Below are 55630 nucleotides of genomic sequence, written 5' to 3'. Positions count from 1 at the left end.
CGCGGGCGCGGGTCGCGCGGCTCGGTGCCACGCCGACGGGGGGCGTCAGGCGCCCGGCCAGGGGCCGGGGGTCGGGGACTCCTCCTTGGGCTCCGTCTCCGTCTTGAAGAGCTTGAAGCCGCGCTTCAGGTAGTTGTCCATCGCCGTCGGGCCGTCCTGGCTGCACGTGTGCAGCCAGACCCGGCGGGTCGGCTCGCGGTCCGGCCAGCGCTCCGCGAGGTCCCACGCGCGGGCGATGCCCACCGACAGCAGGTGCCCGCCGATGCGGCGGCCGCGGAAGTCCGGCAGCAGCCCGAAGTAGACGATCTCCACCACACCGTCGGCCTGCGGGTCGAACTCGACATAGCCCGCCGGCGTGCCCCGGTCGTACGCCACCCACGTCTCCACGCCCGGCCGTCCCAGCTGCTCCACCCACTGCGCGCGGGTCAGGGACAGCCGGTCCGTCCAGTGGATGTCACCGCCCACCGAGGCGTACAGGAAGCGGCTGAACTCGGGGGAGGGGACCTCCGCCCGGGCGATGGTGATCTCCGGGCCCGGCCCGGTCGCGGGTATCAGGTCCTCCGGGGAGGTCATCTCCAGGGACCACGTGGTGAGGGTGATGGTGCTCATGCATGTCAGGGAATCACATCCCCCAGCCACCGCTCGGGGGTCCCCCGGGCCCCGTCCCCGCCCGGCGGCCCCGGATCACCGCCGGGGCGGTGGAGTGGGGGAGCAGTACGGCCGGGTCCTCGGGGCGGATCAGCTCCACCTCCACGTCGTCCGCGAAGCGGTACGGCCGGTGGGTCAGCACCCCGGCGAGGTTGCGGCGTACGCGGGACATCTCCGCGCGGACCGTCACCGTGCGCGTCGGGTCCCCGAACAGCTCCCCGGACAGCTCGGCCGCCGAGCGGCCCCGCGGGCTCTCCGCCAGCAGGAACAGCAGCTCCGCGTGGCGCGGGCTCAGCTCCTGCGACCAGCTCCCGGCGGCCCCGTACACCGTCGCCGACCAGGAGCCGGGCCGGCTGAGGTCGAGGACGACCCGGGTCACGCCCGTGTTCGTACGGTCCTGTGCGACCCGCAGCAGCCAGCCGCCGGGCAGCGGCTCCACCGCGCAGTCGCCGAGCTGCGGCACCCACACCCGCCCCGGGCCGAAGCCCTTCGGCAACGGGATGCGGTCCACGGGGGCCAGACCCGTCACGGCCGCCGTCCAGCCGTTGGGGTCCACGGCGAGCGCCCGCCCCGGCAGCCGGGCCAGCAGCGGGGCCGCCACCGCCCGCAGCCGCTCCAGTGATTCCAGGTGCCGCACGCGCAGCTCCCGCTCCGCGAGCCGGGCCACCGAGCTCACCCAGGCGAGGGTCGCCGGGTGCATGGTGGCCAGCGGCCCGCTCACGTCGACCACGCCGAGCAGCCGGCCGTCCCGCGGGTCCCGTACGGGCGCCCCCGCGCAGGTCCAGTCGTGGTGGCTGGAGACGAAGTGCTCCGCGGAGAACACCTGGACGGGCCGCCGGGTCACCAAGGCGGTGCCCACCCCGTTCGTGCCGACCACGGCCTCGTCCCAGTCGGCCCCCACCCCGAAGCCGAGCCGGTCCGCCTTGCGCAGGATGGAGGAGTGGCCCTCCCGCCACAGCAGCCGCCCCTCCGCGTCGGCCACGACCATGATGTGCAGGGCCCCGTCCAGCGCGGGCAGCAGTCCCTCCCGCAGCACCGGGAGGACCTCCCGCAGCGGCGACTCGTGCCGCCGCTCCTCGGTCTCGGCGGCCGACAGCATCCGCGAGCGCGCGTCTCGGTCGGGGTGCACCCCGCCCGCCAGCATCCGGCGCCACGACTCGGCGATCTCCGGCCGCGGCGCGGCCGGCGGGCGGTCCCCGGCCAGCGCGGCCGCCCGTACGCCCTTGAGCAGACGCGCGGCCTCCCGCGCGTCCATGGCCGAGATGCGGGCCGCATCGACCGTACTGCCGGTGGTGTCGGCCATCGGAACCTCCCCGTGCGAACAGGACGTACGACGGAAGCCGCCGGGGCGGCTGCCGACTCAAAGGTTGCAACGGTATGCAACTCTCGCCAAGTCCCGGCCGCCCGACCGAAACTGTCCGGACGTCGCTGTGCGGCGTGACAGCTCCTCCTCGGGGCTTCTCGGATCAGGGGTGGTGCCGAGTCGGCGCGGCGCCATCCCTGATACCGGTCACGGGCCCGGATCCCGGCTGGGATCGGTCTGGGGGCCGCAGGGGTGCCCGGCGGCCCCCGTCCCTAGCCTGAGATCCGCGCCCGTTCCACGATCGTCCGCAGGTCCAGGCTGTGCGGCAGCGTGCCGAAGGCCGCACCCCAGTCGCCGCCCAGCCGCGAGGCGCAGAACGCGTCCGCCACTTCGGGCGGGGCCCACCGGACCAGCAGCGACCCCTGCAGCACCAGGGCCATGCGCTCCACCACGCGGCGGGCCCGGGCCTCGATGCCGTCCAGGTCGGCGAGGTCCGTCAGCAGGTCCTTGATGGCCGAATCCAGCCGGTGGTCCGCACCCCGCGCCAGCCCGACCTCCTGGAGGAACGCGTTCAGCGCCTGCGGCTCCCGCTGGAGGGCGCGGAGCACGTCCAGGGCCTGGACGTTGCCCGAGCCCTCCCAGATGGAGTTCAGCGGCGATTCGCGCAGCAGTCTCGGCAGCCCGGACTCCTCGACGTAGCCGTTGCCGCCCAGACATTCCAGGGCCTCCGCCACCATCGGCGTACAGCGCTTGGTCACCCAGTACTTGGCGGCCGGCACGGCGAGGCGCAGGAAGGCCCTCTCCTGCTCGGTCCCGGCGTCGTAGGCGGCCGCGAGCCGCAGGGTCAGGGTGGTGGCCGCCTCCGACTCCAGGGCCAGGTCGGCGAGGACGTTGCGCATCAGAGGCTGGTCGATGAGCGGCGCTCCGAAAGCAGAGCGGTGCTCCGCGTGGTGCACGGCCTGCGTCAGCGCCTGCCGCATCAGCGAGGCCGAGCCGATGACACAGTCCAGCCGGGTCGCCGCGACCATCTCGATGATGGTCCGCACCCCCCGGCCCTCCTCGCCCACCCGCCGCGCCCACGTCCCGTCGAACTCCACCTCGCTCGACGCGTTCGACCGGTTCCCCAGCTTGTCCTTCAGCCGCTGGATGGCGAAGACGTTGCGCGTGCCGTCCGGCAGCACCCGGGGCACCAGGAAGCAGGTCAGCCCTCCGGGCGCCTGCGCCAGCACCAGGAAGCCGTCGCACATCGGCGCCGAACAGAACCACTTGTGCCCGGTCAGCAGGTACTCGCCCGACGCGTCCAGCGGCACCGCGGCCGTCGTGTTCGCCCGTACGTCGCTGCCTCCCTGCTTCTCCGTCATCCCCATGCCGAAGAGCACGCCGGCCTTCTCGGCCGCCGGCCGCAGCCCCTCCTCGTACACGTGCGAGGTCAGCCGGGGTTCCCACTCGGCGGCGAGCGAGGGATCGGTCCGCAGCGCCGGTACGGCCGCGTGCGTCATCGAGACCGGGCAGCCGTGCCCCGCCTCGGCCTGGGACCACACGAAGAACCCGGCGGCGCGGCGCAGATGCCCGGCCGGGCGCCCCCAGGCGTCGGTGAGCCCGGAGGTCACCGCCTTCCCGAGCAGCCGGTGCCAGGCCGGGTGGAACTCCACCTCGTCGATGCGGTTCCCGTAACGGTCGTGCGTCCGCAGCTTCGGCGGATTCTCGTTCGCCTGCGCGCCCCACTCCTGGGCCTGCGCGGAGCCCGCCGAGCGTCCGAGGAGGGTGAGCTCCCCCCGGACCTCATCGAGGAGTCCGGGGTCCGCGGAGGCGAGATGACGCTCCACGCCCTCGGTGAGGGCCCGGTCGCCCCCGTAGACATCGTGGCCCACGAGGGGCGGAGCCTGATTGCTGACTGTGTGGGTCGTGGCTGCCATGCGGATACCGTAAGGACGTGCAGCCAGCAAAAGAAACACCCGAGCGGATCCTCGGACGCCATGGACGGCTCCACCGGGCCCGCGCCCTCTACCGCAACGTCTCGAAGCGGAAGATGGGCTGGCTGCTGCTGAAGGACACCGTCAACTCGTGCATCGAGTACCGGATCCTCGGGCTCGCTGCCGAGGCGGCCTTCTTCACGCTGCTCTCGCTGCCCCCGCTCTTCCTCGGCCTGCTCGGCCTCCTCGGCTACGTGGACGGCTGGACGGACACCCGCACCGTCGAGAGCATCGAGGAGAACATCCTGCGGGCGGTCGGCACCGTCCTGTCCGACCGGGGCGTCAACGACATCGCCAGACCGCTGCTCGACGACGTCACCGGGCGCGGCCGCCCCGACCTGATCTCGCTCGGCTTCGCCTTCGCCCTGTGGTCGGGCTCGCGCGCCGTCAACGTCTTCATCGACACCATCACCGTGATGTACGGGCTGGACGGACAGCGCGGCATCGTCAAGACCAGGCTCCTGGCCTTCCTGTTGTACGTCATCGCGCTGCTGATCGGCGCGATCGTGCTGCCGCTGATGGTGGTCGGACCCGACGCGGTGGTCCGGCTGGTGCCCTGGGGCACCGAGGTGATCGCCATCCTGTACTGGCCGACGGTGACCCTGCTGTCGATCGCCTTCCTGACGACGCTCTACCACGTGTCGGTGCCGGTGCGTTCGCCCTGGATCGAGGACGTGCCGGGCGCGCTGGTGGCCCTGGCCATGTGGGTGCTCGGCTCGTTCCTGCTGCGTATCTACCTGACCAACACCGTGGAAGGGCCGACGATCTACGGATCACTGGCGGCGCCGGTGGCGGTGCTGCTGTGGATCGGCATCTCAGCCTTTGCGGTCCTCGTGGGCGCGGCCGTCAACGCGGCGATCGACCGCGTCTGGCCCTCGGTGGCCACGGCGGCGGCGCGCGAGGCGAACGAGCGGGCGCGCGAGGCGCAGGCCGCCGAGCTGATCGCGCGGGCCGCGGCCTGGCGGGCGATGGCGGAGGGCGAGTCGGAGGACGACGAGGACGAGGGGATGCCGTCCGAGTTCCCGGAGCGGTGGTCGAAGTTCCTGCCGCCGGAGGACTACTCGTCGCGGCTGCGCAAGCACTGACAGCCCTCCTGCACGGCGGGCTGTACTACGAGGAGCAGCGGCCCCGGGCGCGTCCGGGGGCCGCACCGCGTCCGGGGGCCGCACACGGAGGCGGTCTACGCCGCAGGCTCCGTCGGGGCGAAGAGCGAGACCTCGCAGCCGTCCGGGTCGAGGACCACGGCGTAGCGCTGCCCCCAGAAGGCGTCCCAGGGCTTCAGGTGCCCGGTGTACCCCGCACCGGTCAGCTCGGCGTACACCGCGTCCACCCCGGCGGGGGAGTCGCACAGGAAGGCGAGCCCCGCGCGACTGTCGCCGGAAGGACGGGTCCAGGACGGGTTGAAGGAGCGGATGGTCGCCTCCGTGTCCCACCCGATCCGCAGCCCCCCGGGGAGGGCGGCTTCGACGTGCGGCTGGTCATCGGCGCCGGCCGGGATGTCCAGCCCGAGGCGCCGGTAGAAGGCGAGCGAGGCGGCCATGTCGGAGACGATCAGGCCGATCATGTCGAGTCTTGGAGTCAGTCGCGTCATACGCGCAGGCTAAGGGCTGTCCCGTAATCCCCGGTGGGTCAGCGCACGGCGTCGGATGCGGTGCTCGCAAGGCGGAGGGGCGCCCCCATACTGGGCGTATTCGGGCGTTCCGACAACGCGGCGAGGTGCCGTAGCCGGCGCCGTGCGCCCGCCGGGGATTACGGGACAGCCCTTAGGCGCTCAGCCCCGCCGCCGTACGGCCACTGCCGCGCACGCCAGTGCGAGGGGCAGTTCGGCGCCCGCCGCAAGCAGCAGCGCCATGCCCTGCTGGCCGGTCCCGAGCGACGTGGTGACGTCGAACCAGGCGTCCATCGCCAGCAGCGCGGCGGTCGCCGCCGCCACCGCCGACGCCCGGGGATCCCCCCGGCGCAGCAGCAGGCCGGTCCCGGTCAGCCCGGTGGCCAGCATCAGGTCCAGGCCGATCCACGCGGTGGCCCAGTTCGGGACCTCGGCCGTCTGGGGCAGGGTCTTCGCCAGTACCAGCATCCACGGCACCAGCGCCACCCCCGCTCCGGTGAACAGGGCGGCCGTACGAGGGGTGCGCCAGGCGCGGGCCTGCGGGGCGACAACGCGGGCCTGCGGGGCGACAAGTGCCATGGCGGCGGGTCTCCTTCCGGCCCGGCGGTCCGTCCCCCGGGCACACCACCACCCTCGTCGGCCGGGCCGCCGAGATCACTCACACCACTGTCCGAAGCCGGGGTGGTGCCAGGTACACCCCCCGGCGGGCACCAGCGTGATGGCATGCCCCTGACCAGGACGATTACGGTACGGACATGGCAACTCCCGGCGCGCCGACGCGTACGTACACCTGGATCGCGGCGCACACACCGTGGTCCGCGTGGGCCCGGCGCAACACGACCTTCACCGTGGCCGCGATCCCACCGGCCCTGCCCGCCCTCCTCGGCCTCACGTACGCGGCCCTCGCGCCCGGCCGCAGCCCCCTCCCGCTGCTCCTGGTACTGCTCCTCTGCCCGCTGCTCACCACGCTCCAGCGCAGCCGCTTCTGGGCGCTGCTCGGCCTCGACGTGCCGGAGATCGTGCGGGAGCGCAGCTGGTGGACCCCGCGCGGGATGGCCGAACGACTGCGCTCGGAGGCCACCTGGCGGCAGTACGGCTACCACCTGCTGGTCAGCCCGCTCGCCGCCGCCGCCGGCGCGCTGGTGGTCCTCGCCTGGGTCTGCGGCGCGGCCGGCGCGTGCGTCTACGCCTGGTGCTGGATCCTGCCCGCGGACACCCGTACCCCCGGCTGGACCGGCGACTACGACGTCGTCACCGCGGCCGGCGTCCTGCTGCTGCTCGCCGCGCCCTGGGCGGCCGCCCTCGTGGCCCGCCTGGACGCATCCGCGGCGGCCGCCCTCCTCGGCCCGAACCGGTCGCGGGAACTGGAGCGGCGGGTCGAGGACCTCGCGGAGAGCCGGGCCGGAGTCCTGGACGCGGCCGACCTCGAACGCCGCCGCATCGAGCGGGACTTGCACGACGGCGCCCAGCAGCGGCTGGTCGCCCTCGCCATGAACCTGGGCATCGCCCGCGCCACCCTCCCCGACCTGCCGCCCGAGGCCAAGGCCGTCATCGACGAGGCCCACCGCGAGGCGAAGGAGGCCATCGAGGAGCTCAACAGCCTGGTACGGGGCCTGCATCCGGCCGTACTGGAGGACCGCGGGCTCGACGCGGCGCTCTCCGGGATCGCCGCCCGCGCCCCCTTCCCCGTCGAACTGACCGTGGACATCGGGACCCGGCCGGGCGCCACCATCGAGGCCGTCGCCTACTTCGTGGTCTCCGAGACCCTGGCCAACGTGGCCAAACACGCCCGGGCCGACCGGTGTTCGGTCCGGGTCGTACGCGACCCCGGGCCGGGCGGGGCCGGACGGCCGGAGGACCTGCTGCGCGTCACAGTCACCGACGACGGGGTGGGCGGAGCCGACCCGGCGGGCGGCACCGGCCTGGTCGGCCTGCGCAAACGCGTAGGGTCGGTCGACGGAACCATCATGATCGACAGCCCCGTCGGGGGCCCGACCGTCATCACCGTGGAGCTGCCGTGCGCGCTGTGATCGCCGAGGACTCCGTCCTGCTGCGCATAGGACTCGTCAAAGTCCTCGAAATGGCCGGATTCGAGGTGGCCGCCGAGACCGGCGACGCCGAGGGTCTGCTCGCCGCCGTCGATGAGCACCGCCCCGACCTCGCGCTCGTCGACGTACGGATGCCACCCGGCTTCACCGACGAGGGAGTCCGGGCGGCCCTGATGATCCGCCGGCAGAGTCCCGGTACCGCCGTGCTGCTGCTCTCCCAGTACGTGGAGGAACGGTACGCCGCAGATCTGCTGGCCGCCCAGAGCGGCTCCGGCATCGGCTACCTGCTGAAGCAACGGGTCGCGGACGTCGAGGAGTTCATCGACGCCCTGCGGCGCGTGGCCTCCGGCGGCACGGCGCTCGACCCGCAGGTCGTCGCCCAGCTCCTGCTGCGCCGGGGCGGCGGACCGGACCCGCTGGAGCGCCTCACCCCGCGCGAGCGCGAGGTGCTGGCCCTGATGGCGGAGGGCCGCTCCAACGCCGGGATCGCGGCCGAACTCGTCGTGAGCGAGAGCGCGGTGGCCAAGCACATCAACAACATCTTCGCCAAGCTCGACCTGCCCCCGGCCGACGGCGACCACCGCCGGGTCCTCGCGGTCCTGCGCTTCCTGGACGGTACGCCGTGACCGCGGCTCGGACTCCGGGTCCGGGTCCGGGTTCGGCTCCGGGTTCGGCTCCGGCTCCGGGTTCGGCTCACGGTTCGGCTCAGGTTCCCGTCCAGGCTCCGTCACCGGCCCGGCCCGGGCAGCGGTTCGCGTGGACCGTCGCCGCGCTGCTCAGCGCCTTGCTCGTCGTCGCGCCGGTCACCTGGCAGGCATGGTCGTACGGGAGCGCGCAGAGCCGCGTCCTGCAGGGCGGCAGCGGCGGCCGCCCGGTGACCGCCCTGGAGATCGTGGGCGGCGACGCCGACGTCACCGTCACCCCCCGCGGGGACCAGGAGGTCGGCTACCGCGCCGAGGTCAGCTGGTCGCTCAAGGCGCCCACCATCGAGGAGAGCTGGCTCGGCGGCAACCTGCGGCTGACCCCGCAGTGCCCCGGCGAGGGCGCCTGGGGGAGCGCCGCCGGCTGCTCGGTCCGGCTGCGGGTGACCGTGCCCGTGGACATCCCGGTGAAGGTGACGGCCGGCGGCGGCCGGGTCTCCCTGAGCGGCCTGGGCGGCGACGTCGACGCGCAGGCCGACTCCGGCCAGGTCGACATCAGCGGGCTGCGGGGCGCGCTGCGCGCGGAGATCGGCTCGGGGCACCTGCGGGCCGCCGGGCTCACCTCGGCCCGGGCCGACATCCGGGTCGGCTCCGGCAGCGCCGACATCACCTTCATCGCCCCGCCCGACCAGGTGACCGCCCGCGTCGGCTCCGGCCACACGGCCCTCACCGTGCCCGCCGCCACCCGCTTCCGGGTCCGCTGCGAGGCCGGAGCGGGCCGTTGCGAGGTGCCGGACGCCCTGCGCGACCCCGGCTCGCCCCGCACGCTGGACATCGAGGCGGGTTCGGGCCACGCCGTGGCCCTGTACCCGGACGGCCCGTAATGGTCCGTGCGGGTGGCGGAAAAAGAACTGGCGTGGGCGTGAGGGGACTTGTTACGGTGGGGCCGTTCCCGCCGACCGGTGCGGAACCGCCAGCACGTGCATGACCCGGAGGTGAGTTCATTGATGACTGTCGTCGTTCAGGGCGCTGCCCGCACTCAGAAGACCATCAATGTCACTTCTGTGGTCTCCGGCTGACCTCACACACATCTCTTCGCGCGCCGCCACCGGGCGGGTGCGCGCTGCCGGGGCCACCCTGTGAAGGGTTTCCCTTGTCTTTTTCTTTCCCGCAGTCCTCTTCGCTCTCGCACGCGCTCAGCCCCTTCGGCTGGGACGACGCCTGGGCGGCCGAGTTCACCCCGTACGCCGAGCAGGGCCTCGTGCCCGGCCGGGTCGTACGCGTCGACCGCGGTCAGTGCGACGTCATGACCGAGGACGGCATCGTCCGCGCCGACACCGCCTTCGTCACCCCGCACGACCCGCTCCGCGTCATCTGCACCGGGGACTGGGCGGCGGTGGAGGCGGCCGGCAAGCCGCGCTACGTGAAGGCGTACCTGCCGCGCCGGACCGCCTTCGTACGCTCCACGTCCTCACAGCGGTCCGAGGGGCAGATCCTCGCGGCCAACGTCGACCACGCGATCATCGCCGTCTCCCTCGCCGTCGAACTGGACCTCGGGCGCATCGAGCGCTTCCTGGCCCTGGCGTGGGAGTCGGGAGCCCAGCCGCTGGTCGTGCTCACCAAGACGGACCTCGTCCCGGACCCGGCCACGCTCGCCCACCTCGTCCAGGACGTGGAGGCCACCGCGCCGGGGGTCCAGGTCCTCACCGTCTCCTCCCTCACCGGGGAGGGCACGGACGTCCTCGCCGCCGTCGTCGCGGACGGCACCAGTGTGCTGCTCGGCGTCTCGGGCGCCGGCAAGTCCACGCTGGCCAACGCGCTGCTCGGCGCCGATGTCATGGAGGTCCAGGAGGCCCGCGAGGTCGACGGCAAGGGCCGCCACACCACGACGACGCGCAACCTGCTCGCCCTGCCGGGCGGCGGCGTCCTGATCGACACGCCGGGGCTGCGCGGCGTCGGGCTCTGGGACGCCGAGGCCGGGGTCGGACAGGCCTTCTCGGAGATCGAGGAGTACGCGGCACGGTGCCGCTTCCACGACTGCGCCCACGAGGCGGAGCCTGGGTGCGCGGTGCAGGCCGCTGTGGCCTCGGGCGAGCTGGCCGAGCGCCGCCTGGGCAGCTACCGCAAGCTGCTGAGGGAGAACCAGCGGATCGTGGCGAAGACGGACGCCAGGGTCCGCTCGGAGATCCGCCGTGACTGGCGTCTGAAGTCGGCGGAGGGCCGCTCCAACTACGCGGCGAAGCGCGGCGGCCGGGTCTGACCCGTGACGGGGCTTCGTCGGGGTCGGTCCGGGGCGCGGGCCGGTCTGCCGCTGTGCGGCACCTGCCCGCGCCCTGGTGCCCGGGTCCAGCGCCCCGGGTACCCACCCACACCATCCACCCACCCTCCGACCCAGCCCTTGCCCCTACCTATCGAAACTCGATAGATTCCCATCGCAACTCGATGGAAGGGTGGGTCATGGGAAAGCTGACAGTGGGTGCGCTGCGCGCCGTGCTCGCGGTGGTGCTCGCCGGCACCGTGTTCGTACAGGCATTGATGGTGTGGGTGTTGGTCAGCGGGAGCGACCCGGAGGACGGTTCGCTCCCGCTGACCCCGCTGCGCGTGATCGTGATCCTGGGCATGATGTCGGCCCAGGTCGCCCTGGTCTGCGTATGGCGGCTGGTGACGATGGTGCGACGCGGAACCGTGTTCTCCCACGCCGCCTTCCGTTACGTGGACGGCGTGATCGGTGCGATCGTGGCCGCTGCCCTGTTGTGGTTCGCGATCACGGTCATCAATGCGCCGGGCCAGCGGGAGGACCCGGGCGTCACCGTCATCATGGGCGGGGTCGGCCTGGCCATCCTGGGGGTCGCGCTCATCGTGCTCGTGCTGCGGATGCTGCTCGCCCAGGCCGTCGCGCGCGACGGCGAAGCGGCGCGGATGCAGGCCGAGTTGGACGAGGTGATCTGATGCCGATCGCCGTCGACATCGATGTGATGCTGGCCAAACGGAAGATGTCCGTGGGCGAGCTCGCGGACCGCGTGGGGATCACGCCCGCCAACCTGGCGGTACTCAAGAACGGCCGCGCCAAGGCGGTGCGCTTCGCGACGCTCGCCGCGCTCTGCGAGGTGCTCAAGTGCCAGCCGGGCGACCTGCTGCGCTGGGAGGCCGAGGACACCGCGGGCGAATGAACCGGGCCCACCGACGCGTCATCGCCGGCCGCCTGCCTTTGGCCGACCCGGATGTCACCCGATTGCGTCGAAGCCCCGGGTCTAAGGGCTGTCCCGTAATCCCCGGCGGGCGCACGACGCCGGCTACGGCACCTCGCCGCGTTGTCGGAACGCCCGAATACGCCCAGTATGAGGGCGCCCCTCCGCCTTGCGATTCACCGCATCCGACGCTGTGCGCTGACCCGCCGGGGATTACGGGACAGCCCTTAGCGCTGCTCCTGAGCCTTCTCCTGGAGTTCCACGAAGGGCGTCTGTGCCATTGAGCCGCGCACCTTCGTCAGGCCGTACCGATCCATAGTCGATTTATTCTTGTTGCTGCTGGTGAGAAGGTCGGCTTTTCTTTGTCCCGGCGGCGTCACAACCACGTGGATAAATGTCACACCATCCTTGTCCTTCACCCACCACAGTGTTACGCACTGCTTTCCTCTGGTCACATTGAGAAGCTCATTGCTGTTCGAGATCCCGGATTGATATCTGAACTCTGCGCCAGGAGGCCCCTTGGGGACATCTTCACCTTTCGGGATGTACGTCTTGGCATTCTTCCAGGAATGCTCATAGTCGGCGCTCATTATCATTCTGTCTTTCCTGATCACGTAAAGCTCGGTTTGGGCGCTGACTGCTTCGTAGTTGGCCGTACCGGGATTGTGGATCTCGATGACCGCATCCTGCGCAAATTCTTCTCCTGGATTCAAGGCCCGTCCTGGCGGTTTGACGAACTCGTCAGAGTCGATCTGCGTGTACTTGTCATCGCTCTTGGGCAGGCCCCTGATCCAGAAGATGCTGCCGAGGACGTATACCGGAACCTGTCCAGAATTCTTCACGTACAGATGGACCGGCAGGTACATCGTCTTCCTGTCCTTGTCCAGGCTTGGCGCTCTGAATTCAGCTCCACTCTGCACCAGCGGAGATGTGACATAGGGGACATAGAATTGTGAGTACGTCAGGTTGGTGACAGCGAGGAGAGCTGGGACGAGCGCCCCGATCGCGATGCGCCTGGGATTGCGAATGCCCTCCCATGCCCGGCTGCGAGTGAGTATCCACAGAGCCCATGAAGACCAGAGCGTGAGGGGCACCCAAAGCAGCAGGTAGATGTTGTACACATGGCCGCTGATCTGCACTATGAGGAGCACTGAGCTTATGCCGAGGGCGACCAGAGCTCCGAACAGGACGAGTGCCCCTGAGTATTTCATCTGCCGCTTACGCCAGTAGTCGAGAGTGGCCAGCGCGGCAATAACTTCGATCAGGGCCAGGGCGAGGAAGGTGACTCCTGCGATTCGTCCACCGTAAGTGAGGGCATCCAGCGTGTCTGCTATGCCGATCTTAGCGAGCACGAATGAAGTCGTGAGGAGGCCGACGGCCATGACTGTGCCGACGGTTCGCCGGGGCCGCGGGCGATCCGGCCAGACAGTACTGTCTCCGCCGATCCATTGGATGTCGTGCCCGAACGCCACACCAGCACGTGTCAGGAGTCGTTGGAGCTCTCTGGGTGACCACACTCTGCCTGCGTATTTACCGTCGATGATGACTTTTCGCAAGCCGAGCTCATCCGGTGCCCCTACGGATATCACGGGCGTGTTAGCCATGACACCAGCGTGCCCCTTGCGCAGGGTACCCGCCCCTCGGAGGCGCACCTCGGATGCGCCATCCGTGTAATGGCAGGGGCGTGCCTGTCACCCGATTGGGCTAACAGGGTGCGCGCCTTGACGCGGCGTGGGGTGAACCTGGGCATGACGAATCACTCGTCCTGACGGGAGCTCCCCATGCGTAGACGTCTTCTCGGATTCGCCGCTGCCGTGATATTGGCCGCTCTTGGAACCATGGGCTCTGTCGCGCATGCTGCCGTGCCCAGTGTCGACAAGCCTACGTGCACGGCGAATGGCGGAAAGGTGCAGTACGACTCCGATACCGGCCTGTGGACCTGCGTCGGCGGCATGTACGACAAAGAGCCCATCTCCTGACACGGCCGGATCTTGCGAACGACCCACACCCGGCGGGGCTGGAACTTCCTGCCCCGCCGGGGTGTTTGAGGCAGGGGCTCTCCCGCCGGTCAGAGGCCCCACGTGTGGACGTGGTCCGGGTGGATGCGGACGACCTCCGGGCTGAAGTGGGGGCCCAGGGTGTGCGGGCCCACTTCGAGCGTGGCGTGGCCGCGGATCTCGATGCCGCGCACCCGCCACGGGTGGGCGCTCACCAGGTCGTCCACGACCAGCGCCAGCCGCGGGTTCCGCTGGAGGTTGCGCCACTTCTTCGTCGCGCCCATCGCCATCCCGCCCACCAGGATCGTCCCGTCCTCCTGAGGGAAGAAGCCCACCGGGTTCGCCTGCGGCTGCCCGGTCGCGTCCACCGTGGCCAGGCGGCCCAGGCGCTGGGAGCGGAGGTACGTCAGTTCCGCCTCGCTGAAACCCTCGAAGTCCTTCATACCGGAAGCCTCGCAGAGGCCGTGGCCACCCGCATCGGGCCGCGGTCCTAGGGCGTCAGACCCCCGCCACCACCGCGCCCAGCCACGCCCCCACCACCATCAGGCACGCGAACAGCTCCACCAGCACGCTCGTGCCCACCGCGCGCATCACCGTCCGTACCGACGCCCATGCCTCGCCGTGCGTCCCGAGGCGGAGCCGCTCGCAGAGGTAGATGCCGCCCACGAAACCCGGGACCGCCCCCAGCACCGGGATCAGCACGAAGCCCAGGACCGCGCCGGCCCCCGCGTACACCGCCATCCGGCGGCTCACCGCCACCCCCCGCAGCCGGCGAGGCGGGAGCAGCCACTTCACCACCTGCACCACCAGCAGCAGGGCCGTCGCCGCGACCAGCAGGGACCAGGCCGGCGCCGACCGTTCGTGCAGCGCCCACCACATGACACCCGCCCACACCAGCCAGGTCCCCGGCACGCCGGGGACCAGCACCCCGATCAGCCCGAGCAGCAGCACCAGCCCCACCAGGAGCAGCTGCGGCGGATCCATCTGCTCAGCGTGACCGATCAGGGGCTATCGGGCCACCCAGCCCCGCTCGTACGCGTGCCAGCCCAGCTGTAGCCGTGTCGTGACCCCGGACAGCTCCATCAGGCCCTTCACGCGCCGCTGCACCGTCCGCAGGCCCAGCTCCAGGTGTTTGGCCACGCTCGCGTCCGTCATTCCCGCCAGCAGCAGGGACAGGATCTCCAGGTCCGTGGCGTCCGGTCCGCCGTCGGACTCCTCCGGCGAGCCCGACGAGCCCAGCCGTAGCGGCAGCGACTCCCGCCACACCGCCTCGAACAAGCCCGTCAACGACTGCAGCAGCCCCGACGCGTGCACCACCAGCGCCGCGGGCTCCGCCCCGCGCGCCGTCAGCGGGACCATGGCGAGCGTCCGGTCCGCGATCACCAGCTTCGTCGGGACCTCCCCCGTCACCCGGACCCGCTCGCCCCGGGCCAGCGCCGTCGACGCCTCCCGGATGCCGCTCGGCGTGCTCAGCACCTCCCGCTCGATGACCACCCGGTAGTCGACACCGCGTACGGAGGCCCGGTCCGCCGCCTCGTTGTCCGTGCCCGTCACCACGTGCGGCCGGCCGGTGACCAGCGCGCAGACCTCCTCCACCGCGCCCAGCTGGACCTGGTGGAAGCGGTGCGCCACCGCGCTCGCGCCCTGCACCACCTCCACCAGGTCGTGCACCGCCGGTTCGGCGGCCTCGGCCCGGAACTCCTCGGCCAGCAGCGCCGCCGCCACCTCCGCCTGCTCCAGCTCGTGCCGCTGCTGGGTGAGCAGCGCGCCGAGGGCGACTCCCGGCGGGGCCGCCACCCAGCGGCCCGGCCGGGCGGAGGACTGCGCCGCGAGCCCCTGCCGTTCCAGGTGCCGCAGTGCCCGTTCGGTCTGCGGCACCGGCAGGGTCAGCCGGTGCGCGAGGTCGGGCACCTCCGCCGCCCCCAGCGCCACCAGCGCGCGGTACGCCGACTCCTGGCCCTCGTCCAGGCCTATCGCACCCAGCAACCCGTCCACCCACCTCTCAGCACACGCCGCCTGGCGGGAAGCGGCCACGGCGCGAACCCGCCGCGGACATCATCGCCGCACCCCCCGCCACTCTGCCAAGGTGACGCCGCCGCAGCACCAACATCCGCTGGCCATAAGCCACTTACGCGGCAGCTTTGCCGTGCATGGCAGCAGTTGGCCGGAATTCGCCTGGGGAGAGCGATGCGCCCGATATCGCGCACGGCGCTCGGGGCGGCCACCGCGGCCGTCCTGGCCGTCACCACCGTCGGCCCGTCGACGGCAGAGCCGAGCGACGGAGCGTCCGAAGCGGGAAAGAGACCACTCGTGGGAAGTGAGGCGGCCGGGCAGCAGCCCACCGCCCCCGTCACGGTCACCCTCGTCACCGGAGACCGGATCGTGGTCTCCACCGACGCGGCCGGCCCGCGTACGTCAAGGTGCCGCTCGCCCTCGACCCGGCGGCGAAGCTGGAGAGTTCGCAGTACCGTCGTCGCCACGGCGAACGGCGTGCGCGTCTCACCCCCTTCTCCGGCAGCCTCCAGCTGGGCCGCGACGGGGAGGTCATCGGCGACAGCTGGTACCCGTTCGGGGGCTTCGAGGTCCCGGCCGAGGAGGGCGGTACGAACTGACCCAGTCCATCGAGGAGGTCGGTTCGCCGTCGCGCGTCTGGCAGCGGTCCACCTCGGTGCGGACGACCTGGGGTTTCACCTCGAAGCTCGACGCGTCGGCCTGCTCGCAGAGACGCCCGGTCCTCTTCCCGTGCTACGAGGCCCCGTTGGACGGGATGAAGACGGCCCCGGCGGCGAACGGCCAGAGCATCGGGCTGGGCGTCACCGGGCACGCGGGCTACGCAGCCGGCGCGCTGAAGTCCGCGAAGCTGTCGTACTCCTACGACGGTGAGAACTGGACGGACGCGAAGGTGAGCGAGCGCGGCGGCTGGTGGTCCGCGGTCGTGGACCACGCCGGAGCCGCGGGCAAGCCGGTCTCGCGGAAGGTCGAACTGCCTGACGCGAACGGCGCATCCGTGACCCAGGCGGTCGCGAGGGCGTACGACGTCCGCTAGTCGTTACGGGTCATGAGGAAGGGGTCCACCGGGCGGCGGCCCGGTGGACCCCTTTTCGCGGATTCGGTGTTTTCCGCCCGTGCGGGAGGCCGAGAATGGGGACATGAGTCAGCAGGGCGCGGGTGCGGACGACTGGTGGCAGAAGCTCTACGAGGACCCGGACGCGGTCCCGGAAGCCGACCCGGGGGACACCCTGGACAACCGCTTCCGTTCGGCGGCGGTCCTGACCACGGATCCGGACGCGGACCCGGTGCCGGGACCGGCACCGGGAGCGGCGGTGCCGGGACCCGAGGCGGCGCCCGCGCGGCCGCCGGAGCCTCCCGCCCCTCCCGTCCCTCCCGCCGCTGAGCCGCTCCTCCCGGGACCCCGCCGCTCCCCGCCCCCACCCCCGCCGGGCTGGCCGCCCGCGGCGCCCCCGGCCCCGCCGCTGGACTCCGGGGTGCCGGGGCGGGATCCGGGTCTGCCGGCCCGACCGCCGTCCCCGGCTCCGCCATGGGATCCGGCCCCGCCGCCCCCGCCGGTCACGCCGCCGTCCCCGGCTCCGCCAGGGGCGGCCGGGGTACCGGGGCCGCGTCCGGCTCCGGATCAGCAGCCGCCCGTACCGCCCGTACCGCCCGCGCCCCTGCGGGATCCGCGGGCCGGGGGTGTCACCGGGTACGCCCTCGGGGACGTGGACGTACCACCGGTGCCGCAGTCCGGACTCCCGGCCCGGCACCGGGACGCCCCACAGCCCGCACCTGCAGCCACACCTGCACCCGCACCCGCACCCGGACCGGCGGAGCCGGAGCGGCGGCCCGAGGTGCGTCACCTCGGCGACCGGGCCCCCACGTACGCCGCCGAGCCCGGCGCGCTCCCGCCCGCCGACCCCGCCGCCCTCGACGGGCTGACCCCCGACACCGTCCTGGAGGGCGCCCGCTACGGTACGTACACCCTGCGCGCCGCCTCCCTGCGCGGGGACTCCGCCCGCTTCCGCGGCGAGGCCCGCCGGGACTTCCTGCTCACCGCCCGCTTCGGCGGCGGCGACGACGCCCTGGTCCTGGTGGCCCTCGCCGGCGGCGACCGGTCCGCCCCCGGAGCCGCCGAGGCCGCCGCCGAGCTCTGCCGCACCATCGCGGCCGCCGTCGGGCGCAGTCAGGAGCGGCTGGCCGACGACATCCGGGCCGGGCGCCGCGACGCCCTGCGCTCCGGCCTCCAGCGCCTCACCGACCGGGGGTACGGGCGGCTGCGGGCCCGCGCCGCCGAGCTGGGGCTCGCCGAGGAGGCGTACACCGCCGGAGTGCGCGGACTGCTGCTCCCGGTGGACCCCGAGTGCCGGACCCGCGTGTGCTTCGGCTCCGGCGCGGGCGGGCTGTTCCGGCTCCGGTCCGGTGCGTGGCAGGACCTGGAACCGGCGGCCGGCCCTCCCGGCGACCCGACCGGGACCACCGGGACCACCGGGACCCGAGAAGGGCCCGAGGCCACCGACCCCGTCGACGGCGGCTTCCGGTTCCGCGCGTCCGTGGCCCGCCCCGGCGACACCCTGCTGTTGTGCTCCGGCGGCCTGGCCGAGCCGATGCGGGAGGAGGGGCTCCTCACGGCCGAACTCGCGGCGCGCTGGGCCGACCGGGAGCCGCCCGGCCTCGCCGCCTTCCTCGCGGACACCCAGCTCCGCCTCAAGGGCTACGCCGACGACCGCACGGCCGCCGCCGTCTGGGAGGCGTAACGGGCGAACGCATGGCTGGAGGGGAGGCACACGCAACGGAGGAGCGGACGGGACCGGTCCGCAGACCGCGAAGGGTGCCTCCCCCACGGCCAAGCAGAACGTGGCGCAGCAACTCGTCGACATCCTCGTGCGTCCGCCGGTCGGGGTGACACCGACCGGATCCAGGTCCGCCACGAGGAGACGGCGTCCTTCGCGGCCGGCTCGCCGCCTGCGGCCCAACCTGCACCTGATCATCGGCCTGTGCGACGCCCACCCCTCGATGGCCCCGGTGCTCGCGCTCGCCTCCCACATCCCCTCCTCGGAGATCGGCCTCGGCTACTTCCAGGAGACCCATCCCGACCGGCTGTTCACCGAGTGCAGCCACTCCAGCGAGCGCACGCCCTCGTCACCGCCCGGCCCTCGGTGCGCCCCGGCGACGGCAAGATCGGCACCTCCCGGGCGCACGCCGCGGTGATGGAGTTCGCCGGCCTGGTCAAGGCGCCCATCGGGCACGCCCTGCGCGGCAAGGAGTGGATCCAGTACGACAAGCCTTAGCGGCGTACGTATCTCGGTGTAATTGTGATGTTGCAGCATGCTCGCGCAGCCACGCCCCGCGGGACGTGGCTGCGGGGCGCCCAGTGGGGTTTCCAGTCGACCATCTGCCCGTCGCCCGTACCGCCCTTGCAGGTGCTGTTCGCCCAACTGACCGGTCCGCCGCCCTGCTCGCACTCACCCGGGGTGAGGCTTTCGGCGGTAACGGTGGTGGCGGCGGTGGCGGTGGCGGCACCTTCCCTTCGGGTGACGCCTGTCGAGAGTGGGTCACCGGCGACGCAGGGACGGATACCGGTCCCGCAACCCGCCGGAGAGGCCCTGAGGGCCGTGCTCGCATTCACGTACGCAGGTATCACCAGTACGACAACCCGTACGACGTCGGCATGAGCGGGCTCCTCGGCTACGGCGCGGCCTACGAGGCGACCCACGAGTGCGACCTGCTGATCCTGCTCGGCACGGACTTCCCGTACAACGCCTTCCTGCCCGACGACGTGAAGATCGTCGAGGTGGACATCCGGCCGGACACCTCGACCGCCGCTCGCAGTTGGACCTGGCCGTCTGGGGAGACGTACGGCAGACCCCGCGCACCCTGAACACCCGCGTGAAGGCCAAGACGGACCGCCGCTTCCTGGACCGGATGCTGAAGAAGCACGCGGACGCGCTGGAGGGCGTGGCCAAGGCCTACACGCGGAAGGTCGAGAAGCACGCGCCCATCCACCCCGAGTACGTGGCGTCGGTGCTGCACGAACTGGCAGACGATCACGCCGTGTTCACCGTCGACACGGGCATGTGCAATGTGTGGGCCGCGCGCTATCTTTCCCCGAACGGCAAGCGGCGCATCATCGGCTCCTTCAGTCACGGCTCGATGGCCAACGCCCTCCCGCAGGCCATCGGCGCACAGTTCACCGACCGGAACCGTCAAGTGGTGTCGCTGTCGGGCGACGGCGGTTTCTCGATGCTGATGGGAGATTTCCTCACCCTGGTGCAGTACGACCTGCCCGTCAAAGTGCCCCCTTCAACAACTCATCTCTCGGTATGGTCGAGTTGGAGATGCTGGTTTCCGGCCTGCCCTCCTACGGGACGACGAACAAGAACCCCGACTTCGCCGCCATCGCCCGCGCGGCGGGTGCCCACGGGGTTCGCGTGGAGAAGCCCAAGCAGCTCACAGGGGCTTTGAAGGACGCCTTCAAGCACCGGGGGCCCGCTCTGGTGGATGTGGTGACCGACCCCAACGCCCTGTCGATTCCGCCGAGGATCAGCGCCGAGGTGGTGACCGGATTCGCACTTTCCGCCAGCAAGATCGTGCTGGACGGCGGAGTGGGCCGCATGATCGAGATGGCTCGATCCAACCTCCGCGACGTACCGCGCTCATAAGCCCGCAGGAGTGCGGATCCGCCCGGGGGGCATGCATCCCGTAGACCTGTTCGAGAGCAGTGGACGCGGGAGGGGCATCGCCGTGCGGGTGGGGGCGAAGACGGGGAAGCCGTGGAGGAGGGGCCGGCCTGTACCGCGCGAACCGTCGGTCGAGGACGGGGAAGCGGCGGACGGGGTGGAGATCACCCGCAGCGTGCGCCGGGCGGACCTGAAGGCCGTGGGTGAAATCCGGCGGGCGTTACGGGAGTTGATGCGGCACCGGTGCGAGGCCGACTGCGCGGAGGTGGCCGAACTCCTGATCACCGAGCTCGTCACAAACGCCCTCGTCCACACCGAGCAGGGCGCGGAGGTGTCCGCGAGCCTCGCCGCCGCCCGGTTACGGGTGGAGGTCCGGGACTACGCCTCCCGCCGGCCCCTGCCGTACGTACCGACCGCCGACGACGGTACGCACGGCCGGGGGCTGATGCTGGTGCAGGCCCTCGCCGACGCGTGGGGCGTGGAGGTGGCGGGACCGGGACGCGGCAAGGTGGTCTGGTTCGAACTGGACGGAGGGCTCGCCTGAGGAAAGGCGAGCCCTCCGGGGTTCCACCGGACGTCCCGGTGCAGAACCGGTCAGCCGAACTGCTGCTCAAGGTCCTTCAGTTTGCGCTCCAGCGAGTCGAGCCGGGGGAGCGCCTGGGTGTCGTCCTCGGCGGTGAGGTCCACCGTCCGGGAGCCGGTCACCTCAAAGGAGTCGGTCGTGCTGACGGCCTGCAGGGAGGGCCTTCGGCGCAGGGGTGGCAGCTGGTCCCGTTCGGGTATGGCCGGCTCCGCGCCGACCGGCGCGGAGCCCGTTCCGGGGGCCAGCCCCGGCATGTCGCCCTCGCGGGCGCGAGCCCGCCCGAATGCCCTGTTCTGCCGGCCGAGCGCCCTGATGTGCGCGCGGTCCAGGCGGTGCTGCTCCCTCCGGCGGTGCCGGTCGTTCTCCTTCTCCTTCTTGTCCTCGCGCACGTCGTCCACGGCTTCGTCGAGGGTGCGCACCCCTTCCAGCAGCATGAGCGACCAGGCGCCGAAGGTCTCCCGGGGCGCCCGCAGCCAGCGGACCATGCGGATCTGCGGCAGCGGGCGGGGGATCAGGCCCTGCTCGCGCAGCGCCGCGCGGCGGGTCTGCTTGAGGGCCCGGTCGAAGAGGACGGCCGCCGAGAGCGACATGCCGGCGAAGAACTGCGGAGCCCCGTCGTGGCCCATCCCGCGCGGTGCGTGCACCCAGTTGAACCATGCGGCCGCGCCCGCGAACAGCCAGACCAGCATGCGCGAGCCGAGGGCCGCGTCGCCGTGGCTGGCCTCGCGGACGGCGAGCACCGAGCAGAACATGGCGGCGCCGTCGAGGCCGAAGGGGACCAGGTACTCCCAGCCCCCGGAAAGGTTGAGGTTTTGCCGGCCGAAGCCGACGAGCCCGTGGAAGGAGAGCGCGGCGGCGACCGCCGCGCAGCAGAAGAGCAGGACGTACGAGGCGGTCCCGTAGACGGCTTCCTTGCGCCTGCGACGCTCCTCGCTGCGCTCCCAGCTGTCCTCGGTCGCGGCCTTCTCGCTCTCGCGCTTGCCGCGGGCCAGTACCGCAACTGCCGCAAGTACGCCCAGGATCAGCAGGCTGCCGGGCAGCAGCCAGTCCAGCGATATGTCGGTCAGTCTCATGCGGATTTCCTTGCCTCGCGTCTGCGGCTGTGCGGCTTCCGGGCGCCATAGTGGCGCAGGTGACCGACCGTGCACGCGGGATTCGGGGCAAGAGGACGCCATCGGGGGGCCGGGCCCGCCGGATAGGGTGTTGTTCCTCGAACTGACGCTCGTCCGCTCTTGGTTGAGTTCGATTACAGCCACCCTTACGGGTGGGTTCAGGCGGTGGCGGCCGCCGTGAGCCGGGCGACGCGGTCCGCGTCGCCGGTCCGGGGGCAGGTGACGCAGGTGTCGTCGGGCCGGATCGTGTAGAAGAGGCAGCAACTGGCCCGGTCCCGCGTGGGCAGCTCCGTGCCGTCCGGTCCGAGGAGGGTACGGAAGCCCGCGCCCCCGGTGTAGGGGGCGGTCGAACCGGGCAGGAGCGCCTCCAGCTCGGCCATGGCCCGCCGCTCCTCGCCGAGCAGGTGGCCGATGTACCAGAGGCTCTCCACGACCTCGTCGGTCACCATGCCCCACAGGGCGCGGCGGCCGCGTCTCATGCGCGGGCCGAAACCTTCCAGCACGGGGCCGAGGTGCTGGGCCACCGCTGCCCGCACCTCGCCGCGCAGCGCCTCCTCGTCGGGCACGACACGGGCCCCGGGGAGAGCGGCCGCCGGGTCGTCCGGCAGACAGGCGAAGCCGTCGACCCGCACGGTCATCCGGCCCAGCGTCCGGTGGAAGGCCACTTCGGAGACCGGGAGCCGGGGGACCCGCCGGTGCAGGAACCAGGGGACGGTGATCAGCAGGCAGGCCGGCCACGCGTACCGGTGCAGCCCGAAGCTCGCGACCACGTCCGGGCGGGCCTGGCGCCCGTAGTCCCGCAGCACCTGGGCGTCGTCCCAGGCGAGGAAGGCGTCCAGGGCCGGTCCGCCCGCCGCGAGGTCCTCCGCGCGGACCCAGCCCGCGCCGCTGGGCGGGTCTTCGTGCGCTGCCCGTTCCGCGACCCGCAGCCCGCCGAACGCCTCCGTCAGGCGGGCGTACGCGTCCGCCACCGCGGAGGACGGCGGGGCGGACGTGACGTCCGGGGTGGGGGGAACGGCCGTGACGGTCATGAGGGACCACCGAATCGCGCGATCGTTAACAGGTTAGCCTTACCTTACCCGATCGCGATCAGGTCGTATCCTCAGAACAGGTCGAGAGCTGGAGGAGGACCGCGTGCCGTTGATTCCGGCGCAGAAAACCGCCCGGAAGGTGCTACGCCATTCGGTGCGCGGGCAGATCCTCGACGCCCTGCGCGCGGCGCTGGTAGACGGCGAGCTGGTGCCGGGCGAGATCTACTCGGGGCCCGCGCTGGGGGAGCGTTTCGGGGTCTCCGCGACACCCGTACGCGAGGCGATGCAGCAGCTGGCCCTGGAGGGGGCGGTGGAATGCCTCCCGAACCGCGGCTTCCGCGTCCTGTCGCACACCGCGCGCGAGCTGGCCGAGCTGGCCGAGGTACGGGCCCTGCTCGAAGTCCCCGTGATGCTGAGGCTTGCCCGCGGCATGCCGACGGCGACGTGGGAGGCCCTGCGGCCGGCGGCCGCCGCGACGGCGGAGGCGGCGGCCGCCGGCGACGTGCCGGGCTACGCGGAGGCGGACCGGGCCTTCCACCGCGAGGTGCTCGCGCTGGCCGGCAACGACCAGCTGGTCCAGGTGGCCGAGGAGCTCCACCGCCGGGCGCAGTGGCCCCTGCCGGGCGCTGCGCGGGTGCGGCGGGCGGAACTCGTCGCCGACGCGGCCGAGCATTCGGCGCTGCTGGAGGCGCTGATCGCCGGTGACCTCGGCGTGGTGGAGTCCCTCGTACGCGAACACTTCGCGAGCCCGGCGCTCTGAACCGGGATGCGGGCTGGGCCACGCTCGCACCTGCCGCCGGGTGGGGCCGGGTCGCCCACAGGGCAATCCGGCCCGGCCCGGGGCTACACCGCAGGTGAAGGGGCCGGCTGGAGCTGGTCCGCCAGCCAGGTGGGGATGCCGCCCAGGAGGTGGAACAGGCGGCGGGCCTCCGCACGGAGGCGGGCCGCCTCGGGCTCCGGCTCGGCCTCGGCCAGCGCGGCCAGCGCCGGGGCCGTGCCGATCAGGAAGCCCAGCTCTTCGCGGATCCGCAGGGACTCCATGAACCCCTTGCGGGCCTCCGCCACCTCGCCGTCCCGCAGGGCCAGCGCCGCCAGATGCCGCCAGGTGAAGGACAGCAGCAGCGTGTCCCCGTGGGCCTCGGCCCCCGCGTGCGCCCGGTGGTACGCCGGACGAGCCGACTGCGGGTCGTCCGCCAGGTGCTCCGCGACCAGCCCGCGCCGGAAGTCCAGCAGCGGCCGGGTCCGGGATCCTGGCGCGAGGAGGGCCGCCGCGCGGCCCAGCGCGGAGCGGGCCTCGTCGGCCCGGTCGCGTACGCCGAGCACGGTGGCCGCGTACGCCAGCTGACCCCGTTCGCAGGCGGCCGCGCCGCGGTCGTCGTCGTCCCGCGCCACCGCCTCGGCGATCCGCAGCGCGTCCTCGGCCTCGGCCCAGCCCTGCCCCGTGAACAGGCAACGTTCGACCAGCAGCGCGGTCCGCTGCACCGCCGCCCCCGCGTGGGCGGGCTCGCCGACGTGTGGTGTCAGCAGCGCCGCCGCGTCGGTCCAACAGCCGCGCGAGCGCAGCCGCCATATCGCCCGCTGGAGGGGGTCGTCTCCCCCGGTGGATCCGGCACTCGACATGGCGGTATCCGCCACATTGCCCTCCCCAAAGCAATCAAGCAGCACATCGTTGAGCCCTGGGGCGAAATGAGAGCACGGATCGACGGCTCCGGCCAAGGGGTCGGGTGAACCTTTTCACAAAGTCCGGACGGATCATCAGCCACCCCCCGGCGGCCGGGGGGTGGATCTTCTCAGCTCATGCGCAGTGCCAGGAAGAAGTCGAGCTTGTCCTCCAGCCGGGACAGGTCCCGCGACGTCAACTGCTCGATTCGCCCGACCCGGTAGCGCAGCGTGTTGACGTGCAGGTGCAACCGCGTCGCGCAGCGGGTCCAGGATCCGTCGCAGTCGAGGAACGCCTCCAGCGTCGGGATGAGCTCCGCCCGGTGACGCCGGTCGTAGTCCCGCAGCGGGTCCAGCAGCCGGGCGGTGAAGGCGCGGCGCACGTCGTCCGGCACGAACGGCAGCAGCAGCACGTGCGAGGCCAGCTCGTGGTGGCCCGCCGCGCAGACCCGGCCCGGGCGGGCCGCGGCGACCCGGCGGGCGTGCCGGGCCTCCTCCAGCGCCCCGCGCAGCCCCTCGGCGGAGTGGACGGCCGCGCTGACGCCGAGCGTCAGGCGCCCGTCGTCGGCCAGACCGGCCTGCAGGGGGTCCCGTACGGCCGAGAGCAGCTCGTCGGCGTGCAGGGCCGAGTCGGGGCCCTTGTCCTCCCCGCTCTCCCCGATCAGCGTCGGCAGCGGTACGAGGGCGATGGCCTCGTCGCCGGAGTGGGCGACGGCGATCCGGTCCGAGGGCTCCGGCCCCGAGACGGACGGGTCGACGAGGATCTCCTCCAGCAGCGACTGGGCCACCGGGCCGCCGGGGATGTCCCCGCCGTCCCAGTCGACCCGGGCCACGACGACCTGCCAGTGCGGGGCCGAGCCCAGTCCGGGCAGCAGCACCGGGGCCGCCACCCGCAGGCGGGCGGCGATCTCGGCGGGCGGGGCACCCGTCTGGACCAGTTCGAGGACTTCCTGTGCGAGGCGGCGGCGCACGGTGCGGGCGGCGTCGCGCCGCTCCCGCTCGACGGCGATCAGCTGGGTGACGCCCTGGAGCAGGTCCAGGCGCTCGGCGGGCCAGTCGCCGGCGTCCGCCTCGACGGCCAGCAGCCAGTCCGACAGCACGCTCTCGCGCACGTCCCGGGCGGCCGGGCCCGCGGCTCCGCGGCCCTGTCCCCTGATCGGGAAGAGGGAGTAGGTAATACCCTGAATGGAGATCCGGTGCGGCCCCCTGCGGCCCGTCCGGACCGCCGCGAGGTGCTCACTCGCCAGCGCCGAGCAGATGCCCGGCGTCAGCGGCTCCCCGGCGCCGGCGATCTGCCGGCCCGTGGGCGAGAGCACCCAGGCCCGGAGATCGAGGTCGGTGGTGAGCAGATCCAGCACCACATCGGGTCCGCCGCCCGCCGGGCCCGAGGTCATCAGACGGCGATGGCGGTCGACGACGGCCGCCAGATCGCCCGCGCGCTCGCCGGAAACCTGTCGCACCACGTACTCGGTGATCGTGGCGAATGCAACGTCTTCGTTCACGGCGAACAGCGGCAGCCGGTTGCGCCGACAGGCTGAAACCAGATCTTCCGGGATGTCTCCCAGCTCCGCCTCGCCCGCGGCGAGCCCGGCGACGCCGGCGCTCGCGAGGATTCGTACGAACGGCTCTGAATCGGCTGAATTTCTTCGCCAGGCCAGGCCGGTGAGGACGAGTTCGCCCCCGGTGAGGTATCGGCTGGGATCGCGCAGGTCGGTCGTCATGACCCCGCGAACCGTCCGGTCGAGTTCTTCCTCGCCGCCCAGCAGCCGCAGCCCCAGCGCCTCGGTTTCCAGCAGTGCGCGCAGCCGCATGATGTCGCCGCCGATCTGTCTCGAATGTTGCCGTTGGAAATCGGGCAGGTCGTCGCATCCTGCCTTTCATACGAATCTACAAGACGAGGGAGGCCGCCAGCCAACTCCTTCATGGTTTCGGTGACTGCACCCGGGGGACAGGCGGCCGGTGTACTGAGTCCACACCGCGTTAACAGCACGTGAACGACCAGTCGAGGGCCTCAGGCCTCCTGGCTTGAAGTCAACGACACGATGAAGAAGAAGAGAGCCGCTCATGGACTTCCTTCGCCCCGCCAGCTGGGAGGAGGCGCTCGCCGCTAAGGCCGAGTTCCCCACAGCTGTGCCGATTGCGGGTGGCACCGACGTAATGGTCGAGATCAACTTCGACCACCGTCGGCCGGAGTACCTCCTGGACCTGAACCGCATCGGTCTGCTGCGGGAGTGGGAGGTCGGCGAGGACGTGGTTCGTCTGGGCGCCTCCGTCCCGTACACGCAGATCATGGAGAACCTCCGTACGGAACTTCCGGGACTCGCGCTCGCCTCGCACACGGTCGCGTCCCCGCAGATCCGCAACCGCGGCGGCGTCGGCGGCAACCTCGGTTGCGCCTCGCCGGCCGGTGACTCCCACCCCGCGCTCCTCGCGGCGGGCGCCGAGGTCGAGGTGGAGTCCGTACGCGGCTCGCGCCTGATCCCGATCGACGAGTTCTACACCGGCGTCAAGCGCAACGCGCTCGCCGCCGACGAGCTCATCAAGACCGTCCACGTCAAGAAGGCGGACGGCCCCCAGCAGTACTCCAAGGTCGGCTCCCGCAACGCGATGGTCATCGCCGTCTGCGCCTTCGGCCTGGCACTGCACCCCGAGACCCGCACGGTTCGCACCGGCATCGGTTCGGCCGCGCCGACCCCGATCCGCGCGAAGGCCGCCGAGGAGTTCCTGAACGCCGCGCTCGAAGAGGGCGGCTTCTGGGAGTCCGGCAAGGTCATCACCCCGTCGATCGCCAAGCAGTTCGGTGACCTCGCCTCCGGCGCGGCCAACCCGATCGACGACGTCCGCGGCACGGCGAAGTACCGCCGTCACGCGGTCGGCATCATGGCTCGCCGCCAGCTCGTCTGGACCTGGGAGCAGTACCGCGGTACCGGCAACGGCCGCTCGCTTGAAGGGGCTGCGTAATCATGCGCGTCAATTTCACTGTCAACGGCCGTCAGCAGGAAGCCGACGACGTGTGGGAGGGCGAGTCCCTCCTCTACGTCCTGCGCGAGCGCCTGGGCCTGCCGGGTTCGAAGAACGCCTGTGAGCAGGGCGAGTGCGGTTCCTGCACCGTCCGTCTCGACGGCGTGCCGGTCTGTTCGTGTCTGGTCGCGGCCGGTCAGGTCGAGGGTCGCGACGTGGTGACCGTCGAGGGCCTGGCGGACTTCGCCAAGCAGCGCGACGAGCACGGCCACGGCGGTGCCTGCGCCGCCGGCGGCGGCTGCGGCAGCAAGGGCGGCGTCTCCCTGGACGCGGCCAAGCAGTGGCAGGCCAAGCCGGGCGACTCGCAGACCGGCGAGGGCGTGCAGCTCTCCAACATCCAGCAGGCGTTCATCGACGCCGGCGCCGTCCAGTGCGGTTTCTGCACCCCGGGCCTCCTGGTCCAGGCCGACGCGCTGCTGGAGGAGAACTCCTCCCCGTCCGACCAGGACATCCGCGAGGCCCTGTCCGGCAACCTGTGCCGCTGCACGGGCTACGAGAAGATCCTCGACGCGGTCCGCCTCGCGGCCGCCCGTCAGTCTGAGGCGGTCTGACCATGGCCCAGAACACGCGCACGGTTCCGGCGGGTACGCCGACCAACGTCACGCAGAAGCACACCAAGGGCGGCATCGGCGAGTCCACGCTCCGCCCGGACGGCACCCTCAAGGTCACGGGTGAGTTCGCGTACTCCTCGGACATGTGGCACGAGGACATGCTGTGGGGCCAGACCCTGCGCAGCACCGTCGCCCACGCCGAGATCGCGTCCATCGACATCTCCGAGGCCCTGGCCATGCCGGGTGTCTACTCGGTGCTGACGTACGACGACCTGCCGGCCGAGATGAAGAACTACGGCCTGGAGATCCAGGACACCCCGGTTCTCGCCAACGGCCGGGTACGCCACCACGGTGAGCCGGTCGCCCTCGTGGCCGCCGACCACCCGGAGACCGCCCGCCGCGCGGCCGCCAAGATCAAGATCGACTACCGGGAGCTGCCGGTCGTCACGGACGAGGCCTCGGCACTCGCCGAAGGCGCGCCGCTGATCCACGAGGGTCGCGACGACCACCACTCCGGTCACGTCCCGCACCCGAACATCGTGCACCGCCAGCCGATCATCCGCGGCAACGTGGAAGAGGCCCGCAAGCGCGCCGACGTCATCGTCGAGGGCGAGTACACCTTCGGCATGCAGGACCAGGCCTTCCTCGGCCCGGAGTCCGGCCTGGCCGTGCCGTCCGAGGACGGCGGTGTCGACCTCTACGTCGCCACCCAGTGGCTGCACTCGGACCTCAAGCAGATCGCCCCCGTCCTCGGTCTCCCCGAGGAGAAGGTGCGCATGACGCTCTCCGGCGTCGGCGGTGCCTTCGGTGGTCGCGAGGACATCTCGATGCAGATCCACGCGTGCCTCCTCGCGCTGGCCACGAACAAGCCGGTCAAGATCGTCTACAACCGGTTCGAGTCCTTCTTCGGTCACGTGCACCGTCACCCGGCGAAGCTCTACTACGAGCACGGCGCCACCAAGGACGGCAAGCTCACGCACATGAAGTGCAAGATCGTCCTCGACGGTGGTGCCTACGCCTCGGCCTCCCCGGCCGTCGTCGGCAACGCGTCGTCCCTCTCGGTGGGCCCGTACGTCATCGAGGACGTCGACATCGAGGCGATCGCGCTCTACACGAACAACCCGCCCTGTGGCGCGATGCGCGGCTTCGGCGCCGTCCAGGCCTGCTTCGCTTACGAGGCCCAGATGGACAAGCTCGCGGCGAAGCTGGGCATGGACCCGGTCGAGTTCCGTCAGCTGAACGCCATGGAGATGGGCACGATCATGCCCACCGGCCAGGTCGTGGACTCCCCGGCCCCGGTCGCCGAGCTGCTGCGCCGGGTCAAGTCCCGCCCGCTGCCGCCGGAGCGCCAGTGGGAGACCGCGGGCGAGGGCGCGGACGTCCGCGCGCTGCCGGGCGGCCTGTCCAACACGACCCACGGCGAGGGCGTCGTCCGCGGCGTCGGCTACGCGGTCGGCATCAAGAACGTCGGCTTCTCCGAGGGCTTCGACGACTACTCGACGGCCCGCGTGCGCCTCGAGGTCATCAACGGCGAGCCCGTCGCGATGGTCCACACGGCCATGGCGGAGGTCGGCCAGGGCGGTGTCACCGTCCACGCCCAGATCGCCCGTACGGAGCTGGGTGTCACGCAGGTGACCATCCACCCGGCCGACACGCAGGTCGGCTCCGCCGGTTCCACGTCCGCCTCGCGGCAGACGTACATGACCGGTGGCGCGGTGAAGAACACCTGTGAGGCCGTCCGCGAGGCCGTCCTGGAGATCGGCCGCCGCAAGAACGGGTCCTACCACCCGGCGTGGGCCACCGCCGAGCTGCTCCTCGAGGGCGGCAAGGTGGTCACCGACGGTGGCGAGGTCCTCGCGGACATCGCGGAGATCCTGGAGGGCGAGGACGCGATCGACCTCGAACTCGAGTTCCGTCACCGCCCGACCGTCGCCTTCGACCTGAAGACCGGCCAGGGCGACGGCCACGTCCAGTACACCTTCGCCGCGCACCGCGCGGTCGTGGAGGTGGACACCGAGCTCGGCCTGGTCAAGGTCGTCGAGCTGGCGACCGCGCAGGACGTCGGCAAGGCCCTGAACATGCTCTCCGTGGTCGGCCAGATCCAGGGTGGTACCACCCAGGGCCTCGGCGTGGCGATCATGGAAGAGATCATCGTGGACCCGAAGACCGCGAAGGTGCGCAACCCCTCCTTCACGGACTACCTGATCCCGACCATCCTGGACACCCCGACCATCCCGGTCGACGTCCTGGAGCTCGCCGACCCGAACGCGCCGTACGGCCTTCGCGGTATGGGCGAGGCTCCGACCCTCTCGTCCACCCCGGCCGTCCTCGCGGCGATCCGGCAGGCGACCGGTCTGGAGCTCAACAAGACGCCGATCCGTCCGGAAGCCCTCACGGGAACCCTCTAGGACGGCGTGGTCCGGGGGCCGCGAGGCCCCCGGACCCCCTCAGACTCTCCGGGTGGTGCGACATGGGAACGTCACACTTCACACCGCACCGCCCGGAGTACATGAAGTACCGCACCGCTCGCGGCTCGCTTCATCCGGCAGTAATCCTGCGAGAACACCCCCAGCAGTACCGAAGTACCAGCGGTAATCCCGCAGTACCCGCAGTACACGCAATGAGAATTCGCGTCGCCTCGGGCCGTCACCCCGGGTCGTGCAGCCAAACGGAGTTTCCCAAATCCCGCGTCTCCAATCTTCATGCGGGTGCCCCTTTGAACCTTGGGAGTTAGGCACCATGACCCAGTCGTCTGTAGAGCCCAAGACCACCGCGGAAGAGGCCGGCGACGGCTCTCTCAATCCCGCCGGGCGTTCTTGGCTCGATCGGTACTTTCACATAACCCACAGAGGATCCAACGTCGGCAACGAGGTTCGTGGCGGTATCACGACCTTCATGGCGATGGCCTACATCCTCCTGCTCAACCCGCTGATCCTCTCCGGCAAGGACGTCGCCGGAGACACGATGAGCCAGAAGGCCGTCATCACGGCCACGGCGTTCGCCGCGGCCCTGACCACGCTCCTGATGGGCTTCGTCGGCAAGGTGCCGCTCGCCCTGGCCGCCGGACTCTCCGTCTCCGGTGTGCTGTCCTCGCAGGTAGCCCCCCAGATGACCTGGCCGCAGGCCATGGGCATGTGCGTGATGTACGGCGTCGTGATCTGTCTCCTGGTCGTCACCGGCCTCCGGGAGATGATCATGAACGCGATCCCGCTCGCCCTCAAGCACGCGATCACCATGGGCATCGGCATGTTCGTCGCCCTCATCGGCCTCGTGAAGGCCGGCTTCGTCGGCAACGGCGGGGAATTCGCTCCCCCCGTGACCCTCGGTGCCGCGGGTGAGCTCGCCGGCTGGCCCGTTCTGATCTTCTGCGTGACCGTGATCTCCATCTTCATGCTGCAGGCCCGCAAGGTCCGCGGCGCGATCCTGATCGGCATCGTCGGCGGCACCGTGCTCGCCGCGATCATCAACTTCGTCGCGGACGTCGACCCGAAGGCCTGGCGCAGCGGTGCCCCCGAGCTCACCGGCTCGGCGGTCTCGATGCCGGACTTCTCGCTCTTCGGCCAGGTCTCCTTCGGCGGCTGGGGCGACGTCGGTGTCATGACGGTCGGCATGATCGTCTTCACCCTGGTGCTCGCCGGCTTCTTCGACGCGATGGCCACCATCATCGGTGTCGGTACCGAGGCCAAGCTCGCCGACGACAAGGGCCGCATGCCGGGCCTGTCCAAGGCCCTGTTCATCGACGGTGCCGGTGGCGCCATCGGTGGAATCGCGGGTGGCTCCGGCCAGACCGTGTTCGTCGAGTCCGCCACCGGCGTCGGCGAGGGAGCCCGCACAGGTCTCGCCTCCGTCGTCACCGGCCTCTTCTTCGCCGCCTGCCTCTTCTTCACCCCGATCACCCAGATCGTCCCGGGTGAGGTCGCCTCCGCGGCCCTGGTCGTCATCGGCGCGATGATGATGCAGAACGCCCGCCACGTGGACTGGGCCGACAGCGCGACCTCGATCCCGGTCTTCCTGACCGTGGCGATCATGCCCTTCACGTACTCGATCACCGCGGGTGTCGCGGCCGGTGTGATCTCCTACGTGGCCATCAAGGTCGCGCAGGGCAAGGCCCGCGAGATCGGTGCCTTCATGTGGGCGCTGACCGTGATCTTCGTGGTCTTCTTCGCCCTGCACCCGATCGAGGGCTGGCTCGGGGTCAAGTAGCCCGGCCGCGATTCGTAGCCACCCTCCACGCATCCGATACTGGAAACCGAACGTCTCCGAGGAGGCCGCACATGCTGGACATCGCCGAAGATCTGAACCGGTGGGTCGAGCAGGGACGTGACTTCGCCGTCGCCACGGTCGTGGCGGTCGGCGGGAGCGCGCCCAGGCAGCCCGGGGCCGCACTCGCCGTGGACGGCGAGGGCACGGCCATCGGCTCGGTATCCGGCGGATGCGTGGAGGGCGCGGTGTACGAGCTGTGCCGGCAGGCACTTCAGGACGGCGAGACCGTCCGGGAGCGCTTCGGATACAGCGACGACGATGCCTTCGCCGTGGGTCTGACCTGCGGCGGAATCATCGACATCCTCGTGACCCCGGTCCCCGTGGGCTCTCCCGTACGGGAAGTGTTCGCGGCCGGTCTGGCCGCCGCCGCCCGTGGGGAGGCGGCGGCGGTCGCCCGGATAGCCGAGGGTCCGGCCGAGCTGATGGGCCGCGCGCTGCTCGTCCGCGCCGAGGGTCCCTTCCAGGGAGGCTTCGCAGGCCACCCCGAGCTGGACCGCACCATCGCCGAAGAGGCCCGCGCCATGCTCGACGCCGGCCGGACCGGCGTGCTGGAGATGGGTGCCGACGGCCGGCTCTGCGGAGAGCCGCTGAAGGTGCTGGTCGAGTCCAGCGTCCCGCCCCCGCGGATGATCGTCTTCGGTGCCATCGACTTCGCCTCCGCCCTGGTGCGCATCGGCAAGTTCCTCGGCTACCGGGTCACGGTGTGCGACGCACGGCCGGTGTTCGCGACGAGGACCCGCTTCCCCGAGGCGGACGAGATCGTCGTCGACTGGCCGCACCGCTACCTCAAGACCACCGCGGTCGACGGCCGGACCGTCCTGTGCGTGCTCACGCACGACGCCAAGTTCGACGTGCCGCTGCTCGAACTGGCCCTGCGGCTTCCCGTCGCCTACGTCGGCGCCATGGGCTCCCGCCGCACCCACGAGGACCGCAACGAGCGGCTCCGCGAGGTCGGCGTGACCGAGCTCGAACTGGCCCGGCTGCGCTCCCCGATCGGCCTGGACCTCGGCGCCCGTTCCCCGGAGGAGACGGCGCTGTCCATCGCCGCCGAGATCGTCGCCAACCGCCGCGGCGGCACCGGCGCCGCCCTGACCGGGGCGCACATCCCGATCCACCCCGATCTCCAGGCCACCTCGACCACGGTGATCGGCCGGATCGGCTCCGTCGCTTGAAGAGCTGACGCCGGAACGTGAGAAAAGGGCGCGCCCCGTAGGGGTTGCGCCCTTTTCGCGTTCCGCCTATTTTACCGGCCGGTAACAGGAGGAATCCTCTCCATCCCTTCCCCACACCGGAGTTGAACGGATGTCACGTACCCTCCGCACCTTGGGCGCGCTGGCCGCGGCCACCCTGCTGACCTCCTTCGCGCCGGCTGCGGCCGCGCCCGGAGAGGGCCTGCGCGAGGTGCTCTTCGTCGGGAACAACTGGGAGGGGACCGCCGACGTCCTCGCCTCCACCGGCGATCTCGCCAAGGTCGGCCGGATCAACGTGATCCCCGACAAGGAGGAACGGCTCCGGGAGATCTACCTCAACCCCGTGAAGCTCGGCTTCTTCCTGGGGATCCGCGCCACGGCGGGCGAGGGCCACGACCAGTTCGTGGACGACATGTACACCACGCCGGACGGCTCGGCCGTGGTCGCCTCCCGGCCCAGCTTCGCCGACGTCGTCTCGGTCGACGTGCGGACGGGGCGGATCAACTGGCGCTTTCCCGTCGCCGGTTACCGCGCCGACCACATGGCCGTCTCGCCGGACGGCACCCGGGTCGCGGTATCGGCCTCCACCGCCAACACCGTGCACGTCCTGGACATGGCCACCGGCCGGCAGGTCGGCTCCTTCGGCACCGGCGACAAGCCCCACGAGAACAGCTTCAGCCGCGACGGCCGCTTCCTGTGGAACAGCTCCATCGGAGACGTGACCTCCGCCCTCGACGCGCCCTGGCTGGACTGGACGAAGGGCGACCGCAAGATCACCGTGGTCGACGCGCAGACCTTCCGCACGGTCCGGGTGATCGACATGCGGGAGCGGCTGGACGCCTTCGGCCGCCCGGACCTGTCGGACGCGGTACGCCCCGTCTCCTTCAGCCCCGACGAGTCGAAGCTCTACTTCCAGGTGTCGTTCTTCAACGGCTTCCTGGAGTACGACGTGGCCACCGACCGGATCACCCGCCTCAAGACCCTCCCCGAGAACCCCGCCACCAGCACCGACCGCACCAAGTGGGTCAACGACTCCCGCCACCACGGCATGTCCATGAGCCCGGACGGGACCAAGCTCTGCATCGCGGGCACCATGGACGACTACGCGACCGTCGTGGACCGGGCCACCCTCGCCGAAGGGCCGCTCGTACCCGCCGACAAGCCGTACTGGGCCACCGTCGACGGCGACGGCACGGCCTGCGTGATCTCCGAGAGCGGCGCCGACCGGGTCACGGCCATCGACTTCGCCACCGGCGCCAAGCGGGTCTCCGTCCCCGTCGGCGACCACCCGCAGCGGGTCCGCCTCGGCCGCGTCCCGGCGGGCTGGACCGGACCCGCCGCCGCCCGGTAGCCGCACGGCCCAGGCGGCGGGGGCGGGCGAGCGGACCGCCCCCGCCGCCTGGGAACAGGGGTCAGGAGGGCAGCGAGATCCGGGCCGCGGACATGCCGAAGTCCGCGCCCCAGACCCGGGTGGACAGCGCGTCGGGCAGCGCGTGGAGGTCCTCCTCGCGGTAACGGCGGCACTTCTGATGCCAGTTGAGGATGCCTGCGAGCCAGTCACCCAACTCGCCCACGTAGGCGTCGAGCCCGGCCCGGGTCTCCTCGTCAAGCTTCAAGTCGTCGCAGAGCAACGGCAGCTGGTCGGCGACGATGTGCTCGAACTCCTCGGTGCGCTGCGTCATCAGCGAATGGCAGATGTGCAGCGCCTGCGCGTATCCGATGTCGAAGAAGTTCCGGGTGACGAGCACGTAGTTGTGCACCTCGCCTTCGAACTCCACCTCCTTCTGGTACGAGAAGATGTCGTTGAGCAGGCAGGCGGAGTCGGCGGCCGCGTTCTCCAGGGATCGGATGGTCCCGGATGCGTAGATCTCGTCGGGAATGCCCCGCCCCGCCCGTCCCAGCCGGCACAGGTACATCGTGAGGTGCGAGCCGAAGGTGTGCCGGCGCATCTCCGCGTAGTCCACCGGGTCGGGGATGCGGTTCAGGATCTGGTTCTCCACCTCCCACACCCAGCTCTCCAGCATGCGCACGAGGGCGGCCCGGAATCCGGCGCGGACGGCCGGGCTCATGCCCAGGCTGGTGCGCACCCACAGGTCGGCGAGGGAACGCTCCATCACCGTCAGCGGGACGCCCTGCTCGGCGTGGTCGACCGGGATCATGCCGATCAGCCGCGCCGTGGTCGCCTTGGCGGCCGCCAGGTTCTTGGCCTGGGCGAACACCACCGGGTAGTAGTCGTCCGCGTACGTCCCCCAGGTCAGCCAGCAGGCGTTCAGGAGCAGTGCCTCGGGCGTGGCGTCGGGGTCGATGCCCGCCGAGCAGAGCGCGAAGTCGTAGCCCCGCAGCTTTCGTTCGTTCCAGATGGCGGACCCCGGATCGCCGGGCCGCGGGTCCAGCAGGCCCATCCGCCGCGCCCAGGCGACGGATCCCTCGCGCGCGTGGTCCAGGTGTGGGCTGAGGGAGAGCGTGAACGGCATGTGGACGTCCGGGATCACGGACGGGCCGGTGCGCTCGAACGGGACGTGGGTGAAGGAGCGGCGGCGCAACTCCATCGAGCGCCGCGTGAAGACGGACCGGAGGTCGAGCGCGGTGGTGCCGAGCCCGGACGGGAGGAAGGGCAGCGTGAGCGGCGCGGTCGCCCGGGCCTCCTCGTTCATGTAACGGCCGGAGACCATGTGCCACTCGTGGCCGCCGGACTGCCAGTCCTGGAGGCCCTTGGCGTAGGCGAGGACGGCCGCGATCTCCGCAGGGTCCATGGCCTGGTCGGCGAAGAGCTGGGGGAGCTCGGCGAGCGCGGTCTGCTCGAACTGCTGGAGGCGGGAGGTGAGCAGGTCGTTGGAGGCCTCTGCGGCCTCCTGGGTGGTGCAGCCGAGGAAGGTCTCCAGCACCAGGACGGCGTTGGAGAGCTCACCCTCGTCGTTGACCTCGCGCTGGTAGGAAAAGATGTCGTTCCTGATGTGCACGGCGTCGGCGAAGGCGTCGCGCAGCACCCCGAGCGGCCGCGAGTGTGCGACGCGCGCCGGGACCTCGGCACAGACGTACTCGATCAGACCGGCCGACCAGGGGGCGCCGCCCACCTTGCGGCGCATCTCGATGTATTCGAGAGGGTTCGCCACGCGCCCGATGTTGATGTTGGCCAGTTCCCACATCGACTCGTCGAGGAGGTTCTTCGTGGACTCGGAGAATCGTTCCCGCCAGTCCGCCGACATGGCCGGCACGGTCCGCTTCCACAGGTCCGCGAGCCCCGCCTCCACCGGGTTGGTGGGCTCGGGGAAGCCGTCGGCCAGGTCCGTCGGCATGAAGGCGGCGAGCTTGTCGAGGTAGTGCCTGGCGCCGTCGCGGTCCTGCGAGCGCTTGTACGTCTCCAGGAAGTGGTCGTCGAAGAAGAAGACCCAGACGTACCAGTCGGTGACCAGGGACAGCGCCTCGCTGTCGCAGTCGGGGTGCGTGTACGAGCACAGCAGCGCGTAGTCGTGGGAGTCGAGGTCGCTCTCCTCCCAGACGCCGGAACCTTCCAGCATCCCTAGCGCCCGGGCCCATCGCTTGGTGTGGACCCGCGCCTCCTCAAGATGGGGGTTCAGTCGCGCCGGATGAGGTACATAGAAATCCGGCAGTTGGAACGGCTGCGTCACGGCGGGGTCGGCCCTTCGTCCATGGGTGCGGGGGCCGGTGGCCCGGCCCCCGCACCAGATCAGCAGTGCCCTACCCCTGGTGCCCCGGGATAAGGGGGAGTTCACCGCTTCAGGTGACGGACGAGTCGTTCTGCGCCGCCGAGGCCTGGTGCGGGATGGAGACTCCCCGGCCCGGGCCGGTCACCGTCCTGGGCGGCATGGATCCGGAACATGGATGCGTAGCGGCCGCCCCGTGCCAACAGCTCGTCGTGGTCGCCCTGTTCGACGACCGGGCCCTCGTGCAGCACGTAGATGACGTCGGCGAACCGGACACCCGACATCCGGTGCGATACGAGGACGACCGCGCATTGCGGACCTGCCAGGCCGCGGATGCTGTCGAAGGCGGCGATCTCCGCCTCCGGGCCGAGGGCGGAGGTGGGCTCGTCCACGACGAGGACGCGGGCGTCGCGGAATCAGGTGCGGGCCGGGCCACCTCCACCCCGTCCAGCCGGCTGCGCCCTGCCTCCAAGCCCGGTCCGTCAGGGCCGGGTCCAGTTGACGTACTGCTCGTGCGCGGCCCGCTCCACCTTCGGCTCCAGCCGCCCGGCGGGCGCGGGCCGCTCCAGGAGCCTCGTGCCCGGCCGCCTCCGCCCGCTGCCGGGTCGAGCGCCACATGAACGTGCACGGGCCGGAGGCCGGGTCGTGACGCGGCGTTCGAACCACCCGACCGTGGGGTGGGGTGGCCACCTGGTCCGGTTCCGTCGTGCGGCCACCGCGAAATGTCGCGGAGTGTCGGAAGACAGGATGATTGTCCGATTGGGTTAAGTTTGCCCCCGTATACGACTCCGGCGTTCCGGGAGGAACACTGATGGCGATCGATCTGGACAAGGTGCTCGACAAGGCGTGGGCCGACAAACCGCTCTCCGAGGTGCTCGCGGCGCCCGTGGCGGCGCTCAAGGGCGTCACCGACAAGGACGGCGAGCTGTTGCACCAGGCGTTCGGCGTCAAGACCGTCGCCGACTTCGGGCAGCTGAAGTACGTGCGCTGGGCGCAGGCGCTCGTCGCCCTGAACCAGACCGTCAAGGCGTAGACGGTCTCGTACGGCTCGCGGTCCGGGCGGGCCGGCGAAAAGGCCGTCCTCCTCACCCTTCCGGTTTCCCGCGGGTGAGGAGGACGGCTTCGCGCGTGGCCCAGGGGCCGGACCGGCTACTCGGCCTCGCCCTCCAGGTTGCCCTCCGTGTCCAGGTAGACCTGGCGCAGGGCTTCGAGGACCTGCGGGTCCGGCTTCTCCCACATGCCGCGGGACTCGGCCTCCAGCAGGCGTTCCGCGATGCCGTGCAGGGCCCAGGGGTTGGCCTCCTCCAGGAAGGCGCGGTTCTCCGGGTCCAGGACGTACGTCTCGGTCAGCTTGTCGTACATCCAGTCGGCGACGACACCCGTCGTGGCGTCGTAGCCGAACAGGTAGTCCACCGTCGCCGCGAGCTCGAAGGCGCCCTTGTAGCCGTGGCGGCGCATCGCCTCGATCCACTTGGGGTTGACCACGCGGGCGCGGAAGACGCGCGAGGTCTCCTCGACCAGGGTGCGGGTCTTGACCGTCTCCGGGCGGGTGGAGTCGCCGATGTACGCCTCCGGTGCCGTTCCGCGCAGGGCGCGGACGGTGGCCACCATGCCGCCGTGGTATTGGAAGTAGTCGTCCGAGTCCGCGATGTCGTGCTCACGGGTGTCCGTGTTCTTGGCGGCGACGGTGATCCGCTTGTACGCGGTCTCCATCTCGCTGCGGGCCGGGCGGCCCTCCAGGCCGCGGCCGTACGCGTACCCGCCCCACACCGTGTAGACCTCCGCGAGGTCGGCGTCCGTACGCCAGTCGCGGGAGTCGATCAGCTGGAGGATGCCCGCGCCGTACGTGCCCGGGCGCGAGCCGAAGATACGGGTGGTGGCCCGGCGTTCGTCACCGTGCTCGGCCAGGTCCGCCTGGGCGTGGGCCCGGACGAAGTTCTGGTCGGCCGGCTCGTCGAGCGAGGCGGCCAGCCGGACCGCGTCGTCGAGGAGGCCGATGACGTGCGGGAACGCGTCGCGGAAGAAGCCCGAGATGCGGAGCGTCACATCGATGCGGGGGCGGCCCAGTTCCGCGAGCGCGATCGCCTCCAGACCCGTCACACGTCGCGAGGCTTCGTCCCAGACCGGGCGCACGCCCAGGAGGGACAGGGCTTCCGCCACGTCGTCGCCCGAGGTGCGCATCGCGCTGGTGCCCCACAGGGACAGGCCGACGGAGGCGGGCCACTCGCCGTTGTCCGTGCGGTAGCGGGTCAGCAGGGATTCGGCGAGGGCCTGGCCCGTCTCCCACGCGAGGCGGGAGGGGACGGCCTTCGGGTCCACCGAGTAGAAGTTCCGGCCGGTGGGCAGGACGTTGACCAGGCCGCGGAGCGGGGAGCCGGACGGGCCGGCGGGGATGAACCGGCCGTCGAGGGCGGCGACCACGTGGGCGATCTCGTCCGTGGTGCCGGCCAGGCGCGGGACGACCTCACGGGCGGCGAAGTCCAGTACCGCCGCGACGTCCGCGGAATGCGCCGAGGCGACCGAAGCCACCGCGGACGGCTCCCAGTTCGCGTCCTCCATCGCCTGCACCAGGGCGCGGGCCTGCTCCTCCACGGCGTCCGCCGAGGTGCGGGTGGCCGCCGACTCGTCCAGGCCCAGCGCCTCGCGCAGGCCCGGCAGGGCCGTCGTACCGCCCCAGATCTGCCGGGCCCGCAGGATCGCGAGGACCAGGTTCACCCGGGCCTCGCCGGTCGGGGCGCCGCCCAGTACGTGCAGACCGTCGCGGATCTGGGCGTCCTTGACCTCGCACAGCCAGCCGTCGACGTGCAGCAGGAAGTCGTCGAAGCCCTCGTCGTCCGGGCGCTCTTCCAGGCCCAGGTCGTGGTCGAGCTTCGCCGCCTGGATCAGGGTCCAGATCTGCGCCCGGATGGCGGGGAGCTTCGCCGGGTCCATCGCCGAGATCTGGGCGTACTCGTCCAGGTGCTGCTCCAGGCGCGCGATGTCCCCGTAGGACTCCGCGCGCGCCATCGGCGGCACCAGGTGGTCGACCAGGGTGGCGTGCACCCGGCGCTTGGCCTGGGTGCCCTCGCCCGGGTCGTTGACCAGGAACGGGTAGATGAGGGGCAGGTCGCCGAGGGCGGCGTCGGGCGCGCAGGCCGCCGACAGACCGGCGTTCTTGCCCGGCAGCCACTCCAGGTTGCCGTGCTTGCCCAGGTGGATCATCGCGTCGGCGCCGAAGCCGCCGTCCTCGGCGCGGGCCTGGATCCAGCGGTACGCGGCCAGGTAGTGGTGCGACGGCGGCAGATCGGGGTCGTGGTAGATCGCGATCGGGTTCTCGCCGAAACCGCGAGGCGGCTGGATCAGGATCAGCAGGTTGCCGCGACGCAGGGCCGCGAGGACGATGTCGCCCTCGGGGTTGCGCGAGCGGTCGACGAACATTTCGCCCGGGGCCGGACCCCAGTGCTCCTCCACGCTGCCCCGCAGCTCGGCGGGCAGCTCGGCGAACCAGCGCCGGTAGTCGGCGGCCGGGATGCGGACCGGATTGCGGGCCAACTGCTCCTCGGTGAGCCAGTCCTGGTCGTGGCCGCCGGCCTCGATCAGGGCCCGGATCAGCTCGTCGCCGTCGCCCGAGACCAGGCCGGGGATCTCGTCGGCGGGGCCGAAGTCGTAGCCGCCGGCGATGAGGGTGCGCAGCAGCTCCACGGCGCTGGCCGGGGTGTCCAGGCCGACCGCGTTGCCGATTCGGGAGTGCTTGGTGGGGTAGGCGGAGAGGACCAGGGCGACCTTCTTGTCGCGGCGGTCGATGTGCCGCAGCCGGGCGTGGCGTACGGCGATTCCCGCGACCCGGGCGGCCCGCTCGGGATCGGCCACGTAGGCGGGCAGGCCGTCCTCGTCGAGCTCCTTGAAGGAGAACGGGACGGTGATCAGACGGCCGTCGAACTCGGGAACGGCGACCTGGGTGGCGGCGTCGAGGGGCGACAGACCCTCGTCGTTCTCCTCCCAGTTGCTGCGCGAGCCCGTCAGGCACAGCGCCTGGAGGATCGGCACGCCGAGCGCCGCGAGCGCGCCCGCGTCCCAGGACTCGTCGTCCCCGCCCGCCGAGGCGGTGGCGGGGCGGGTGCCGCCGGCCGCGAGGACGGTGGTGACGACGGCGTCGGCCCCCTCCAGCTCGGCCAGCAGCTCGGGCTCCGGGGTGCGCAGCGACGAGACGTAGAGCGGGAGCGCCTGCGCGTCCTTGGCCTCGATGGCCTCGCACAGGGTGTGCACGAAGGCGGTGTTGCCGCTCATCTGGTGGGCGCGGTAGTAGAGCACGGCGACCCGGGGGCCGGACGTCCGCTGCGCGGTGCGCTCCAGGGGGCCCCAGGTGGGGGCGGCGGCGGGCGGCTCGAAGCCGTGGCCCGTGAGGAGGACCGTGTCGGACAGGAAGCGGGCCAGCTGGCCGAGGTTGGCGGGGCCGCCGTGCGCGAGGTAGCCGTGGGCCTCGGCCGCGATGCCGATCGGGACCGTGGAGGCCTCCATCAGCTGGGCGTCCGGGGCTTGTTCGCCGGTCAGGACCACGACCGGGCGGGTCTGGCCGGGGGCGAGGAGCAGGTCGAGGCCGTCCTGCCAGGCGCGGAGGCCGCCCAGGAGGCGTACGACGACCAGGTCGACGCCGTCGAGGAGGCCGGGGAGGTCGTCGAGGGGGAGGCGGGAGGGGTTCGCGAACCGGTACGGGACGGGGCCGTCCGCGGCGCGGGCGCTGAGCAGATCGGTGTCGGACGTCGACAGCAGCAGGATCATGCGGCGGCAGGCCTTCCTCGGGGTTTCCGCGCCCCGGGCAGTGAGGGCGGCGGGAGTTCCTGACTCACCCCGTGGATCGCTCCGCAGGGTTCACAGTGGCGGGACCGCGCCGGAATCTCACCGGGCTTCCTCCCATGTCGCCGTCCTCGGCGATGGCGGGCCGAGTGGTCCGCCGGAGGTCATCCTAGGGGGCCTTTGCGCTGGCCGGGAGTGGGGGTGGTCCGCGCGGCATCGTCGCCGGGGCTCTGCCCCGGACCCCCGCGCCTCAAACGCCGGTGAGGCCGGATCCGGCTGGACTGTGCTGGTGGGACGGTTGAGGCGGTGGGAGGGGGCGGGGTGGTGACGGACACAGGTCGGGGGAGGGGAATCGTCGGTATGCTCGCCGCCATGCCCCAGCCCCCTTCCTCCGCATCGCGGGACGAACCCGTCATACGGGAGCGCGGTGACGCCTGCCCCGGCGCGCTGCGGCTGCACCCGGCGGACGACGGGTTCCTGGCGCGGGTCCGGATCCCGGGCGGGCTGCTCGGCGCCGCGCAGGCCGCCGCGCTGGCGGACGCCGCCGACCGGTTCGGGGACGGTCACCTGGAGCTGACCTCGCGCGGGAACGTGCAACTGCGCGGGCTCCTCGACGGCTGCGGCGCCCAGCTGGCCGAACTGCTCGACACGGCCGGGTTGCTGCCCGCGCCGGGCCACGAGCGGATCCGCAACATCGTCGCCACCCCCCTCGCCGACCCCGCTCCGGTCCGCGCCCTGGACGAGGCGCTCTGCGCCGAACCGAAGGCCGCCGCCCTGTCCGGCAGGTTCCTGTTCGCCGTCGACGACGGGCGCGGGGACGTGGCCGCCCTCGACCCCGACGTGACCCTGCTCGCCCAGAGGGGCGGCCGCGTGCTGGTCCGGCTCGGCTCGGCGCCCGACGCCGTCGACGTGGCCGCCGCCGACGCCGCGCAGGCCGGGCTTCAGGCGGCCCTCCGCTTCCTCGACGCCGCGGCCGCCGCCGGAACCCGGGCCTGGCGGATCGCCGAACTTCCCGCCGAACACGCCCTGGACGCCCAGGAGTTCGCCGCCCGGCTGGAGAGCAGGGGGATCCGCGCGCGGTACGTCCCCGACGCGCCCCGCCCGTACGCGGACCCGCCCGCTCCCGGGGTGCACGCGGGCGCGCTCTGCGTACTGGTCCCCCTCGGCCGGCTCGGCACCGCGCAGTGGCGGGAGTTGCCCGGCGACCTGCGGATCACACCGTGGCGCAGCATCGTCGTCACCGACACCGCCGCCCGCCCCGCCGGGCTCGTCACCACGCCCGACAGCCCCTGGGAGTCCGTCACCGCCTGCACCGGCCGGCCCGGCTGCGCCAAGTCCCTGGCCGACGTGCGCGCCGACGCGCGAGCCGTCGCCGAGCGGACGCGCGGGCCGCTGCCCGTCCACTGGTCCGGGTGCGAGCGCCGCTGCGGGCGCCCGCGCGCCGCCGCCTGGGTGGACGTGGTGGCCACGCCCGACGGGTACCGGCTCGGCGCGGACCCGGTGGCGCCCAACGACCTCGCGGCGGCTCTCGCCGCCGCCCGCAACCAACGCCCAGTGTCCGAAGCCGCAGTGAAGAAATGAGCGAGTACACCGTGTTCGAGTACGAGAAGGACGGCGCCGCGATCTACCGCCAGTCCTTTGCCACGATCCGCGCCGAGGCGGACCTCTCCGGGCTGCCCGCCTCGGTCGCCCAGGTCGCGGTGCGCATGATTCACGCCTGCGGGATGACCGACCTGCCCCGCGACCTGGGGTACACGCCCGACGTGGTGCTGCGGGCCCGCGCCGCCCTGGAGGCGGGCGCGCCGATCCTGTGCGACGTGCAGATGGTCGCCAGCGGGGTCACCCGCAAGCGGCTGCCCGCCGACAACGAGGTGATCTGCACCCTCTCCGACCCGGCGGTACCGGACCTGGCCGCGAAGATGGGCACCACGCGCAGCGCCGCCGCCCTCGAAGTCTGGCGCGACCGTGGCCTGTTGGAGGGTTCCGTGATCGCCGTCGGCAACGCGCCGACCGCGCTCTTCCGGCTGCTGGAGATGATCGAGGAGGGCGCTCCGCGCCCGGCCGCCGTCATCGGCGTGCCCGTCGGCTTCATCGGCGCCGCCGAGTCCAAGGACGCCCTCGCCGCGCACCCGTCGGGGCTCGACCACCTGATCGTGCGCGGCCGCCGCGGCGGCAGCGCGATCGCCGCCGCTGCCCTCAACGCCATCGCGAGCGTGGCCGAATGAGCGCCGGACGCCTCTACGGCGTGGGGCTCGGGCCCGGTGACCCCTCCCTGATGACGCTGCGCGCGGTCGAGGTGATCGCCGGGGCCGACGTCGTCGCCTATCACAGCGCCCGCCACGGCCGGTCCATCGCCCGCTCGATCGCCGCGAAGCACCTGCGCGCCGACCACATCGAGGAGCCGCTGGTCTACCCGGTCACCACCGAGACCACCGACCACCCCGGCGGCTACCAGGGCGCGATGGAGGAGTTCTACGAGTCCGCCGCCGCCCGCCTCGCCGTACACCTGGACGCCGGCCGGACCGTCGCCGTGCTCGCGGAGGGCGATCCGCTCTTCTACAGCTCGTACATGCACATGCACAAGCGGCTCGCGGACCGGTACGAGACCGAGGTGATCCCCGGGGTCACCTCGGTGAGCGCCGCCGCCGCCCGGCTCGGCACCCCGCTCGTCGAGGGCGAGGAGGTCCTGACCATCCTCCCCGGCACCCTGCCCGAGGACGAGCTCGCCGCCCGCCTGGCCGCCACCGACTCGGCCGTCGTGATGAAGCTCGGCCGGACCTTCCCCGCCGTGCGCGGGGCGATGGAGAAGAGCGGCCGGCTCGCCGAGGCGCGCTACGTCGAGCGCGCCACCATGGCCGGGGAGCGCACCGGAGTCCTCGCCGGCATCGAGCCCGGGTCCGTCCCGTACTTCGCCGTCGCCGTCGTCCCCAGCCGGATCGGCAACCCGGGCAGCGTGCCGTCCGGCCCCGGCGAGGTCGTGGTCGTCGGCACCGGCCCGGCGGGCCCGCTGTGGCTGACCCCCGAGACCCGGCGGGCGCTGGCCGACGCCGAGGTGCTGGTCGGCTACACGACCTACCTGGACCGGGTCCCGGCCAGGCCGGGCCAGATCCGGCACGGCTCCGACAACAAGGTGGAGTCCGAACGCGCCGAGTTCGCCCTCGACCTGGCCCGGCGCGGACAGCGCGTGGCCGTGGTCTCCGGAGGCGACCCCGGGGTCTTCGCCATGGCCACGGCGGTCCTGGAGGTCGCCGGGCAGGCGGAGTACAAGGACGTGCCCGTACGGGTCCTGCCGGGGCTGACCGCGGCCAACGCGGCGGCTGCCGCGGCCGGGGCGCCGCTCGGCCACGACTACGCCACCATCTCGCTGTCCGACCGGCTCAAGCCCTGGGAGGTCATCGCGGAGCGGCTGCGCGCGGCCGCCTCGGCGGACCTGGTGCTCGCCCTGTACAACCCCGGTTCGCGCAGCCGGACCTGGCAGGTGGCGAAGGCCCGCGAGCTGCTGCTGGAGCTGCGCTCGCCCGGGACGCCGGTGGTCGTCGCGCGCGACGTCGGCGGCCCGGAGCAGTCGGTGCGGATCGTCACGCTCGCCGAACTGGAGCCGTCCGAGGTGGACATGCGCACCCTGTTGCTGATCGGCTCCTCGCAGACCCAGGTCACCGAGCGCGCCGACGGCTCACGGATCACCTGGACCCCGCGCCGTTACCCGTGACGGGCTGAACGCATGACCTGAGGCGGTGCCGGGATCCGGTACCGCCTCAGTCCTGTGTGCGCAGCCAGTCCGTGGCGGCCCGGACCGAACCGGCCTCCGTCACACCCTGCGGGACCGGGGGGCGGCGGACGACCAGGACCGGGATGCCGGCCTCGCGGGCGGCGGTGAGCTTCGGGGCGGTCGCGGAGCCGCCGCTGTCCTTGGTGACCAGGACGTCGATCCGGTGGCGGGCGAGCAGCTCCCGTTCGTCGTCGAGGGTGAACGGGCCGCGGGCGAGCAGGACTTCGAGTCGCGGCGGCATCGGCGACTGGGGCGGATCCACCGAACGCACCAGGAACCAGGTGTCGGTGAGGTGCGCGAAGGTGTGCAGGCCCATCCGGCCGGTGGTCAGGAAGGCGCGGCTGCCGAGCGCGGGGAGCAGGCCGGCCGCCGCGTCGAGGGAGTCCGCGAAGGTCCAGTCGTCGCCCGGCTCCGGCGTCCAGCCGGGGCGCCGCAGCGCCAGCAGCGGGACGCCCGTGAGGGCCTGCGCCTCGGACGCGTGGAAACTCATCCGCTCCGCGAAGGGGTGGGTGGCGTCGACGACGTGCGTGACGTCGTGGACGATGATCCAGGTCGCGAGGCCCACGATGCCGCCGAAGCCGCCGATCCGGGTCTCGCCCGGCGGGAGCACCGGCGCGGCGACCCGGCCCGCCAGCGAGCTGGTCACCCGGTACGAGGGGTCGCCCGCCAGGGCCTCCGCGAGGCGGCGGGCCTCCGTCGTGCCGCCCAGGATCAGGACGTGCCGCCGGGGCCCCGGTTCAGCAGACATGCCGGTCGCGTTCGGGGGAGTACAGGTGGCTGTCCCGGAACTGCTCCGCGCCGAGCGTGCGGCCCACCACGATGACCGCGGTGCGGACCAGCCCGTGCTCCTTCACCTGGGCCGCGATGTCGGCCAGGGTGCCGCGCAGGATCAGCTCGTCGGGGCGGCTGGCCATCGCCACCACCGCCACCGGGCACGCGGCCCCGTAGTGCGGCAGCAGTTCGTCGACGACCCGGTCCACGTAGCGGGTGGCCAGGTGCAGCACCAGCAGCGCGCCGCTGCGCCCCAAGGTGGCCAGGTCCTCGCCGGGCGGCATCGGGGTGGCCTGCTGGGCGATCCGGGTCAGGATCACCGTCTGGCCGACGGTGGGCACGGTCAGCTCCCGCTTCAGCGCCGCGGCCGCCGCGGCGAAGGCCGGTACGCCCGGAACCACTTCGTACGGGATGCCGGCCGCGTCGAGCCGCCGCATCTGCTCCGCGACGGCGCTGAAGATGGAGGGGTCACCGGAGTGCAGCCGCGCCACGTCCTGGCCCGCCGCGTGCGCCCGTACGCACTCGGCGACGATCTCGTCCAGGTTCAGCTGCGAGGTGTCCACCAGCCGGGCGTCCGCAGGGCATTCTGCGAGCAGTTCGCGGGGGACGAGGCTGCCCGCGTACAGGCAGACCGGGGCGGCGGCCAGGGTCCGGGCACCGCGCACCGTGATCAGGTCGGCGGCGCCGGGGCCCGCACCGATGAAGTACACGGTCATGTCAGAGTTCCTTCTCGTTCGTCGACTTCGTCACCGACCACTGGGTGACCGGCATGGCCTGGCGCCAGCCCGTGAAACCACCGACCGGCACCGCGTGCGCGACCGAGAGCTTCACCAGTTCGCCGCCGTGGCGCCGGTAGCGGTCGGTGAGTACCGCCTCCGACTCCAGGGTGACCGTGTTGACCACGAGCCGGCCGCCGGGTGCGAGCGCCGCCCAGGCCGCGTCGAGCAGCCCCGGCGCGGTCAGCCCGCCGCCGATGAACACCGCGTCGGGGGCGGGGAGGCCGGCGAGGGCGTCCGGCGCGGCGCCGACGACGACCTGCAGCCCGGGCACGCCGAGCGCCGCCGCGTTGCGGGTGATCCGGGCTGCCCGCTGCGGGACGCGCTCCACGGCCACCGCCCGGCAGGAGGGGTGCGTGCGCATCCACTCGATGCCGATGGAGCCGGAGCCGCCGCCGATGTCCCACAGCAGCTCGCCGGGGGCCGGGGCCAGCGCGCACAGGGTCGCGGCCCGGACCCGGCGCTTGGTGAGCTGTCCGTCGTGCTCGTACGCGGCGTCCGGCAGGCCCGGGGTCGCGCCGAGCCGGGGCGCCGGGTGCGAGGTGTCACGGCGGCAGTCCACGGCCACCACGTTCAGGGGGTCGCCCGGCGGGTGGTCCCAGCCGTCGGCGAGGCCCTCGTACGCGTCCTCGCGCTCGGAGCCGAGCTGCTCCAGCACCCGGATCCGGCTCGGGCCGAAGCCCCGCTCCCGGAGCAGGGCGGCGATCTCTTCCGGGGACGCCGCGCCGGCGCTGAGCACCAGCACGCGCCGCCCCTCGTACAGCGCGGCCGCGAGCCGGGCCACCGGGCGGCCGACGACCGTGACCACCTCGGTGTCCTCGACCGGCCAGCCCAGGCGGGCGCAGGCGTAGGAGACCGAGGAGGGGTGCGGGTACACCCGCAGGGCCTGTGGCCCCAGCTCCTGCGCGAGGGCCCGGCCGATCCCGTAGAACATGGGGTCGCCGCTGGCCAGCACCGCGATGCGGCGGCCCGCGTGCTCGGCCATCAGCTTCGGCACGGCCGGCCGCAGCGGGCTCGGCCACGCCACCCGCTGCCCGGGGCACAGGTCGGCCGGCAGCAGGTCCAGCTGGCGCGGGCCGCCGATCAGCACCTCGGCACTGGACAGCGCCGAGCGCGCGGCGGCGCTGAGCCCGGCCCAGCCGTCGGCGCCGAGGCCGACGACCGTGAGGGGGATGGGGGGCGGTGCGGAGCTCACTGCGCGGTACCTCGGAAGGGGAAGGAGAAAGCGGAAGGCGGGCGGACCGCAGCCTACTGGCCTGCGCGTACGCCCGTCCGTACCACCCCCGCTCCCGCGCCCGGACCCGGCCCGTCTACTGTCGCTTTCAGCCCATCGATCGCGAGGGAGCCCGCCATGCCCGGCTGGAACGCCACGAACATCCCCGACCAGAGCGGCCGGACCGCGGTCGTCACGGGGGCCAACAGCGGGATCGGCTACGTCACCGCCCGCGAGCTCGCCCGGCGCGGTGCCTCGGTCGTCCTGGGCTGCCGCAGCGCCGCGCGCGGGCGCGCCGCCGAGGTCCGGATCCGTTCCGAAGTGCCGGGCGCAGAGGTGGAGTTCGCCCCACTCGACCTCGCCGACCTGGCTTCCGTACGGGAGTTCGCCAAGGGCTACGGGCAGCGGCGCCGGTCGCTGGACCTGCTGGTCAACAACGCGGGCGTGATGGCGCTGCCGTTCGGGCGGACCGCCGACGGGTTCGAGACCCAGTTCGGGGTCAACCACCTCGGGCACTTCGCGCTCACCGGGCTGCTGCTGCCGAGGCTGCGGGCCGCTGCGCCGGGTGCCCGGATCGTGAACGTCTCCAGCGGATTCCACGCGCTGGCCGACATCGACCTCGACGACCTGGACGGCGAGCACGGCTACCGGCGCTGGATCGCCTACGGCCGCTCCAAGACCGCCAATCTGCTCTTCACGCACGAGCTGGCCCGGCGCTTCGCCGCCGCCGGCTCCACCCTCGTCGCGGCTGCCGCGCACCCCGGCTACGCCTCCTCCAACCTCCACGCCGGAGCGTCGAAGCTGGAGGGCCCCACCTTCAACTCGCGCGTGGCGGCGTTCGGCAACGCGTTCGTCGCGCAGCCGGCGTCCTCGGGTGCGCTGCCCACGCTCTACGCGGCCACCGCGCCCGGGGTCCGGTCCGACGACTTCATCGGGCCGAGGTTCGGCTGGCGCGGGGCGCCCGTCCGCTCCTGGAGGGCGAAGCGGACCTTCGATGACACGTCGGGCGAACTGCTCTGGGCCGCCTCCGAGAAGCTCACGGGAGTCTCGTACGCGTCCCTGCCGCGCTGATCCGCCTGCCGCGCTGATCCGCCTGCCGCGCTGACCCGCCGGACACGCTGATTCCGCTGGGGGCGCGGAGCCGTTCCTGAGCGCCCCCGTCCGCCCCCGCGCGCCTCAGGGCGCCCCGGACGGGACCTGACCGCGGCGCCCCTGCCGCCGGACAATCGGTGGCATGGACGACACTCCGGACAACCACCCAGTCTAATCCGGGCGCAGGGAGCGCCAGATGAGGTCCGGGAGGTAGCGAGCGGCCTCTGCCAGGTCGATCTCGTAGGTGCTGGACAGCCACCGGCGCGCGACCTCGGTGAGCGGCCCCATGACCATGACCTCGATCACGGAGGCCGGGAGGGGGGCGACCTCGCCGCGCTCCATGCGCACCCCCATCCACTGCATGATGGCCGCGAACTTCTCCGCCTTGGCCGCGCCGATCTCCTCGGCGTGGGCCACGAGGTAGCCCGAGTAGGCCGAGGCGTGCAGGAACAGTGCGACGTCCCGGTGTTCCTCGGTGAAGCGAAGGTAGGACGCCGCCCACGCCTGGACGCCGGTGCGCGCGGTCCGGCACCGGGTCAGTGCGGCCACCATCTCGTCGCACAGCTGGTCCATGCACCGGATGTAGAGGGCGGCGGCCAGGCCGTCGAAGCTGCCGAAGTGGTGGTAGAGGCTGCCCAGGCTCACACCGCTGGCCGCGACGACCGCGTTCACCGTGAACCCCTGCTGGCCGGACTCGGCGAACACCCGCAGTGCGGCGGTCAGGATCAAGTCGACGGTGGCCTCGCCGCGTTGTTGCTTAGGAGACATGTGGGATCCCGTCGGTGTCCGTCGCGGTGTTTCTGTGATCTGTGGGGCGCTGAGAGCCTAGCAAGACCTGAAACTAGAAGATCTTTCTAGAAAGACCCTCCATGGAATCGGCCGGCGCGCCACACTGGGCAGTCAGCCGGACCCGTGTGCACCCGCCCCCCTCATCCCCTGGAGCAGCCGGTGTCGTCGCAGGAGATCCCCATCCAGCTCACCCCGCAGCAGGCCGCCCACGGTGTGATCGTCACCGTCCAGTTGCCGGCCGGCCCGACGCGTGTCCGCATCCCGCGCACCCGGGATGGCGACCTCGTCCGGACCCGCGGCGGTGGCGCCGAGGTGCTGCTGCGCATCCGGGTGGCCGGAGCCGGAGCCGGAGCCGGAGCCGGGGCCGGCGCCGCGGGGACGCCCCGGCCCGGCGCCGCCCCCACGACGGGCGGCCGCGGCTGCCTGGTGGCGTTCGCGGTCCTGGTGGTGCTGGCCATCGGCATCGCCGCCGTGCTGAGCGGCGGGGACGACGTCGACGGCGGGGTCTCCGCCTCCGGAGCGCCCACCGAGACCGCGAGTCGGGCGCCCACCGCGTCGCCGAGACCCTGGAGCGCCGAGCCCGTCGCCCCGTCCGGCCGGGTGGCCGTCCCGGTACCCAGCCTGGAATTACCCAGCCCGGAGCCCACCCCGTACGACCGCGGCACCTGCCTCGACGGGAGCCTGCCGGACTCGACGACGGCCCAGCGGGTCGACGACATCGACGAGGTCTCCTGCTCGGCGTCCGACGCGCACTACCGGGTGATCGAATCCATCCCCTTCACGTCGGAACTGGACCGCTGCAACGGCAACCCCAGGACCCAGTACGCCTTCTCCCACCGCTACACCATCAACGGCAGGGTCATCAACGAGTACGTGTACTGCCTGGTCGGCATCGGCTCGTACGCCCGCTAGGGCCCGCCGCCCGGGGAACTACGAGGACTTCGTGGCGCGTTCGTACAGGGCCCGGACCCCGTCGCCGAAGTAGCTGCTGTACGAGGTCTCGTCGTCGCCCCCGCCGTCCAGGCCGCCGATCACCCCGATCAGCGTGTGCCCGTCGGTCAGCACCGGGCCGCCGCTCGTGCCGTTGGGCACGTCCGCGCAGTCCAGGCGCAGCTGCGTCGGCCCGGCGGCCCGGGCGGTGTTGCGGCAGTCCACCGGCTGCTCGGAGGTGTTCGGGTAGCCCACGAGCCGTGCGGGCGCGGGGAGTTCGGGCCGCACGCCCAGCTCCTCGGCCCCGGTGACGTCCTCCAGCCGCTGGCCGGGGTAGCCGGGCCGGCGCAGCCGGACGAAAGCGACGTCGAGGTCGGGGTCCTGGTCCTCGGTCCAGCGGGGGTCCACGTCGATCCGGGTGGGCACCCAGATCCCGTACGGAGCCGCGCCGTCCGAGTAGCCGGGGGCGAAGGCGAGGTTGGTGCGGAAGCCGCCCGTGTACACGCAGTGGGCGGCGGTGGCGATGAGGTCGCCGCCGGGGGAGTGGACCACCACGGCCGAGCAGTGGTGGTCGGGGTCGCCGTCGTCGCCGGGGGAGAAGAGCGCTCCGACGGCGGGCTCGGCGGGCGCCGGCCGGGCCTCCAGGGGGGTCGAGGGCTTCCACCCGGCCGACCTCCAGTGCGCCGCGGGGCCGCTGCCGGCGAAGGCCTTGCCGTCCGTCGGCGGGTCCGGGACCTCGCGGACCATCCCGTCCAGCACGGCGGCCGCCGTCCGGTCGGCGCGCTCGGGATCCTGCTGGTAGACGCCCTGCGTCACATCCCCGTCCGCACGGTGGGCGGCGACGCCGCGCAGCTCCCACAGGTACCCGGCGCCCACGACGGCCAGCGCGCCGAGGCCGCCGACGAGCACGGAGGCCCGTACGGCCCGCCCGTGAACCTTGTTGAACATGTGGCACTCCCCGCCCCGCATACGCGTCCGACGCTCCGTTCGATGGGGAGTCGGGCGGGATGGGTTCCGAAATCCGGACGTGTCGGTGCTCACAGCGGTTCCCGGCCGCCCCCGCGTCACTCCCCGGCCTTCCGCGTGTCATGCAACTCGCCTACCCCCAACCCGACTTGAGCAGCACGGGACGGACCGACAGGAGCCGAAAGAATGAGATTGCGCAACCGGATGGCGGGCGCGGTGACGGCCGGACTGGCAGCCGTGGCCCTCGTACTGGGCGCGGCCCCGGCCGGCGCGGCGGGTACCGGCGCCTCCGACGGCCTCCCGTACGCGGGATCGACCGGAGTCGGCGTGCACAACGCCTACGAGAAGGCAAGTACCCGTACTTCGCCGAGCGCTGGACTCGGGCGCCGCCATGCTCGAACTCGACGTGTGGACCAACTTCTTCGGCAGCTCGTGGCGGGTCTCCCACGACAACCCTCCCCCAGACTCCGTCCGGGGGGACCCCCAGGCAACGACAGCAACTGCGAGAACGCCACCTCGCCCGCCCAGCTGCGCACCAAGTCCCGCAACCAGAACCTGGCGGGCTGCCTCTCCGGCATCCGCAGCTGGCACGACGCCCACCCCGGCCACCGGCCCGTCGTCCTCAAGCTGGAACTCAAGGACGGCTTCGCCGCCAACTCGGGCGCGGTCCTGCCGAGCTCGACGCGCTGCTGACCGGCAAGCTCGGCGACGCCGTCTACCGCCCCGGCCAGCTGGCCGCCGGCCACCCCGACCTCGACACCGCCGCGCGCTCCGGGGCCTGGCCCGGCCGCGCCGCGCTCGCCGGGAAGTTCATCGTGGAGCTGATCCCCGGCACCTTGGAGGAGGGCAACGGCTCCGACACCCTGTGGACCGACCGCGAGTACGCCACCCACCTGCGCTCCCTCGCGGCCCAGGGCCGGCTCGGCCAGGCCGCCGCGTTCCCGGCGGTCCACCGGGCCGAGGCGGGCGACCCCCGGGTCGTACGCCGACGCCTCGCTGCGCCCCTGGTTCGTGGTGTTCGACGGGGACGCGAGCGCGTACGCGTCGGGCTCCATCGACACCGGCCGGTACGACCGCAACCACTACCTGCTGATCGCCACCGACGCCCACAACGTCGCCCCGGCCATCGACTCCACCCGCCCGACCGAGGCGCAGGCACGCGACCGGCTCGCGCTCCTCGCCGGACACCACGCGTCCGTGGTCTCCGCCGACTGCTACCCCCTGCCCCAGGTCCTGGGGACGGTCGTCCCCCGCGGCTGAGCCGCGCCCGCGTACCTCTCAGGAACCGGTGTGGGAGGCCTCCAGCTGCCGGGCCGGCCCGGTGTGCGCCGCGGCGAGGCTCGCCTCGATCTCGTCCAGCGCGCGGCGGGCGGTGGCGATCCGCTCCCTGACGTCCTGCCCGCCCGCGTCGGGGTCCGGGGCCGGCGCCGGGACCCGGGCGGCCTCCGCCTCCATCTCACGCGCCTCGTCGAGCGAGTTGAGGACGACACCGATGAGCACGTTGACCAGCACGAAGGAGGCCAGCAGGGCGTAGGAGGCGTAGTAGATGATGCTGAGGCGGGAGATCTGCAGCCCCGCGCGGACGGCGTCGGTGAGGCCGTCGAGCGTGGTCAGCAGGAACAGCGTGAGCATGGCGCGGCCCACCGAGCCGTAGTGCTGGGGGTCGGAGCCGGCGAAGCAGACCCAGCCGACCATGGCGTACACGTACAGCACCAGCGCGCCGACGAACAGGAAGCTGGCGGTGCCCGGCAGGCTGCGGCCGACGGCGATCAGCAGGATGCGCAGGTGCGGCAGGAACCGCGCGGTGCGCAGGACGCGGGCCAGCCGCAGCATCCGCAGGAGGGTGGTGTTCTCGCGGATCACGGGGACGAAGGCGGAGGCCACGATGGCGAGGTCGAAGAGGTTCCACGGGTCGCGGAAGAATGCTTTCGGCTTGTCCGCGTGCGCGCCCATGCGCAGCAGCATCTCCAGCGTGAACAGGACGAGGCAGCCGTCCTCCGCGGCCCCGAGCAGCTGCCGGTACTCCGCGGCCAGCCCGCTGTAGGTCTCCACCCCCATCAGCGCCGCGTTGAGCAGGATCACGCAGAAGACGGCCAGCCCGAAGGCGGGGGCCTCCGTGGCCCACCGGCATCTGGCCGCCAGCTTCACGCGGCCGCGCCGGGCCGGCATCGGGACTCTCATCTCGCTCCTCGTACTCGTACCACCGCAGGCCACACCTGGCGGGGCGTGGCGGTCCGTCCTTCTAACGCCCCACATCCGTTCGGGTTTCACCCCGGCGCGCACGACTGTGCCCCGGCCGCCGGGAGCGGGCCCGCAGGGGTGAATGTCCGGGATTAGGGGCGACTAGGGGATCTACGGCGCCCGGGCCAGACCATAGGTTCCTGGCGGAAACCGTTGGGCACCGAGCGAAGGAGCACCCCCATGGCCGAGGTCAAGGAGACCCCCGAGGCGTGGACCACCCCGGACTTCGTCGCGTACGAGACGGCCTTCGAGGTCACCGCGTACGCCGCACGTCTGGAGAAGTGAACCGACTGTCGGCGGGCGGGAGTCCGGGCGACCGGCTCCCGCCGTGGCGGGAGAACACAATGACGGCAACGGCAATTCTGGACGAGACCGAGTTCATCGGCGCGCTGCGCGCGCTGTCCTCCTCCTACTGGGGCGGCCACCCCTTCCACCGGCGGCTGCACGACGGCGACCTCGACCGGCGGGCCATGCGGCTGTGGGCCGCCAACCGCTGGTACTACCAGCGGATGCTGCCGCAGAAGGACGCGGCGATCATCAGCAACTGCCCGCTCCCCGAGATCCGGCGGGCCTGGGTGGACCGGCTGGCCTACCACGACGGGACTGCGGACGACGAGGGCGGCATAGCGCGCTGGCTGCGATTGTGCGAGGCCGTGGGCCTGACCCGCGAGGAGGTACTGGACGAGCGGCACGTGGTCCCCGGGGTGCGCTTCGCGGTCGACGCGTACGTGAACTTCGCCCGGACCCGGCCGTGGGCCGAGGCCATCGCCTCCGGGCTCACCGAGATGTTCGCCGGGCACCTGATGACCCGCAGGGTCGCGGACATGCTCGCGCACTACGACTGGATCCGCCAGGAGGACCTGGCCTACTTCACGGACCGCATCGAGGCCGTGTCCGGCGAGGGCAAGGGCACCTTGGACATCGTCGTCCGGCATTGCACGACGCGCGAGCAGCAGGACGCGGCCGTCGCCGCGCTCGCGTTCAAGTGCGACGTGCTGTGGCAGATGCTGGACGCAGTCGAACGCGCCGCAGCCACGCACCAGTAGCCACCGGATCTGCAGAAGGAGTGGCCGTGGACCGGCCTGTGCTCGGCCGCGGAGTGCGGCTCATCTACGACAACACGCGGCAGACCCATGTCGTGCTCCACCCGGAAGGGG

General features: G+C 72.2%; 52 protein-coding genes, 1 pseudogene and 1 riboswitch (1 of these 54 running past the window's edge). Of the genes and pseudogenes, 31 read left to right on the top strand and 22 right to left on the bottom strand.

The window, feature by feature from the left end; all coding sequences use genetic code 11:
• Positions 1 to 45: 45 nt before the first annotated feature.
• The 3 genes from ACFYOB_RS14320 to ACFYOB_RS14310 form a co-directional block, all read right to left on the bottom strand.
• On the bottom strand, positions 46 to 609 hold the full coding sequence (locus tag ACFYOB_RS14320) for a GNAT family N-acetyltransferase (RefSeq protein ID WP_388559488.1): 564 nt from the start codon (positions 607 to 609) through the stop codon (positions 46 to 48).
• A gap of 13 nt (positions 610 to 622) precedes the next feature.
• Positions 623 to 1951 carry a GAF domain-containing protein gene (locus tag ACFYOB_RS14315; protein WP_388559485.1) on the bottom strand — a complete coding sequence of 443 codons (1329 nt, stop codon included), beginning with the start codon at positions 1949 to 1951 and terminating at the stop codon, positions 623 to 625.
• A 272-nt stretch (positions 1952 to 2223) separates the two neighbouring features.
• Positions 2224 to 3867, bottom strand: coding sequence for an acyl-CoA dehydrogenase family protein (locus ACFYOB_RS14310; RefSeq protein WP_388559482.1), 1644 nt, complete (start codon positions 3865 to 3867; stop codon positions 2224 to 2226).
• A 17-nt stretch (positions 3868 to 3884) separates the two neighbouring features.
• Between ACFYOB_RS14310 and ACFYOB_RS14305 the strand changes: the two genes are divergently transcribed.
• Positions 3885 to 5009, top strand: coding sequence for a YihY/virulence factor BrkB family protein (locus tag ACFYOB_RS14305; protein ID WP_388559479.1), 1125 nt, complete (start codon positions 3885 to 3887; stop codon positions 5007 to 5009).
• A 95-nt stretch (positions 5010 to 5104) separates the two neighbouring features.
• Here ACFYOB_RS14305 and ACFYOB_RS14300 read toward each other — a convergent pair whose 3' ends face one another.
• Both ACFYOB_RS14300 and ACFYOB_RS14295 read right to left on the bottom strand, forming a co-directional pair.
• A complete protein-coding gene (locus tag ACFYOB_RS14300) occupies positions 5105 to 5506 on the bottom strand; it encodes a VOC family protein (protein WP_388559529.1) in 402 nt (133 codons plus the stop codon).
• 189 nt (positions 5507 to 5695) lie between these two features.
• Positions 5696 to 6112, bottom strand: a complete 417-nt coding sequence (locus ACFYOB_RS14295; RefSeq protein WP_388559476.1) for an LPXTG cell wall anchor domain-containing protein — start codon at positions 6110 to 6112, stop codon at positions 5696 to 5698.
• A 176-nt stretch (positions 6113 to 6288) separates the two neighbouring features.
• Here ACFYOB_RS14295 and ACFYOB_RS14290 point away from each other — a divergent pair, with 176 nt between their 5' ends.
• The 6 genes from ACFYOB_RS14290 (at position 6289) to ACFYOB_RS14265 (ending at position 11392) form a co-directional block, all read left to right on the top strand.
• Positions 6289 to 7563 (top strand): histidine kinase, encoded by a 1275-nt coding sequence (locus ACFYOB_RS14290; RefSeq protein ID WP_388559473.1) that lies wholly within the window; start codon positions 6289 to 6291, stop codon positions 7561 to 7563.
• Positions 7551 to 8207: a response regulator transcription factor gene (locus ACFYOB_RS14285; protein WP_328928308.1), complete on the top strand. Its 657-nt coding sequence runs from the start codon at positions 7551 to 7553 to the stop codon at positions 8205 to 8207. The genes ACFYOB_RS14290 and ACFYOB_RS14285 overlap by 13 nt, the downstream gene beginning before the upstream one ends.
• A 158-nt stretch (positions 8208 to 8365) precedes the next feature.
• Positions 8366 to 9106 carry a hypothetical protein gene (locus ACFYOB_RS14280; RefSeq protein ID WP_388559469.1) on the top strand — a complete coding sequence of 247 codons (741 nt, stop codon included), beginning with the start codon at positions 8366 to 8368 and terminating at the stop codon, positions 9104 to 9106.
• A 269-nt stretch (positions 9107 to 9375) separates the two neighbouring features.
• On the top strand, positions 9376 to 10482 hold the full coding sequence (rsgA, locus tag ACFYOB_RS14275) for a ribosome small subunit-dependent GTPase A (protein ID WP_388559466.1): 1107 nt from the start codon (positions 9376 to 9378) through the stop codon (positions 10480 to 10482).
• Positions 10483 to 10679: 197 nt separating this feature from the next.
• The gene (locus tag ACFYOB_RS14270; RefSeq protein WP_388559463.1) at positions 10680 to 11171 is read left to right on the top strand and encodes a DUF2975 domain-containing protein; all 492 of its coding nucleotides are present in this window, start codon (positions 10680 to 10682) and stop codon (positions 11169 to 11171) included.
• Positions 11171 to 11392, top strand: coding sequence for a helix-turn-helix transcriptional regulator (locus ACFYOB_RS14265; RefSeq protein WP_355913188.1), 222 nt, complete (start codon positions 11171 to 11173; stop codon positions 11390 to 11392). The genes ACFYOB_RS14270 and ACFYOB_RS14265 overlap by 1 nt, the downstream gene beginning before the upstream one ends.
• A 245-nt stretch (positions 11393 to 11637) precedes the next feature.
• Here ACFYOB_RS14265 and ACFYOB_RS14260 read toward each other — a convergent pair whose 3' ends face one another.
• The 4 genes from ACFYOB_RS14260 to ACFYOB_RS14245 all read right to left on the bottom strand — a co-directional run bounded on the left by ACFYOB_RS14260 (position 11638) and on the right by ACFYOB_RS14245 (position 15393).
• Positions 11638 to 13014 (bottom strand): hypothetical protein, encoded by a 1377-nt coding sequence (locus ACFYOB_RS14260; protein ID WP_388559460.1) that lies wholly within the window; start codon positions 13012 to 13014, stop codon positions 11638 to 11640.
• A gap of 464 nt (positions 13015 to 13478) precedes the next feature.
• Positions 13479 to 13850 carry a PPOX class F420-dependent oxidoreductase gene (locus ACFYOB_RS14255; protein WP_388559457.1) on the bottom strand — a complete coding sequence of 124 codons (372 nt, stop codon included), beginning with the start codon at positions 13848 to 13850 and terminating at the stop codon, positions 13479 to 13481.
• 55 nt (positions 13851 to 13905) lie between these two features.
• Entirely contained in the window at positions 13906 to 14391 is a 486-nt protein-coding gene (locus ACFYOB_RS14250; protein WP_388559454.1) for a DUF456 domain-containing protein, read from the bottom strand.
• Between the two features lie 24 nt (positions 14392 to 14415).
• Positions 14416 to 15393, bottom strand: coding sequence for a helix-turn-helix domain-containing protein (locus ACFYOB_RS14245; protein ID WP_388559451.1), 978 nt, complete (start codon positions 15391 to 15393; stop codon positions 14416 to 14418).
• Positions 15394 to 15827: 434 nt separating this feature from the next.
• On the opposite strand from ACFYOB_RS14245, the gene ACFYOB_RS14240 reads away from it, so the two are divergent.
• From ACFYOB_RS14240 to ACFYOB_RS14215, 6 genes and pseudogenes are all read left to right on the top strand, one after another.
• Positions 15828 to 16019, top strand: coding sequence for a hypothetical protein (locus tag ACFYOB_RS14240; RefSeq protein WP_388559448.1), 192 nt, complete (start codon positions 15828 to 15830; stop codon positions 16017 to 16019).
• A 56-nt stretch (positions 16020 to 16075) separates the two neighbouring features.
• Positions 16076 to 16453, top strand: a complete 378-nt coding sequence (locus ACFYOB_RS14235; RefSeq protein WP_388559443.1) for a hypothetical protein — start codon at positions 16076 to 16078, stop codon at positions 16451 to 16453.
• A 103-nt stretch (positions 16454 to 16556) separates the two neighbouring features.
• On the top strand, positions 16557 to 18155 hold the full coding sequence (locus tag ACFYOB_RS14230) for a protein phosphatase 2C domain-containing protein (RefSeq protein WP_388559436.1): 1599 nt from the start codon (positions 16557 to 16559) through the stop codon (positions 18153 to 18155).
• A gap of 354 nt (positions 18156 to 18509) precedes the next feature.
• Positions 18510 to 18689, top strand: a complete 180-nt coding sequence (locus ACFYOB_RS14225) for a hypothetical protein (RefSeq protein WP_388559433.1) — start codon at positions 18510 to 18512, stop codon at positions 18687 to 18689.
• Positions 18690 to 19039: 350 nt separating this feature from the next.
• Positions 19040 to 20060 (top strand): annotated as a pseudogene (locus ACFYOB_RS14220) (thiamine pyrophosphate-dependent enzyme); the annotation flags it as partial.
• Between the two features lie 250 nt (positions 20061 to 20310).
• The gene (locus tag ACFYOB_RS14215) at positions 20311 to 20622 is read left to right on the top strand and encodes an ATP-binding protein (RefSeq protein ID WP_388559526.1); all 312 of its coding nucleotides are present in this window, start codon (positions 20311 to 20313) and stop codon (positions 20620 to 20622) included.
• A gap of 50 nt (positions 20623 to 20672) precedes the next feature.
• Here the strand turns inward: ACFYOB_RS14215 and ACFYOB_RS14210 are convergent, their stop codons facing one another.
• Both ACFYOB_RS14210 and ACFYOB_RS14205 read right to left on the bottom strand, forming a co-directional pair.
• The gene (locus ACFYOB_RS14210) at positions 20673 to 21734 is read right to left on the bottom strand and encodes a DUF2637 domain-containing protein (protein ID WP_388559430.1); all 1062 of its coding nucleotides are present in this window, start codon (positions 21732 to 21734) and stop codon (positions 20673 to 20675) included.
• A gap of 197 nt (positions 21735 to 21931) precedes the next feature.
• Positions 21932 to 22804, bottom strand: a complete 873-nt coding sequence (locus ACFYOB_RS14205; protein WP_388559427.1) for a (2Fe-2S)-binding protein — start codon at positions 22802 to 22804, stop codon at positions 21932 to 21934.
• A 103-nt stretch (positions 22805 to 22907) separates the two neighbouring features.
• On the opposite strand from ACFYOB_RS14205, the gene ACFYOB_RS14200 reads away from it, so the two are divergent.
• A complete protein-coding gene (locus tag ACFYOB_RS14200) occupies positions 22908 to 23564 on the top strand; it encodes a GntR family transcriptional regulator (RefSeq protein WP_388559424.1) in 657 nt (218 codons plus the stop codon).
• Between the two features lie 83 nt (positions 23565 to 23647).
• Here ACFYOB_RS14200 and ACFYOB_RS14195 read toward each other — a convergent pair whose 3' ends face one another.
• Entirely contained in the window at positions 23648 to 24424 is a 777-nt protein-coding gene (locus tag ACFYOB_RS14195) for a hypothetical protein (protein WP_388559421.1), read from the bottom strand.
• 170 nt (positions 24425 to 24594) lie between these two features.
• On the bottom strand, positions 24595 to 26274 hold the full coding sequence (locus ACFYOB_RS14190) for a PucR family transcriptional regulator (RefSeq protein WP_388559418.1): 1680 nt from the start codon (positions 26272 to 26274) through the stop codon (positions 24595 to 24597).
• A 253-nt stretch (positions 26275 to 26527) separates the two neighbouring features.
• Between ACFYOB_RS14190 and ACFYOB_RS14185 the strand changes: the two genes are divergently transcribed.
• The 6 genes from ACFYOB_RS14185 to ACFYOB_RS14160 all read left to right on the top strand — a co-directional run bounded on the left by ACFYOB_RS14185 (position 26528) and on the right by ACFYOB_RS14160 (position 34839).
• Entirely contained in the window at positions 26528 to 27424 is an 897-nt protein-coding gene (locus ACFYOB_RS14185; RefSeq protein WP_326587260.1) for a xanthine dehydrogenase family protein subunit M, read from the top strand.
• A 2-nt stretch (positions 27425 to 27426) separates the two neighbouring features.
• Positions 27427 to 28035 carry a (2Fe-2S)-binding protein gene (locus ACFYOB_RS14180; RefSeq protein WP_388559415.1) on the top strand — a complete coding sequence of 203 codons (609 nt, stop codon included), beginning with the start codon at positions 27427 to 27429 and terminating at the stop codon, positions 28033 to 28035.
• Positions 28036 to 28037: 2 nt separating this feature from the next.
• On the top strand, positions 28038 to 30443 hold the full coding sequence (pucD, locus tag ACFYOB_RS14175; protein WP_328928326.1) for a xanthine dehydrogenase subunit D: 2406 nt from the start codon (positions 28038 to 28040) through the stop codon (positions 30441 to 30443).
• A gap of 331 nt (positions 30444 to 30774) precedes the next feature.
• A complete protein-coding gene (locus tag ACFYOB_RS14170) occupies positions 30775 to 32238 on the top strand; it encodes an NCS2 family permease (protein ID WP_388559412.1) in 1464 nt (487 codons plus the stop codon).
• A gap of 71 nt (positions 32239 to 32309) precedes the next feature.
• A complete protein-coding gene (locus ACFYOB_RS14165; protein ID WP_388559410.1) occupies positions 32310 to 33470 on the top strand; it encodes an XdhC family protein in 1161 nt (386 codons plus the stop codon).
• A gap of 130 nt (positions 33471 to 33600) precedes the next feature.
• Positions 33601 to 34839, top strand: a complete 1239-nt coding sequence (locus ACFYOB_RS14160; protein WP_388559407.1) for a YncE family protein — start codon at positions 33601 to 33603, stop codon at positions 34837 to 34839.
• Between the two features lie 61 nt (positions 34840 to 34900).
• Here the strand turns inward: ACFYOB_RS14160 and ACFYOB_RS14155 are convergent, their stop codons facing one another.
• Both ACFYOB_RS14155 and ACFYOB_RS14150 read right to left on the bottom strand, forming a co-directional pair.
• Positions 34901 to 37117: a germacradienol/geosmin synthase gene (locus ACFYOB_RS14155; protein WP_388559405.1), complete on the bottom strand. Its 2217-nt coding sequence runs from the start codon at positions 37115 to 37117 to the stop codon at positions 34901 to 34903.
• A 101-nt stretch (positions 37118 to 37218) separates the two neighbouring features.
• Positions 37219 to 37545, bottom strand: coding sequence for a hypothetical protein (locus ACFYOB_RS14150; protein WP_388559402.1), 327 nt, complete (start codon positions 37543 to 37545; stop codon positions 37219 to 37221).
• A 416-nt stretch (positions 37546 to 37961) separates the two neighbouring features.
• On the opposite strand from ACFYOB_RS14150, the gene ACFYOB_RS14145 reads away from it, so the two are divergent.
• Entirely contained in the window at positions 37962 to 38186 is a 225-nt protein-coding gene (locus ACFYOB_RS14145) for a hypothetical protein (protein ID WP_388559523.1), read from the top strand.
• Positions 38187 to 38302: 116 nt separating this feature from the next.
• Here ACFYOB_RS14145 and cobN read toward each other — a convergent pair whose 3' ends face one another.
• Positions 38303 to 41911, bottom strand: coding sequence for a cobaltochelatase subunit CobN (gene cobN, locus ACFYOB_RS14140; protein WP_388559399.1), 3609 nt, complete (start codon positions 41909 to 41911; stop codon positions 38303 to 38305).
• A 53-nt stretch (positions 41912 to 41964) separates the two neighbouring features.
• Positions 41965 to 42043: riboswitch (cobalamin riboswitch) on the bottom strand.
• A 255-nt stretch (positions 42044 to 42298) separates the two neighbouring features.
• Between cobN and ACFYOB_RS14135 the strand changes: the two genes are divergently transcribed.
• From ACFYOB_RS14135 to ACFYOB_RS14125, 3 genes are read left to right on the top strand one after another with little or no spacing between them, the layout of a single operon-like run.
• Entirely contained in the window at positions 42299 to 43507 is a 1209-nt protein-coding gene (locus ACFYOB_RS14135) for a cobalamin biosynthesis protein CobG (protein ID WP_388559397.1), read from the top strand.
• Positions 43504 to 44151 (top strand): precorrin-8X methylmutase, encoded by a 648-nt coding sequence (locus ACFYOB_RS14130; RefSeq protein WP_388559394.1) that lies wholly within the window; start codon positions 43504 to 43506, stop codon positions 44149 to 44151. The genes ACFYOB_RS14135 and ACFYOB_RS14130 overlap by 4 nt, the downstream gene beginning before the upstream one ends.
• Positions 44148 to 45635, top strand: a complete 1488-nt coding sequence (locus ACFYOB_RS14125) for a precorrin-2 C(20)-methyltransferase (RefSeq protein WP_388559391.1) — start codon at positions 44148 to 44150, stop codon at positions 45633 to 45635. Before ACFYOB_RS14130 ends, ACFYOB_RS14125 begins: the two co-directional genes overlap by 4 nt.
• Positions 45636 to 45681: 46 nt before the next feature.
• On the opposite strand, the gene ACFYOB_RS14120 is transcribed toward ACFYOB_RS14125, so the two are convergent.
• Genes ACFYOB_RS14120 through cbiE form a run of 3 tightly spaced genes read right to left on the bottom strand, consistent with a single transcriptional unit; the run spans position 45682 to position 48437 of the window.
• Complete coding sequence (locus ACFYOB_RS14120; protein WP_388559388.1) at positions 45682 to 46443, bottom strand: cobalt-precorrin-6A reductase; 762 nt, start codon at positions 46441 to 46443, stop codon at positions 45682 to 45684.
• A complete protein-coding gene (gene cobM, locus ACFYOB_RS14115; protein WP_388559386.1) occupies positions 46433 to 47182 on the bottom strand; it encodes a precorrin-4 C(11)-methyltransferase in 750 nt (249 codons plus the stop codon). Before cobM ends, ACFYOB_RS14120 begins: the two co-directional genes overlap by 11 nt.
• A 1-nt stretch (position 47183) precedes the next feature.
• On the bottom strand, positions 47184 to 48437 hold the full coding sequence (cbiE, locus tag ACFYOB_RS14110; RefSeq protein WP_388559383.1) for a precorrin-6y C5,15-methyltransferase (decarboxylating) subunit CbiE: 1254 nt from the start codon (positions 48435 to 48437) through the stop codon (positions 47184 to 47186).
• A 156-nt stretch (positions 48438 to 48593) separates the two neighbouring features.
• Between cbiE and ACFYOB_RS14105 the strand changes: the two genes are divergently transcribed.
• Positions 48594 to 49526, top strand: coding sequence for an oxidoreductase (locus ACFYOB_RS14105; protein ID WP_388559380.1), 933 nt, complete (start codon positions 48594 to 48596; stop codon positions 49524 to 49526).
• Between the two features lie 192 nt (positions 49527 to 49718).
• Here ACFYOB_RS14105 and ACFYOB_RS14100 read toward each other — a convergent pair whose 3' ends face one another.
• On the bottom strand, positions 49719 to 50315 hold the full coding sequence (locus ACFYOB_RS14100; protein ID WP_388559377.1) for a TetR/AcrR family transcriptional regulator: 597 nt from the start codon (positions 50313 to 50315) through the stop codon (positions 49719 to 49721).
• Between the two features lie 180 nt (positions 50316 to 50495).
• Between ACFYOB_RS14100 and ACFYOB_RS14095 the strand changes: the two genes are divergently transcribed.
• Positions 50496 to 51248, top strand: a complete 753-nt coding sequence (locus tag ACFYOB_RS14095) for a hypothetical protein (protein WP_388559375.1) — start codon at positions 50496 to 50498, stop codon at positions 51246 to 51248.
• An 18-nt stretch (positions 51249 to 51266) separates the two neighbouring features.
• On the opposite strand, the gene ACFYOB_RS14090 is transcribed toward ACFYOB_RS14095, so the two are convergent.
• Positions 51267 to 52214 (bottom strand): trypsin-like serine peptidase, encoded by a 948-nt coding sequence (locus ACFYOB_RS14090; protein ID WP_388559372.1) that lies wholly within the window; start codon positions 52212 to 52214, stop codon positions 51267 to 51269.
• 204 nt (positions 52215 to 52418) lie between these two features.
• Here ACFYOB_RS14090 and ACFYOB_RS14085 point away from each other — a divergent pair, with 204 nt between their 5' ends.
• Positions 52419 to 52925: a hypothetical protein gene (locus tag ACFYOB_RS14085; RefSeq protein ID WP_388559369.1), complete on the top strand. Its 507-nt coding sequence runs from the start codon at positions 52419 to 52421 to the stop codon at positions 52923 to 52925.
• A gap of 318 nt (positions 52926 to 53243) precedes the next feature.
• A complete protein-coding gene (locus ACFYOB_RS14080; RefSeq protein WP_388559366.1) occupies positions 53244 to 53492 on the top strand; it encodes a hypothetical protein in 249 nt (82 codons plus the stop codon).
• A gap of 18 nt (positions 53493 to 53510) precedes the next feature.
• Here ACFYOB_RS14080 and ACFYOB_RS14075 read toward each other — a convergent pair whose 3' ends face one another.
• Positions 53511 to 54413: an ion transporter gene (locus ACFYOB_RS14075; protein WP_388559363.1), complete on the bottom strand. Its 903-nt coding sequence runs from the start codon at positions 54411 to 54413 to the stop codon at positions 53511 to 53513.
• Positions 54414 to 54653: 240 nt separating this feature from the next.
• Between ACFYOB_RS14075 and pqqA the strand changes: the two genes are divergently transcribed.
• The 3 genes in view from pqqA to pqqD are tightly spaced (at most 59 nt apart) and all read left to right on the top strand, a layout consistent with a single transcriptional unit that may run on beyond the window.
• Positions 54654 to 54758 carry a pyrroloquinoline quinone precursor peptide PqqA gene (pqqA, locus tag ACFYOB_RS14070; RefSeq protein ID WP_362400308.1) on the top strand — a complete coding sequence of 35 codons (105 nt, stop codon included), beginning with the start codon at positions 54654 to 54656 and terminating at the stop codon, positions 54756 to 54758.
• A 59-nt stretch (positions 54759 to 54817) separates the two neighbouring features.
• Positions 54818 to 55519 (top strand): pyrroloquinoline-quinone synthase PqqC, encoded by a 702-nt coding sequence (gene pqqC / locus ACFYOB_RS14065; RefSeq protein WP_388559359.1) that lies wholly within the window; start codon positions 54818 to 54820, stop codon positions 55517 to 55519.
• A 26-nt stretch (positions 55520 to 55545) separates the two neighbouring features.
• Positions 55546 to 55630 carry the beginning of a pyrroloquinoline quinone biosynthesis peptide chaperone PqqD gene (pqqD, locus tag ACFYOB_RS14060; protein WP_388559356.1) on the top strand. The gene runs 170 nt beyond the window's last position, so the window shows 85 of its 255 coding nt (coding positions 1–85); its start codon is at positions 55546 to 55548; the stop codon falls past the right edge of the window.

This window comes from Streptomyces sp. NPDC006463, assembly GCF_042870715.1.
Taxonomy (GTDB): Bacteria; Actinomycetota; Actinomycetes; order Streptomycetales; family Streptomycetaceae; genus Streptomyces.
This window is presented reverse-complemented; position numbering and strand designations above follow the sequence as displayed.

Excerpts from the sequence above, each read along its gene's own strand:
- ACFYOB_RS14230 (WP_388559436.1), top strand. The coding sequence starts at position 16,557 with ATGAGTCAGCAGGGCGCGGGTGCGGACGACTGGTGGCAGAAGCTCTAC.
- pucD (WP_328928326.1), top strand. The coding sequence starts at position 28,038 with ATGGCCCAGAACACGCGCACGGTTCCGGCGGGTACGCCGACCAACGTC.
- ACFYOB_RS14090 (WP_388559372.1), bottom strand. The coding sequence starts at position 52,214 with ATGTTCAACAAGGTTCACGGGCGGGCCGTACGGGCCTCCGTGCTCGTC.
- pqqA (WP_362400308.1), top strand. The coding sequence starts at position 54,654 with ATGGCCGAGGTCAAGGAGACCCCCGAGGCGTGGACCACCCCGGACTTC.
- ACFYOB_RS14120 (WP_388559388.1), bottom strand. The coding sequence starts at position 46,443 with ATGTCTGCTGAACCGGGGCCCCGGCGGCACGTCCTGATCCTGGGCGGC.
- ACFYOB_RS14085 (WP_388559369.1), top strand. The coding sequence starts at position 52,419 with ATGAGATTGCGCAACCGGATGGCGGGCGCGGTGACGGCCGGACTGGCA.
- ACFYOB_RS14180 (WP_388559415.1), top strand. The coding sequence starts at position 27,427 with ATGCGCGTCAATTTCACTGTCAACGGCCGTCAGCAGGAAGCCGACGAC.
- ACFYOB_RS14165 (WP_388559410.1), top strand. The coding sequence starts at position 32,310 with ATGCTGGACATCGCCGAAGATCTGAACCGGTGGGTCGAGCAGGGACGT.
- ACFYOB_RS14105 (WP_388559380.1), top strand. The coding sequence starts at position 48,594 with ATGCCCGGCTGGAACGCCACGAACATCCCCGACCAGAGCGGCCGGACC.
- ACFYOB_RS14130 (WP_388559394.1), top strand. The coding sequence starts at position 43,504 with ATGAGCGAGTACACCGTGTTCGAGTACGAGAAGGACGGCGCCGCGATC.
- ACFYOB_RS14075 (WP_388559363.1), bottom strand. The coding sequence starts at position 54,413 with ATGAGAGTCCCGATGCCGGCCCGGCGCGGCCGCGTGAAGCTGGCGGCC.
- ACFYOB_RS14210 (WP_388559430.1), bottom strand. The coding sequence starts at position 21,734 with ATGAGACTGACCGACATATCGCTGGACTGGCTGCTGCCCGGCAGCCTG.
- cobM (WP_388559386.1), bottom strand. The coding sequence starts at position 47,182 with ATGACCGTGTACTTCATCGGTGCGGGCCCCGGCGCCGCCGACCTGATC.
- ACFYOB_RS14135 (WP_388559397.1), top strand. The coding sequence starts at position 42,299 with ATGCCCCAGCCCCCTTCCTCCGCATCGCGGGACGAACCCGTCATACGG.
- ACFYOB_RS14215 (WP_388559526.1), top strand. The coding sequence starts at position 20,311 with ATGCGGCACCGGTGCGAGGCCGACTGCGCGGAGGTGGCCGAACTCCTG.
- pqqC (WP_388559359.1), top strand. The coding sequence starts at position 54,818 with ATGACGGCAACGGCAATTCTGGACGAGACCGAGTTCATCGGCGCGCTG.
- ACFYOB_RS14270 (WP_388559463.1), top strand. The coding sequence starts at position 10,680 with ATGGGAAAGCTGACAGTGGGTGCGCTGCGCGCCGTGCTCGCGGTGGTG.
- ACFYOB_RS14310 (WP_388559482.1), bottom strand. The coding sequence starts at position 3,867 with ATGGCAGCCACGACCCACACAGTCAGCAATCAGGCTCCGCCCCTCGTG.
- ACFYOB_RS14320 (WP_388559488.1), bottom strand. The coding sequence starts at position 609 with ATGAGCACCATCACCCTCACCACGTGGTCCCTGGAGATGACCTCCCCG.
- ACFYOB_RS14315 (WP_388559485.1), bottom strand. The coding sequence starts at position 1,951 with ATGGCCGACACCACCGGCAGTACGGTCGATGCGGCCCGCATCTCGGCC.
- ACFYOB_RS14160 (WP_388559407.1), top strand. The coding sequence starts at position 33,601 with ATGTCACGTACCCTCCGCACCTTGGGCGCGCTGGCCGCGGCCACCCTG.
- ACFYOB_RS14290 (WP_388559473.1), top strand. The coding sequence starts at position 6,289 with ATGGCAACTCCCGGCGCGCCGACGCGTACGTACACCTGGATCGCGGCG.
- ACFYOB_RS14250 (WP_388559454.1), bottom strand. The coding sequence starts at position 14,391 with ATGGATCCGCCGCAGCTGCTCCTGGTGGGGCTGGTGCTGCTGCTCGGG.
- ACFYOB_RS14185 (WP_326587260.1), top strand. The coding sequence starts at position 26,528 with ATGGACTTCCTTCGCCCCGCCAGCTGGGAGGAGGCGCTCGCCGCTAAG.
- ACFYOB_RS14195 (WP_388559421.1), bottom strand. The coding sequence starts at position 24,424 with ATGTCGAGTGCCGGATCCACCGGGGGAGACGACCCCCTCCAGCGGGCG.
- ACFYOB_RS14190 (WP_388559418.1), bottom strand. The coding sequence starts at position 26,274 with ATGCGGCTGCGCGCACTGCTGGAAACCGAGGCGCTGGGGCTGCGGCTG.
- ACFYOB_RS14205 (WP_388559427.1), bottom strand. The coding sequence starts at position 22,804 with ATGACCGTCACGGCCGTTCCCCCCACCCCGGACGTCACGTCCGCCCCG.
- ACFYOB_RS14100 (WP_388559377.1), bottom strand. The coding sequence starts at position 50,315 with ATGTCTCCTAAGCAACAACGCGGCGAGGCCACCGTCGACTTGATCCTG.
- ACFYOB_RS14255 (WP_388559457.1), bottom strand. The coding sequence starts at position 13,850 with ATGAAGGACTTCGAGGGTTTCAGCGAGGCGGAACTGACGTACCTCCGC.
- ACFYOB_RS14260 (WP_388559460.1), bottom strand. The coding sequence starts at position 13,014 with ATGGCTAACACGCCCGTGATATCCGTAGGGGCACCGGATGAGCTCGGC.
- ACFYOB_RS14125 (WP_388559391.1), top strand. The coding sequence starts at position 44,148 with ATGAGCGCCGGACGCCTCTACGGCGTGGGGCTCGGGCCCGGTGACCCC.
- ACFYOB_RS14170 (WP_388559412.1), top strand. The coding sequence starts at position 30,775 with ATGACCCAGTCGTCTGTAGAGCCCAAGACCACCGCGGAAGAGGCCGGC.
- cobN (WP_388559399.1), bottom strand. The coding sequence starts at position 41,911 with ATGATCCTGCTGCTGTCGACGTCCGACACCGATCTGCTCAGCGCCCGC.
- ACFYOB_RS14265 (WP_355913188.1), top strand. The coding sequence starts at position 11,171 with ATGCCGATCGCCGTCGACATCGATGTGATGCTGGCCAAACGGAAGATG.
- ACFYOB_RS14295 (WP_388559476.1), bottom strand. The coding sequence starts at position 6,112 with ATGGCACTTGTCGCCCCGCAGGCCCGCGTTGTCGCCCCGCAGGCCCGC.